Source organism: Paraburkholderia sp. EB58 (assembly GCF_050436665.1).
GTDB lineage: Bacteria > Pseudomonadota > Gammaproteobacteria > Burkholderiales > Burkholderiaceae > Paraburkholderia.
Window position 1 is genome coordinate 1 of record NZ_JBNDMQ010000001.1, and the last position, 57,263, is coordinate 57,263.

A 57,263-nucleotide genomic window follows, 5' to 3' on the forward strand; every position below is an offset into this window, starting at 1 on the left:
GCATCGACCCCGTCTGTTCCCAGTAGCCAACCCCTTCGTCTCGAAAATCTCTCGGCGCTTCAACAGGTTAGATCGGGCGCCGTGTCAAACTTCGGCCTAGCAAGCCCAAAGCGAGAGGATCGAGCGGCAGTCCTTTGACGATCGTCACGCTTTTCCCTCCCCGGCCCTTGGTTTCGCGACTTACCCGCACCACGCCATCACCTGCCGGTAGTGTTTTGGTAAGCGTCTTGCAGACGCATTCCGCGAGCACCTTCCGGCATTCGGGACACATCCGTCCGCCATCGGTGGAATAGACAAGGCCGCCTTTTGCGCTACTTTTCATAGTTGGTTTACTCAAACACACTGAGGTCGCGAATCGGGCCGAGTTTAGCAGGGGCGCCTTACCCGCTACTTATCGCGACGACACTTCCGCTGACGCCCTCTGCATCCGCTCAATCAGCGCCAGCACTTCGGGCCGGCTCTCTCCCTTCGCATGGACGAAGTAATACCTGAGCGGCGAAGCGACCTCGTGGCGGCTCACACGTACGAGCTCGCTGCGCCGGAGGTACGCGTCGGCGAGCGGCGTGCGCGCCAGCGCCACGCCCAGTCCGGCTTCGGCGGCGGCTAGCACGAGGGTGTAGTCCTCGAAACGGCGATCCTGGGTGCGCGGTTTGAGCGGGATGTCCAGCGCACCGAACCACGCGCGCCAGCCCGTCACGTCGGAGTCGTGCAGCAGCGGTATGTCGAGCAGCGCGGCGTCGCCATGCCGACGGATCTGTTTCGCCAACTGTGCGGCGAGCGCGGGATGCGCGACCGGATACAGCGTCTCCGGCAGGAACGGTTTGACCTCGAGTTGACGCCAGTTGCCTCGCCCATAGCGGATCGCCAGATCTGCCTGCTCGCTTGCGATATCCGCGTTGCGATGATCGATATCGAGTTCGATGCGCAGCGCCGGTGCTTCGCTCTCCAAAGCAGCCTGGCGTTCGAAGAACCACAGCTTGGCGAACCCGGGCACCACACTGAGTTTGACCAATCGGAGGCTGCGCGGCGAGCGCCACTGATTCGCCGCACTGTCGATGATGCCGAACGCCTGCTCGATCCGGCCGACGAAGCGTTGCCCGTCCGGTGTCAGCCGCACGCCTCGCGCATGGCGTTCGAACAATGTCGTGCCGAGCCAGTTCTCCACAGCAGCAACCCGCCGGCTAATCGCGCCATGCGTGAGGCCGGCCACCCCGGCGGCCGCCAGAAACGAGCCCTGACGCGCGACAGTGCAAACTGTTTCGAGGCTGGCAAGCGGTGGCCGCGCGCCTGGCGTAGGCGACGAGGCCGGCGATGACGCGGAACCGGACAATGCCCGGGCATTTGAGTTCCCGCGCATCGGCACGCCTGCTGGCCGGCGAGAAGAGGTGTGAGCCATGGTCACATCATGTCGTTGATCTGCGAGCTAGCGTAACAGATGGCGACGCGGCATGAATTCACCAGGCCGACTCGCCGCAGTCCGACAGTTAGATTATTAACTACGATCCGAAACCGTAGTGGGCAGCGTGAACTGAAAAGTTGCGCCGCGCCCAGCGACGCCGGCGACCCACAAGCACCCGCCATGCGACTCAACGATTGAACGGCTGATGCGAAGCCCCATGCCGGTGCCGTGGGGTTTGGTTGTAAAGAACGGATCGAAAATCTGTTCCGCGAACTGCGGCGGAACCCCTATGCCGGTATCTCTGACTGAAACCAGAATCTGCTCGTTTTCAGCCCGCTGCGACCTGATGACCATCTCCCGTGTTCCATCAACGTCCTTCATCGCTTCGATGCTGTTGACGATCAGATTCATCGCGACCTGCTGCAATTGCACGCGATCGCCGACGATCTGAGGAAGATCGGCTGCCAGTTCCGTGCGGACCGATATGTTGTATCGCACTGCCTCGCCGCGCAGGAGGCCAACGGTTTCGCGAATAATTTCGCTTACACCGAAGACCTCCCGATTCAGGGCCCCTTTCTCGAACTGCGCGCGGATCTTTCCGATAATCTGCGCAGCGCGTTGACCGTCTTTCACAATATGGGTGACCGCCGCGCGCGCTTCATCAAGATCCGGCTTGTCGCGATCAAGCCATCGCAGGCAGGCGTTTGCGTAGGCGATAGCGCCCGTAATCGGTTGATTGATTTCATGAGCGAGAGAAGCCGTGAGCTCTCCCATGGTTGTCACCCGGTTGATGCGCGCGAGATCGGTCAGTGCCAGGCGCAAAGCCTCTTCCGCCCGCGTGCGTTCAGTGATGTCACGAACGGCTCCAACAAATTCAAGGTTGCCGATGTTCACCGCCCGGCCCGTGGCGTGGACGTGCTTGACTCTCCCGTCCGGCATGATGAAACGATGCTCACTGTCGAAATCCTTCTTCTCCTTGACCGCCGCGTCAAGAGCCCGCCGGACAGCATCCCGGTCGTCGGGATGGATTCGTTGCAATACGAGGTCCACGGAGGGTCGCACACCCTGATCATATTCAATGATGTTGTAGCCTTCCTCCGACCAGTAATGCTCTCCGCTTGCAACACTCCAGCCGAAGGTGCCGGTGTGGCTGATCCTTTGTCCTTGAGCGAGGAATGCTTCGCTGCGCTGCAGGTCGGTAAAGAGGGTGGCATTCTCCAGTGAAATAGCGGCTTGTGAAGCCAGTAACTGCAGTACCGCAACCCGGTCCGACGTGAAGACGAACGGCGCCAGTTCGTTCTCCAGATAAAGTGCGCCGACCAGCTTCGCCTGCTTGACGATTGGCAGGCACAGGACGGACCGTGAGTGCTTCTTCCGCACATATTCGTCTTTTGAATACACGCTATCGGCCGAAGCGTCATCGAGGAGTACGCGCTCCTGCGTCCGGATCACATAATGCAGCGCGGATTGCGGGAGGTCAGCCGGCGTGATGGCGGCTTGCCGAACCGCCACCTCGATACCGCCCGGTCCACTGGTCGCCTCCGCTTCGATCCGCGGCTCGCCGCCCTGAGCGCCACCGCGAAGGAGGATGAGCAGACCCCGCCCGGCCCCTGCATTCTCTACTGCGATTCGTAGCAGTTTCTCGATCAGTCTGGGAAGAACGATCTCGCTGGAAAGTGCCTGGGATACCTTGATAACCGTGGCCAGATCCAGAAGTTCGGCCGGCGCCTCAATCGTTCTCGTCAAGCCCGCTGCTGCCTGTTCGTCGATAAGGTGCGGATAGTGCTGGTCAAGCTGCCTTACCTTGCCGTCCGCTCCCCAGTTGAGGTAACAGTAGCGGGCATCGCGCAGGTACGTACGGGCAGTCTTGTCGAATCCCCGTGCCGCGTAGAAACGCGCCGCGACTTCATTCGCTACCGCTTCATTGTGCACAAAGCCGTTAGCACGCGCTGAGCGGATGGCCATTTCATACGATTGCTCGGCGTCAAGGAAGCGCCCTTCGATCCGCGCGATTTCCGCGCCCACCAGTGCAGCGCGGTTTTCGAAATTCTCCGGGCAATTCTCCGCCCATATTGCAAGCTGCCTGTGGAGATCGGCCAGCGCCTCCAGGTGCTCCTCTCGCGCGCCTACGGTTTCCGAATCAAAAGCCCCGGCCCGGGCGAGCGCGCTGTAAAAGCAATGCTCCGCCACTTCAAAGTAGGAGTGCGTAGACCAGAGCAGGCGTTTGGCATTGACCGACGCCTCGATCGCGCAAGCGTAGTCACCCGCCAAGAAACGCGCCTGTAACTTGCGGACCCAATAGAAACATTCGCGCGTCGCCAGAATCGCGTTCCCTGAAAAACTACCCTCGAACTGAAGCTCGTCAAAGTGACCGTCATTGAGCGAACCGAACGTCGTTGTCAGGCCACGAAGTGTCCGGATAAACGCGAGCTGCGTTGCGATCTGGTCAATGAGGCGGCCGAACCGCACTTTTTCTGTGAATGCGAGGCCTGTCTCAGCTTCACGCTGCACCTCAGCCAGAGGATCTCCCGCCGCAAGAAGATTGGTATTCAAATGGTGGCAGCTAAATGCTGCAAAACTGAGGTCGCCGGTCCTGTTCGCGGCGTCGAAGGCGCGCCGCACGAGTTCCCGTCCTGTCTTGACGTGTTGCCTCCATGGCATGACACAGTTGCCGAAGCGCATGTAGACGCGAGCTTGATAGCGCTGCAATCCGTACTTCTCCACGACATCGTAGCCTAGCTTGCCAAACTGGAATCCAGCCTCATAGTTCCCGAAATGCGGTCCAACGACCATACCCAGCGAGACGAACGCGAAGCACGCTGCATCGCTGTGGCCATGCTCAAGACTGAGGTTGACTATCCGGCAAAGCACGAGAGCAAGAAGGTTCTCATCGGTGAACTGCGCAGTGAGCACAGCCTCATTGAAAACATCCAGAACATCGAGCACATCCGGATCGGTGATCAAGGGCAAGTCAACGAGTTCGCCAATTTTCCGGGCGCCCAGCGAAGACCAGATTTGCTCGTATTCTCGCGATACTTCTTCGTCCGTAGGATGCGGGGACCAGTCCTTGCCATGACCTCGCTGATATTCGATGAATATTTCCGCGCCGCGGTCGCTGCGACCCAAAAGGTTATAGAGCGTCAGGCGCAAATGGGTGACAAGCGCAATATCGTGGGCGCTTTTCGCCCGTTGGGCCAACATGGAAAGCCGATCTTCTGCAGCAGACATATCTGCGGTCAGCAATTCGCATTCAGCCAGCAGATACTCGATCGGGAAGACAAGGTCGTAGTTGCGATTCCAGATCTCGTCCGTCAACAATCCGCGCCCGGCGTGGAGGTACTTAAGCGCTGAGGCGTAAGCCGTTGAAGTCTTGGCACGTCTGCCTGCGATCAGATTCAATTCCGCAATGCGTTCACGCTCCGCAATCGACATGATCAGATGAGCGCCACGGTTGAGTTGATTGACGATCTCGAAGATCCCTTCCTCAAGCTTGTCTGGAGAGGTGTGTGCGGCCATCAACATGCCGATTCGCAGATGTGCCTCCGCCCGCAATTCCTTAGGGATTAGAGAGTACGCGGCTTCCTGCACACGGTCGTGGAGGAAGCTGTAAGCCTCTTCTGAGCGGAACACGAGACCCGTTCGGACTGCTTCCCAAAGTTGTCCATGCATCTCCTCGCTCGAGTCCTGGTAGACCATGCGAAGCATGGTGAAGTCGGCGTTGTTGCCGAGGCATGCAAGCTGTTGTAGTGCTTTCTGCGTCCCGGTGGGCAGGCGATTCAACTTCCCCACCATCAGGTCCACGACATTGTCGGTATAACCCTTGGCGTGAATGCGATTCAGGTCCCAACACCACTGCCCTTCGGCGTGATCAAAGATCAGTAATCCTTCTTCGAAGAGCGCGGAAATAAATTGAATGACGAAAAACGGGTTGCCGGTCGTCTTCTCCTCAACGAGTTCCGCCAACGGTCCAGCACGTCTGCGCTCACAATGAAGCGAGTCTGCGATCAACTCCTCCAGGTCGTCACGAGTCAGAGGGGTAAGCACGATGTCATGCACGATCGCGCCAGCCTGTCTAATGGCTTCCAGCTTGCGCATCAGCGGATGAGTGGGGGCCACTTCGTTATCGCGGTAGGCCCCGATCAACATCACATGTTTCACGTCCGGATTCGTGAGCAAATCTTCCATCAGATCTAACGTCGCCGCGTCGAGCCATTGCAGGTCGTCGAGAAAAAGCGCGAGGGGATGCTCCCGCGTGAACACTTGAGCAAAGCGACGGAATACCAACTGGAAGCGACTTTGCGCATCTCGTGGTGGAAGTTCCGGGACCGGCGGCTGCTCGCCGATAATGAGCTTCAGCTCCGGGACCAGATCCACCATGAGCTGGCCGTTCGGACTGAGCGCCTCCTGGATTGCATCGCGCCAGCGACCCAGTTCGTCTTCATTCTTTACCAGGATTGGACGAATGAGGTACTGGAAGGCCTCCGCGAGGGTTGCATACGGTATGTCGCGCTTGTACTGGTCGAACTTGCCCGACGCAAAATGGCCACGAGGCGGTACGAGCGGTTTATGCAGCTCATTGACAACGGAGGACTTGCCGACACCCGAGTAGCCGGAAACAAGTACGAGTTCTGGACGCCCTCCCGCTACGACTCGATCGAAGGACGCTAACAGCGTATCGATTTCGGATGCCCGCCCGTACAGTCTTTCGGGAATCAGCAGCCGGTCCGGCGTGTCGTGCTCGCCAAGCGGGAACTCATCAATGCGTCCAGCAGATTCCCATTCCTTGAGACATCGCTGAAGATCCCGCGCGAGGCCCACCGCCGTCTGGTATCGCTCTTCAGCGGTTTTGGCGAGTAACTTCACGATGACGGACGACACTGCAAAGGGGATATCTGGCGTCCGTTCTACGGGGGGAACCGGCTGTCTTGCGATCTGGCAGTGCACCCATTCCATCGGATCGGAAGCGGTGAAAGGTAGGCTGCCTGTCAGCATTTCGTAAAGCGTGACGCCCATAGAATAGAGATCACTGCGAGAGTCGATCGAACGGTTCATGCGCCCGGTCTGTTCAGGGGACATGTAGGCCAGCGTGCCGGCAATGATCTCAGCCGGCACGGGCGGCAGGCGCTCGCGCGGGAGCCGGGACGCGATGCCGAAGCCGGTGAGCCATACGCGACCGGCGGCGTCGACAAGCGCGTTCGCCGGTTTGACGTCCTTATGAATGAGGCCTTGCCGGTGAGCGTGACTAAGCGCTGTTGCCAGGCCTATGGCGATACGCAGGAAGCGAGTCAGATCGATCGGATGCCGCTTGCGCTGCCTGATTATCCGATCCAGGGGTTCACCGCCAGGATCCTTGAGAATGAGGACCGCTCGCCCCTGGTAACGTGTCAGCGCGAGCGGCTGAGCGGCCCATGCCGTATCGAGTTCCGAAGCGAGCGACCATTCGTGTTCGAGGCGCCGGAGGCTCTGAGGTGACGGATGTTCAGCGACGACCGCCAGCACCAGGATTGGCATCGGGTTGCCGAGCTCTCTCCCGCGGTGGAGAGTGAAGTCCGCCTCCTCGCGAAGCGGCTCCAACATGTACTCGGAATCCTCTGCCATTGAGAACACCCGTGTTGTCAGGAAGAAAGGCCACTTCTTTCACAGCGAAAGAAATGGGCTCCCGAAATTCCGCAATCGTGGGCAATGCTAATGTCAGTTTAGGGGAAGCGCCGACGCTGGGTGGGGCGTTCTCCCCATCGCCAGGATCTGAGGATTGTCTAATGCCGATACACGGCAAGCCTGTCACATTGCTGAACATCATCGGGGCGGAGTTGATTACTCAGGCGTAAGGCGTGCCTGCCATTGCGGCTTTTAGGCCGATGGTCCCCTTCTCGACAATAGCGAGAAAGGCGGCTTTCGCTTCTTCTGTATCTCGCCTCTCCCGAAAGGTCTGGTGAGCCTGGATGAGGGCCACAGTCCACGTCGCGAGCAGCAGACCGGCCGCCAGATGGGCGGCGGGGTCGGTCGGTTCTCGCCCTACGCATTCGGATAGCGCCACCGTTACGACTTGCGCGATCTCGTCGCGTATCGCCCTGGCCCTAGCCTTGAGGGTTTCGCTGCCCTCGATCGTCTCTATGAAGCCTTGGCTCCCAGCAGAGAATCTGACGTAAGGACTCTGTTCCGCAACCAGCCGATGAGCGAGCAGCCGTAACGTCTCGATCGGAGCGACGCGGGGATCGCGCTGCCGCAACGCTTCGGTCAGCATCTCGCGACCCGCTTCGTCGCGATCAAAGAACATGTCCTCCTTGCGGGGAAAGTGATTGAACACCGTCATCCGTCCGACATCAGCGGCCTCTGCGATCTCGTCCACCGTCACATTCTCGAAGCCCCGCTCCAGAAAAAGGCGCGTGGCGGCATTGGAGATGCCTTCTCTCGTAGCGAGGCGTTTGCGGGATCGGCGATCAGGTGGCGTTGACATGTTGCTCATCTTAGCAGAGCATATGTACTGAGTACATATTTGGATCGGGTATATGGAAACGGTGGATGTTGTGGTTGTGGGAGCCGGGCCGGTTGGACTTCTGACTGCCATCGAACTGACTTTGGGCGGCGTGCGCGTCCTCGTGCTGGAGCGTCTGGCTGCTTCGAGTGCGGCCATGAAGGCATTGTCGCTCGGACCGCTCGGTAGCGAAGCCTTGCAGCGCCGCGGAATGAGCGCAGCCATCGTCGATGCAGAGGCGCGCAGCTTCGCGGCAATCAACCAGTTCACCGAACAGAGCGGAGCGGACGTGCGTGGTCGGACGTCGAAGTTCAGCGGCCATTTCGCCGGCTTGTCGCTGATCCGGAAGGACGCGCAGAAGGAGCCGGAGCGGCGTCCCCGGATGGTGCGTCAGCAGGACGCAGAAGCCATGCTGGCCGACCGCGCCCGCTCGCTTGGGATCGAGGTGCGCCGCGAGTGTGAGGTCACGAGCTTCGTCCAGCAGGAAAACGGCGTCGACGTGGAGTGGACCGCGCCGGCCGGCGGGGAGCGTATCCGCTGCGCCTACCTTGTCGGTTGCGACGGAGGGCGTAGCGCGATCCGCAAGATGGCCGGTTTTGACTTCCCCGGCACGGCTCCAACCATGACGATGTACCAGGTGATTGCCGAGATCGACCATCCCGAACGCCTGTTGCCCATCGGTTGGCGTCGCACTTCGGGTGGCGTGTTCGCCTACGGGCCGTTTCCGGGCCGACTCTACATGCTGGACTTCAGCGGTCCGCCGGAGGATCGGCAGGCGCCGGTTACACGTGAGGAGATCGAAACCCTACTACGGCGCATCAGCGGCAAGGACGTTCGTGTGCAAACGCTGGAAAGCGCGAGCCGCTGGACGGACAACACGCGGCTCGTGGACACCTACCGCCAGGGCAGAGTGCTGCTCGCCGGTGATGCGGCACATATCCATTCGCCGTTCGGTGGTCAGGGCCTGAGCCTCGGGCTCGTAGACGCCGCAAACCTCGGCTGGAAGCTAGCTTCGGTCATTCGGGGCGACAAGCCGGAAAGCCTGCTCGATACTTACACGGCCGAGCGGCGACCCGTCGCCGAAGCCGTTCTGGCGAACACGCTTGCCCAGGTCGCCATCATGCGGCCCGATCCCCAGGCGGGTGCGATGCGGGACCTCGTGGCGAAACTCATGCAACTCGATGACGTCAATCAGTTCATCGGAGGGATGATGAGCGGCCTTTCCACTCGTTACGATCTCGGGTCGGATCTTGAAGACGTCGGACGGCTGATTGGCGATAACCCGATCAGCCAAGGCGATGCCCACGTCTCGCTCTACGATGTCATGCAGGATGGCACGGGTGCTCTTCTCGACGCCTCAACCGGGGGAGAGGCTTCCAGGTTCGTTGCAGCCACCACGCAGAGGATACGTTGCGTCGCCGTCGATACAGGGCCTTCGATGCTGATCCGTCCCGATGCCTGCATTGCCTGGATTGGTGAGGAGAACAGCATAGATGGATTGGAGGAAGCGCTCCGTCGCTGGTTCGTCCCCACTTGTGAATGGCGGTCGGAATCCGACATTGGATGACGGCGTCGGACAGCCGTGCGACGCGATTGCTGTTCAGCCCGGCGACTCTGGGACGTTTCATGGGGCTCAGATTCGGGTGCGTCGGAGGGAGCCCGTAGGGCGAGCGCAGACGCACCGGGGATGTGCGGTTCGGCAGGGGGATGACGCGGGAATCGGGATGCGGTAGAAGAACGACTACAACTGACCGCCGAAGAAACAGGCCCGACACCGGTCCTAACCGCCAAGTTCATTCCAGTGTCGAGCCCCACACGCGCACAACGGGGTACGGGTGCCGGGCCAGTATGGCACGGCTGATCCGCCTCGTCGATACCGCTTCGGCATTGACGGGGACTGCCGATGCCGGCCACTGGCCGCCTCTTTCTGTGCGCCCGCTGCCGGGCGCAGGTCGTCGTGTGCCGCCGTTGCGATCGCGGCCAGATTTACTGCGGTGGCGACTGCTCACAGGCCTCGCGCCGCGCCCGCCTGCGCGAGGCTGGCCAACGCTATCAGCTCAGTCGTCGTGGCCGCTTTGCACATGCCGAACGGATGCGTCGCTATCGTCAGCGCCTCAATAAAGTGACGCATCAGCGTTCCCCGACACCCGTCGCCGATGCTCTACTGCAACTGACTTCGACGACGACGGCCACCGCATCGACATCCACTGTCGCCGCGCCCGGATCGACGCCTTGCAGCTTCTGTCGCTGCATCTGTTCGGGCCTTGTACGCATCGGGCCACTGCGCCGTCGGGTCTTCCGTGATGTTCGTACTACTACTGACAGAACAGGAAACGACCCATGACCATTGGAGCTGAACTCGAGGCGCAGATCCTGCGCTATTACCACGTGGAGAAGTGGCGTTGCGGCACCATCGCGCGCCAGTTGCACGTGCATCGCGGCACCGTCCAGCGCGTGCTGGCCCAGGCCGGCCTGCCCAGGATTGGCGCCGTGCAGCGAGCCTCGCAGATCGACACCTATCTGCCGTTCATCCACGAGACGCTGAAGAAGTTTCCCTCGCTCACGGCCAGTCGTCTGTATGCGATGGTGTATGAGCGCGGCTACCGGGGCAGTCATCACCACTTCCGGCATCTGATCTCGCTGCACCGGCCACGCCCGGTACCCGAGGCTTACCTGCGCCTGCGCACGCTGCCCGGTGAACAGGCGCAGGCCGATTGGGCCAGCTTCGGTCACCTGCAGATCGGTCGGGCACGACGACCGCTGATGGCCTTCGTGATGGTGCTGTCGTGGTCACGGCAGATCTATCTGCGCTTCTTCCTCGATGCCCGTATGGACAGTTTCCTGGCAGGGCATGCCGGCGCCTTCGAAGCATGGTCCGGCGTACCCAGGGTTCTGCTTTACGATAACCTGCGTAGCGCCGTGCTCGAGCGTCAGGGCGATGCGATCCGCTTCCACCCGACATTGCTCGCGTTCGCCGCGCATCATCGTTATGAGCCCCGTCCGGTGGCTGTCGCACGGGGCAACGAGAAGGGGCGAGTTGAACGGGCAATCCGCTTTGTACGCGAGAGCTTCTTTGCCGCGCGCAGATTCACGGACCTCGACGATCTCAATGCCCAGGCGGCAATCTGGTGCGCGGGGCCCGCTGCCGAGCGGCCCTGCCGCGAAGAACCCACGATCACCGTACGCGAGGCCTTCGGACGAGAACAGCCCAGCCTGCTCAAGTTGCCGGAGAATCCGTACCCGTGTGAGCTGCTCCTCGCCGTGAAGGTCGGCAAGACGCCCTACGTGCGCTTCGACCTGAACGACTATACGATCCCGTATACCCATGTGCGACGCACGCTCACGGTACGCGCTGATCCCCGGCGCGTACGCATTCTCGACGGCGCCGATCTGCTCGCCACCCATGAACGCAGTTACGATCGCGGCGCGCAAATCGAGATTGCCGCGCACATCGATGCGCTCGTCGCAAGGAAGCGCGAGGCCCGTCACCATCGCGGTCTTGATCATCTGGCCCGGGCTGCGCCGGCCAGCCGGACCTTGATGCTGCACGCCGCTGAGCGCGGCGGCAATCTGGGCAATATCACCACGCACCTGCTGCGACTGCTCGACCGCTATGGCCCCGCCGAACTGCAGGCCGCGATCGAGGAAACCCTTGCCAGCGACGCGGCGCCTCATCCGAATCCGGTACGTCTGGCGCTTGAGCGCCGGCGCGAGGCACGGCAGGCCCCGCCGCCAGTCACCCTCATCCTGCCCGAACACGTGCGCAACAAGGACACGCTGGTGACACCACACCGGCTCGACATCTACGACCAGCTTGCGGGAGGCACCGATGAACACGCCTGAGAACCTTCAGGGGCGCGCGAACGCCCTGCGTCTGTATGGACTGCTCGCGCATTGGTCCGATGTGGCCGCCGAACAGTGGGTCGCGCCGCTGTTGCAGTGGGAAGAGGATGAGCGCGCCCGCCGATCACTGGAGCGACGTATCCGCGATGCGCGCCTGGGCAACTTCAAGCCGCTGTGCGACTTCGACTGGAGCTGGCCCACCCGCTGCGACCGGCTTGCCGTTGAAGAGCTGATGTCGCTCGGGTTCGTCAGGGATACCGCCAACGTCGTGCTGATCGGCCCGAATGGTGTCGGCAAGTCGACCCTGGCGCTCAATCTCGCCTATCAGGCGCTTGTGCATGGTCACACCGCGCTGTTCACGACCGCCGGTCAGATGCTTGGCGAACTGGCCGCACTGGACAGCGATTCGGCGCTGCGCCGGCGCCTGCGTCGCTATGCATCCCCTGACGTCCTGGTCATTGATGAGGTCGGCTACCTCTCGTACTCAAACCGCCACGCCGATCTGCTGTTCGAACTGGTCAGCCGCAGGTACGGCTCGGCAAGTACTGTAGTCACAACCAACAGACCGTTCTCCGAATGGCACGAGGTGTTTCCGAACGCCGCCTGCGTCGTCTCGCTCGTTGACCGGCTGGTACATCGCGCCGAAGTCATTGCCATCGAGGGCGAGTCCTACCGGGTCAAGGAAGCGCGCGAGAGGGCCGAGCAACGCGCCAGCAGGCGCAGTAGCGCGCGTGCGGAGAAGAAATCATGAAGCGCCTGGCACACCTGCCTTCGGGCACTACCCGTGGGCTCGACTTCCTGATACCGGACAACTGGTCGCCCGAACAGGCGCTCGCCGTCGTCGAACTCATCGAGGATCTGCGTTGGCGCATCTGCATGCACTATGACCTTGCCCTGCATGACCTGCTGCGCGAACAGCATTCCCCGCCCGAAGATCCCAATCTCAACGACATCGGCGATCCATTCTGACAGGGGCCGTCCATCCCGAGCGAGGCCGTCAACGGCGCTTCATTGTTGACGGTCCTGGTCAACCTTGCGCCGCTATTTATGTGCGGATTTACGCCGCCGTCAACACCACTCTGGATTAGAGCCAGCGTCGCACGCGTGCACAATAGGCAGCGTAGCGAATCTCGTGCATCCTCAACATCCGCATTTCTTCGAATCTGGCTTGCATCTGCCCAGCAGCTCAGACACGACCCAGAACACCAATACAGGCCATGTCGGCACGACGAGAAGCTGTCCAGTCATCGTCCCTCTGATTCCGAGGTAGACCGGATGCCGTGAAATGGCGAACGGTCCACTCGTGATCAGCTCCGTGCGCGCATCGTCATTGACGCCCATCCTCCACGATTTACCCATCGCGGCTTGTGACCAGACAACCCAGAGAAGGGAAACGGCCAGACACGTGAGACCGATCCATTGGATCACATGATGGTTGGTCAATCCATCGAGTACAAACGGCCCATGCGCCCCCGTGAGGCCGTACATCACCAGGAACACTCCGTCAGCTGCGGGCAACCAAACGTAGAAACTGCGTGCGAGCCAATTCTGCGCGTCGTCCCCAAACGTGAATGAGACGGGATTTGAAACTCCCCTCTTCCACGCCAGAAAGATGCGGCTACTAACGGCCGCTGTGCCGAACATGAGGGCATGAACTAGCGGCACGTACCGCCAAAGGATCTCGTTGGTCACTAGAAGTGGGTGTATGTGAGAAATGTCACGGCGCATTGCGGTTGCACTGCATGTCTGCAGACCGATCCGGAGCGACGCCGCTTTGCCGATCATCTCACGGCGATTCCCGCGGCGAACGCGAATTGTGTTCAAGACGATATTGAACACGCTGCGATTACTGATATGCGCGCTGCGCGCCGGCCATGACTCAGCTCTTGCACGCCGTGCATTTTCACCTTGCAGGCTTGTCGCTTCCTTCATTCAGGTGGCTGTGGCATTTTGATGCCACGCAAAATCAGATCCACTACTTACCCAATGAGGACGTGAATGTCACAAACCCCTATTTCGAGCAGTAAGGACGAGCTTATCGCGCGATGCATTCCTTTCCTTGAAGAGGTCAAGAACCTGACCACGGGCTCCGAAGTGGAGCAATGGCTCAACGACAAGTACGGCACAGATAGCGAGCTCTATCAGGATCTGGCGCGCCTGATCAGGATTGGTGTCGAAGTGGAAGGCTGGGCTGCCGACGTAGAGATTGCTGGCCGCAGATATCGCCGTGCCCGGCTAGTCGAGCCTTCGGAAAAGACCTTCGGATTCAGTATCACGACGGTTTACATGGATAGTACTGGGAACGATCAGGCCAATCCGGAAAGCGCCTTCCGTGGCGATTACCACGCGCACCCGTATGGTGAATTCAACATGGTGGTGTCGCTCGATGATGGCGCGGCACTCATGGGCCCGAACGGCTGGTGTTACGGCGGCTGGACGGCCCCAGCACCAGGAAGCCATCACTACCCGGAAACCAAAGGCGGCGCAATCATTGCGCTCTTCTTCCTGCCTGCCGGCCGTATTGCGTATAACGTCAAGGCGCCCGACGCAAAATAGCCATTGAATCCGGCGACGCCGATTCGCGTCGCCATGTCACTTCTATCTGGGCGCTCGCATCGAGATCGAGATCGAGATCGCGAGCGCCGGACCTTACCCTCTCATTGCCGGGACAGATTCCTTGTCACGCCAACCAGAGCAGCACCGACCGACCGGACCTCAGCGTCTGCTTTTCCGTCAGCGAGATTGCCGTCTCCCGTGAATGCCTGATGCGCCACGCCAAGCGAGAAGCCTTGCGGAATCACCATGGCGCCCAGCTTCTCGAGCACACTCCGCATCCCCAGCATCGAACGAATGCCACCCATCGGCCCCGGCGATGCTGACACCACAGCCGCCACCAGACGAAACGCAACCCGCGGTGAAAAAGCTGCAAGATGAAGTTGCAGCAGACAGGATCGCCTAGCAATCGACCTGTTTGGCGACATCCGCAATCTGCGCGCGCAGCCACTGAAGCGCGGGATCCTGATCATTGCGCGTGTGCCACACCGCCCGCACCGACGAGGTAGGTGTCGTATAGGGAACGGGGCGTGTGCGCAGCTCGCCGTTGCGCTCGAATTCGCGCCCCAGCGGAGCAGGCACCAGGGCCAGCATGTCGCTATCACGCAGCAGGGTGGGAATCGCCAGCGAATGGGCGACGGAGATACGAAGCCGGGGACGCGCGGAAGAATTCGCAAAGGCGTCCTCGAGCGCCTGCCGGTCGAACATCTCCGATTGGCGCGCCAAACCCCGCTCAAGGATAAATCCGCCTGCTGCCCCCTCCTCCTGTCCGCCCAACGAAATGGCCACGAGCGGATAGTTCAGGAGATCTTCCTGGGTAACGGCCCGCTCACCAATGGGATGGTCCTGGCGCATCGCCAGGACCTCCGTTTGCTTCCAGAGCAGCATCGACTGAAACCGCGAAGGCACTTCGGCAAAAATCCCAACGGCGATGTCGATTCGGCCAATGTCGATTTGTCCGGCAAGATCGAGTCTCGTTGACGGCCTGATGATCAGATTGACCATAGGCGCTTCCGCACTGAGCCTCTGGCTCAAGCGGCCGAGCAACAGCATCGTGATGTAGTCATTGGCGGCCACCACAAATTCGCGGTTCGCGACGTTCGGCAGGAATGGCTCATTACCCAAGGCATTCTGGATCTGCTGGAGCGCATTGCGCAGCGGCATCGCCATGGCCTCCGCGCGAGCAGTAGGCTCCATCCCTTTCGCCGTGCGCACAAAAAGGTCGTCCTCGAGTACGTCGCGCAGACGACCGAGCGCATGACTGATTGCGGATTGACTGAGATTAAGCCGTTTGCCCGCGAGAAGCAGGTTGCGGTCTTCAAATATCGCATCGAATACGCGCAAAAGGTTGAGGTCAATCCTCGCGAGGTTCATCCTTCTATCCGGAACACGTTGCGTTGCAAATATTCTACCCTTGCGACGCCATCGCTACGCCGTGCCCTCGTCTCGCGACTACCCAGCCACGCACTGCCCCGCCTCAAGCCTGCTCAAAAACGCATCGAATCCCTGGATCGGAAGCGGGCGGCAGAAATAGTAGCCTTGATATGCGTGACATCCTGCAGCAGCGAGGAAGTCCCGCTGCGCCTCGGTCTCCACACCTTCGGCAATCACCCCGAGGCCCAGGCTCTGCGCGAGCGCGACAATAGCTCTGGCAATCACCGCATCGTTCGGATCGACCAGAACATCGCGCACGAACGACCGGTCGATTTTCAACTGATCCAATGGCAACCTCTTCAAATAGGACAGCGACGAATAGCCGATACCGAAGTCGTCCAGCGAGAAAACTACCCCCCTCGCTTTGAGTGCCCCCATCTTCTGGATGATGTCCTGCGCATTGTCGACCAGCACGCTCTCCGTCAACTCCAGCTTCAACCTGTCCGGCCTCGCCGCGGTTCGACCGATGATAGCCAGAACCTTCTGCACGAAATCGGGTTCACGGAACTGCTGGACGCTAACGTTGACCGCAATCGTGAGATGCGCCGTCTCCGGCCGCATGGCCCACTGCGCCAGTTGCGCGCACGCGGCCTCCATGACCCAGCTTCCCAGCGCAAGGATCAGTCCGGTTTCTTCGGCCAGCGGAATGAAATCGGCCGGAGGCACGATACCGCGCGTGGGATGCTGCCAGCGCACCAGCGCCTCGGCGCCCGTGATGCGGGTGCCGTCGACCTGTGCCTGGTAGTGAAGCAGGAACTGACTTTCTTCGATTGCATTGCGCAACCCCGCCTCCAGTGCCGCCCGCTCCACCACCACCGTCTGCATGTCCGGATCGAAGAAACACACCGCGTTGCGGCCTTTTTCCTTGGACTTGTACATCGCAAGGTCCGCCTGCTTCAGGAGTTCGTCAATCGACGCCTGATGTCCCCTGAACACGGTGGCGCCCACGCTCGCGGTACTGCGGTATTCAATGTCACCGAGTTGATACGGACTCCCCAGGACGGCGAGGATCTTTTCGCCCAGGGCTTCGGTCTGACTGGCCGCCTCCTCGCGGTTTTCGTGCAAGCTTCCCAGCACCACCACGAACTCGTCGCCCCCCACCCGCGCCACCGTGTCGCTCTCGAGTACGCTCGACGCCAAACGTTGCGCCACTTGCTGCAACAGCAGGTCGCCTTTGTCGTGACCCAAGGTATCGTTCAACGTCTTGAAGTGATCCAGGTCGATAAACAGCAAGGCGCCGCACGCTTCACTGCGGGCGCTGGCCGTGATCGCCTGCTTCAGCCGGTCGAGCAGCAAGGTCCGGTTCGGCAAGTGCGTCAGCGCGTCGAAGAACGCCAACTCCTTGATCCGCTCTTCCGCGATCTTGCGCTCGGTAATGTCGTGATGCGTGCCGACATAGTGACTGACGACCCCATCCTCGCCCATCACCGCGGAGATAGCGAGCCATTTGGGGTAGACGTCGCCATTCTTGCGGCGGTCCCAGATTTCCCCCTGCCAGCCGCCGTCGCGGTGGATCGCTTCCCACATCTCGCGAAAGAAGCCCGCGTCGTGGCGGCCTGACTGCAGCACGCTCGGCGTCAGGCCCACAATTTCTTCGGGCGTATAGCCCGTGCATTCGGTGAAAGCCGAGTTCACGCGCAGGATCTTGGCGTTGGCATCGGTGATCATCATCGGTTCCTGCGAGTCGAATGCGACCGCGGCAATCCGAAGCTCGGCCTCGACCTGTTTGCGCTCGGTGATATCGCGCCCGCTCGTGCGAAAGCCGATGAAATCGCCTTTGGCATCGCTGATCGGCACCCACGAAACGGACAGCCAGATCAGCGACCCGTCCTTGCGAATGCAGCGAAACTCGAGGTCCTCGCCGCGAAAGCCCTGCTGCCCCTTCAGAAACTCCGGTGCGACGCGCGGGAAATCTTCCGGATAGATCAAGGTGCGCGCGAAGTCGGGCATGGCCATGCATTCCTCGACCGTATAGCCGATGTACTCCTCCACGGAGGGGTTGATCCAGCGTGGCTTGCCGTCTTGCCCCCACCAGACCTCCCAGTTGACCGTGCAGTCGGCGATCGCGCGGAATTTCTCCTCGTTCTCGCGCAATTCCTTCGTCATCGCCGAGGCGAGCCGCATGGCGCGGCCACGGCCGGTCATCATCAGCCACGTGAGGAACGCCAGCAACAGGCTAAGGCCCGTGCCGATGCTGGCGATCAACCACGCCGCGTTACGGCCGAAGCGGTCTTTGAAGTCATCCTGAGCACTCATCGAGAGTGTCCAGTCATGACCGCCGACGACCAGATATTCGTTGGCCGAAATGCCCACAGGCAAATGCCGGCCGGCCGCTTCAGGTGTCCGGTGCAGCAGTGCCGAGGCCGACGGTTCGACGCCGTCGTAGATCGCGATAGTGAGGCCGGGCGGTTGCTCGCCATACAAACTGGCGATCACGTCGTGCATGCGAAACGAGGCGTAGACCCAGCCGACCAGATGCGCCCGGCGCTGGGCGACGCTGTCCTGCGGCTGCCCGCGTGCATAGATCGGCAGGTACATGATGAAACCGGGACGGGCATTGGCTTCAGTATCCACCGACAGGCGGACCTTGCCGGAAATGGTGGCCATGCCGGAATCGCGCGCCTGCTCCATGGCGCGCCGCCGCACAGGATCGGTCCAGGCATCGAAGCCAGGCGCCGCGCGATTCAGGCCGATATGCGGCTCGCGCTGGATGATGGGTGCGTAATCGTCGCGCGAGCCCGCGGGCTGGATCACATAGCCGGGCAGCCCCTGCCGCCGCATGGCGGCGACATGATCGTCCTTTTGCGCCCCCGGCACCCACGCGACTATGCCGATGGTCTGGATGCCCGAGAAGTTGGCGTCGAGATCGAGCATGCCGACGTAATCGCGGAACCGCTCGCGGTCCACGTCGTCGGTAGCGGCAAACAGGCTCTGCACGCCGCGTAGCAAGAGTTCGTACGTGCCCATCCGCTGTTCGATCCGGCTGACAGCGTCGCCCAGCGAGAAGTCGAACTGGGTGAGCAGTTCGTGACGGGCAGCCTGCCGCTCATGGTCCCAAAGCGCCCACGTAACGCTCAGTGAAGCGGACAGGACGAGGAGTGGCAGGAGAACCAGGCGCGCCCAGTTCACGGTGGCGTCGGGAAATTGACCATCGAATCGGCGAGGTCAGGTTTGAAATACTTCTCGAAGATCCGCCGTATGGTGCCGTCGGCACGCATTTCATTCACCAGGGCGCGCCACTTTTCGCGCTCTTCCGGCGACAGTGCCTTCTTCGACATGATGAGACCGTGCGGGACGGCGGGGTCGTTGAACTCCACGATCGTGGTCACGTCGCGGATTTTCTTTTCGTCGATTGCGGGGTAATCGAAGGGCTCGATGATCATCCCCTGGATGCGTCGCAGAATCAGCGCCTGATAAAGCGGATCCAGACCACCGGCCTGGGTGACGCGGTTTTCGGCCGTCAGCGAGTCGACCAGCCGGTTGGCCGACTCGCTATAGCGGAAGCTGCGGATGACGCCCAGTTGAAACTGGTCGTTGTGCTCGAAATCGGCTAGCTGGCGGATATCGGCATCCTTACGCACCAGCAGGTAATACTTGTTGCTAAAGTACCAGGCGAAATCCGCGTACTGGTCACGCTCGTCATTGGCAATGCCGGACAGGCTGAAATCGAGCGCGCCGGATTCGATCAGCTTCCAGATCCGGGCACGCGACATAAGGCTAACCCTGATCTGGCAACCGCTGCGACGGATCAGCTCGTCGGCAAAATCCTTGTCGATGCCCGTGTCGGTGTCGACCGAATAGAGCAGACCGTGATCGTGCAATGCCAGCGTAAAAGAACGCGAACAGGTAGGACCGGCTGCCATTGCGCTGCCAATACAGCTTAACGCAAGTAGCAAACCGCCAAGGCTACGTCGAATCACAGCGTCTCCATCGTGCGAAGGTGACCAGGATACAGCCTTCAATTTTGTTAAAAACGACGCCCACTAAGGATTTCCCCGTCCCGTCGCTTCGTGGGTGTCGACACGATACCGATTTTTTTGCAATTTTTTCGCGATTTTTTTCCGATCGACAGCTTACACCGATCCATTAGAACCGTGGAAACGTTCAATCCGAAAGTGCTCCTTACGCCATATCGGCAGCGCGCCAGCATTCTTAAGGGGTGAGCGGATTTAAATATTCGAAATTCGCCGCTGGCTTTCAGAGACTGGGCGCTCAATGGGCCTGGAATTGCCGAACGGTCCGAGTGGGACGTGGCGCATTTGATCGCGGATGGGAAACTCGTCCGCGTATTGCCGGCGTGGAGCCTGGCGGCTGCGCCGGTCATGGGGTTGCTGCCGACCCGCCAAGGCATGCCGGTCCGGCACTGCGTGTTTATGGATGCGGCGCGCGCTTAACCCTCCTCCGTGGCGGACCTCGCTCGAGCAGGTGCAGGCGCAGCCGTTCTAGCCAAGCTCAAAGCCGCTTTCCGACAAGCGGGTCTTCACTGTCAACGTGCCCTCGCGCAGCTCCCAAAGCTTGATTTCATACCGGCGCAGGCCGCGGCGAATAAACGGTTCATTGTCCATGAACTTCGCGGCGTCCTCTTTCGTCGCCGCATACAGTACCGTCATGCCCTCGCCCACGAGCTGCCCCTCGTTGATGAACGGACCGGACAGGAAGACCTGGTCTTCATATTCCATCATGTAGCGAAGATGTTCCGGAATGTACGGCACGATCTCCGCGACCGGCGCGACGGGATAGCTGAATGCCACAAACAGGCGCTTTCTTAGATTCGGCTCAATCAGCCGTTGAATTTCAGCTTGAACATCGTCAGACATGGCGCATCTCCATCAGGTTAGCGAACTAATTTGGCAAACTAAATTGCAAGCGACCGCACGTCGGCAACATCGATAACGGGTTACTGGGAAACCAGGGAGCTCTGCCGCCGGTTGAACATCGCAAAGCCGAAAACGATGGCGAAACAAACGGTGGGGACGAGGTAGGCGGCCGAGATGCCCACACGGTCGGCGATTGCGCCCATACAAAGCGGCGCCACGGCCCCACCGAACAGCGCCATCACCTGGAAAGACGCAGCCTGCCTGGTACGATGGCCCAGATCCTTAACCCCGAGAGCAAAGATCGTGGGAAACATGATCGACTCAAAGAAAAATACCACCATGAGCGCGATAACGGATACCGGACCAAGGCCTGCGACGACGACGAGGCACAGCACCAACGATACCAGCGCATAGACAGCGAGCAGGCTCCCTGGCTGGAAGCGATGCATAAAGCCGGTCGACAGAAATCTACCCGCCGTGAAAGCGATCATGCCACCCGACAACATGAAGGCGGCACTATGAACCGGAAGACCCGCCCAATGCTCCGTGGCGTAGTTGATGAAAAACGCAGCAATGCCGACTTGCGCAGAAAAATAGAAGAACTGGGCAAACACGCTGAAGATGAAGCGGCGTTGCTGCCGCAGCGGGGCCACATAGTGCAGAGGCTCAGTCAGCGTCGCGCTGTCTTCGATTTCCGGCAAATGTGCGCGCCAGAATGCGGCGGCCAGTAGCAACACGACGGCAGCAATCGCGACATAGGTCAGCCTCACTGAACCCATGCTGCTAACGAAAGTTGCGCCGTCGCGAAAGAAGAACAGTCCGCCTATGATGGGCCCTGCGAAGGAACCAAGACCCGTGAATGCCTGCGCGAGGTTGAGCCTGCGCGCACCACCCTCCGGCGCGCCAAGTACCGTGACATATGGATTCGCTGCAGTTTCCAGGCAGGCCGCGCCTGATGCGAGCACGAACAGCGCAAGCAGGAAGGGAGCAAACCGGTTATAGGCTGTGGCGGGTACGAACATCAGTGCGCCAATGGCGAATACGACCAGCCCAAGCAGGATGCCGCGCTTGTAGCCGTAACGGCTCACGTACGCGCCAGACGGAATCGCAACGAGGAAGTACGCGCCGAAATAGCAGGTCTGCAGCAGCGCCGACTCCATGCGGCTTACGCTGAGAGTCTGCTGAAAATGCTTATTAAGGACATCCAGGAGACCATAGGTCAAGCCCCACACAAAGAACAGACTGATCACCAGGGCGAGTGCAATTCCGTAGCGGTGCTGGAGAGTACCTGTTGAACTGACGGGACGATTGACCGTACTAGAGAGCGATGTCATGGCTGCACCTTCCTGGCGTCGAGTGTGAGACCTGCCGAGTGTTGTGCCGCCTTGATCAAGGCGGCGTAGTCGTCGTTTGCAGCGCCCAAAGCGACTGCGTGCTGCAGTGCCTGCGCGACGAGCGCAGTGAGTCGAAGCGGCACGTGCAGCGACTCGCCCGTCTCCAGGATAAGGCCCACATCCTTCTGCATCTGTTCGACCGTGAAGGTCGGCGTGAAATCATAGTCCTTCAGTTGCACCGCTTTGGATCGCACGACGGGCGAGGCGACGGCGCTGCCACATATCACGTCCCACATCGCTTGCCATTCAAGGCCGCCCCGCTGTCCAAGGGCCAGTGCTTCAGCAAGCGTCGCTGCCGTGCTCGCTACCATCAGGTTGATCACCAGTTTCATGACGCGCGACTCGTCGCCAGATCCAATGTAGAACTGCGATGGACCGAGTAACCTCAGCAACGGCAGCACCCGCTGGTAATCGTGTTCGGCACCCGATGCGATCGACGTCAGTTGAGCGTTCTCAATCATCTGCGGATTACCTGATACAGCGACTCGCAGATACGGAACACCTGCCGTTGAAAGCATCTGCGCTACGCGTCTACTTACTGCCAGCGACACGGTACTGGTGTCGACGTACAGTTGGCCGGGTTGCGCGTACTGTGACACCTGCTGCGCGACCGATTCGAAGGCTCGGTCATTGGGCAGCGAAGAGAGGACAATATCGGTGCTGCCGACGAGCGCTTCCACGCTCGCCTGCGTCACGAGGCCGGCTTGACGGGCGTCGGAGATTCGCGCGGGGGTCGCGTCGTATGCGCTGACACGGTGCCCGCCCCGTATGAAGTGTCTCGCCATGGGCAAACCCATCTTGCCGACACCAATCATGCCGACATCAAGGGCTATCTCTGGACAAGACGTGGGCGGCACGCCGGGAGGAATATCAAGGGGATGGTTCAAGGTGTCTCCTTATTGATCTGCACTCAACGTCAGGCGATAAGTCCGAAAGGCCAATCGCATCAACCGTGTTGCTTTGAGTTGATCTTATGAGTGCCGCCGTCATCGAGTCCAACAACAAATGGGTCTCGACGTCATGCTTTTTTGTTATCGGCGCGGGTCGACGATGGGCAAACGTGAGCGCCGGAAGTCCGATGCCGGAAAGTTATGAAGTCCGGAAAAAAATGGTGTTGGATTTCGCTTGCCGAGCCCCCTAGCATGGGTTGGCGGACAAACAATTCCGTTTGGAACACCGTCAGACCCAAAGGACATGGAAATGGATATCTCCCCGGAAGAAATGGAAGCCACCCGAATCGCCCGCTGGGGCAAGGTCGCGCCGTACGGCGAAACTTTTATCGAAAGCCGCTTGCCCGGCTTCAACAAGCGGCTCTATAAGCTCATCAACCGCGGCGTGCTCGAGAACAAGGGTGTCGAGCCGGCCATCAAGGGCGCGCACCGCTTTGGCGTGACGCTGATTGAAGTTCCGGTCGGCCAGGGCGCCAACCTGCACTCCCACAAGACCGAAGAGGTCTTCTTTCCGCTGAACGGCAAGATGATCGTCGTCTGGGGCGACCACGGCGAACACGAAGTCGAGCTCAATCAATGGGACTGCATCTCGATGCCCACCGGCGTAATGCGCGGCTTTCGCAACCCCAATGACCACGATCTCGTGATCTACTCGGTGGTGGGCGGCAAGGATGAGGAAGTCGGCCGCATCGAGTGGCACCCGGACGTGCTGAAGGCTGCCGAAGGCACCGGCCTCGCCTACGACGGCACCGGCTACCTGAAAACGGAAGTCTGAGTTTTACCAGGCGAAAGAAATTGACATGTCAGGAGGCGTAGTAAAAATGAAACTGGAAAACCCGTCGGACGGTTCCGGCCCCAGCGATCGGGAAGCCATTCCCGCCACACCGGAGGCGCTGCTCGCGGCCGTGCTCGGCTCGAATCAGCGTACCTCGGATCCCCGTCTGAAACAGATTCTTGATGCACTGCTACGCCACCTGCATGAGTTCGCCTCCGAGGTTCAGCTTAGTTATGCTGAACTCGAACGTGGCCTGGACTTCCTGGTCCGCATTGGTAAAGCGACCGGGCCGGAGAAACACGAAGGGATACTGCTCGCGGATATCCTCGGTCTCGCCACGCTCGTGGGATTGATCGACGCGAAGAAATCCCTGGCGGCGGGAGGCACCGAGCCGGCTTTGATAGGGCCGTTCTGGCGGGCAAACCAGCCCATCCGCCCGAATGGCGCGACGATTGCCAGCGCCAGCACGCCAGGCGCCGGGCTCTTCGTGGACGGCCAGGTTCTCTCGCTCGACGGCAAGCCAATCGCCAATGCGCGTGTGGAAACATGGCAAGCCTCGCCGGGTGGTCTCTACGAGAACCAGGACCCGGAGCAGGAAGAAATGAACCTGCGGGCGCGCTTCCAGACCGATGAAAACGGCCGCTTCTCGTTTCACAGCGTACGCCCGGCGGGCTACGCGGTTCCCGTCGACGGCCCGTGCGGCGAACTGCTGGCCTTGCAGCGGCGCGACATCATGCGTCCGGCTCACCTGCACTTCATTGTGATGGTGGAAGGATACAAGACGCTCGCCACGCAGATCTTCGATGCCGACGATCCCAACGCCTATCGCGACGTCGTTTTCGGCGCGGTCGGCTCGCTGCTGCAACGCTTCCAGCAGGACCCGGACGGCAGCTACAGGCTCAACCTGCAGTTACGTCTCGAGCCCGGCACGATGCGCATCCCCATGTGCCCGTTGCCCAACTAGGACGCGCCCTCAACGCCGCCGCTTTTACCGGCGGCGTTTTTTAATTGGAGAACTGACGATTGAACGCCTCGCCCGCCCCTGTTACGATCTTTGCTACCTTCACTCCCAACCAGGGCCATGAAGCCGAGGTCGAAGCGGTATTACAAGCAGTGATCGCGCCGACGCGCGCGGAAACCGGTTGCCTTCGCTTCGACCTCTACCGAAGCACCACCAGTCCGACTACTTTCCGGCTGTTTGAAATATTCGCGAATCCGGAAGCGATCGCGTATCACCGCACTACGGCGCATTATCAGAGATTCCGTCAAGCAATCGAGCCGCTCCTCAAGACGCCGCCGATCGCCACGACAGTCGAAGGCATCGACGTGGCCTAGCGGTTCCGTCGCAGCGCGGACCGAGCGAATCAGACGCCTTCTGGTTGGCTCGTCTGGCTCATCTCCGCCATCGACCACCATCCGTTCTCGATGAGCGTCTGAGCGGTTTCACAGATCAGCCTCATCAGCGTTAGCGTGGCGCGCGAAGGCGGCCGCTGCACCGCGCGAGCAAGAAATCGTTCAAGCACAAGGCCGCTGATGGGGACGGCCCGCAGTCTTCCGGCTTCAATCTCGTTGCGCATCGCTGAGGCGAAGTGCACCGTCCAGCCGATGCCTTCGCAAACGAGTTGTGCGGCAACGGTTGCGGACTCCACTTCCATGGTGTCGTCCAATACGACATTGGCTCTCGCCGCTGCGCGCTCGAGCGCCAGCCTCACGCCCGATTTTTGCAGCCCGGTCAGAATCAGCGGAACGTCCTTCAGGTCTTGAACGTCGAGCTCGGCGACGTCGAGACGTAGATCGTCAGCAGGACCGATGGCGCAGATCTTTTCCGACATCAACGGCTCTGCATGAATCAGCGAGCTGGCCGAGATCGGACCGCTAAGCACAGCGATGTCCAGTACCCCTTGCTCCAGTGACTCAGACAGGGACGGCGAAAAGCTTTCGCTTACCCGCAGTTTGATTTCAGGGTATTGGCTGCGTACCGCACGAGTCAGCGGCAGTACCAGAACGCTTGCGAGTGCCGGCGGCAAGCCAAGAGCAACCGGGCCACGCGCCGCCCCCTGCAAGTCGATAATGTCGACCTTGATCTGATCGGCGTAGCGCAGCAGAAAGGTCGCGCGGTCGAGCAGCAGTTCGCCCTCCACCGTTAGCGAGGCGCCTCGTGCGTGCCTCTCAACCAGCTGGATGCCAAGCTCCGACTCCAGCAACTGGATTTGCCGGCTGAGCGCAGGCTGCGCGATATGCAGAACCGCAGCTGCACGGCCGAAGTGCTGGTGCGCAGCCAGCACTTTAAAGTATCGCAGTTGCCGTAAATCCATCAAAGACCTCGATCTCTTCTTGAGCGCTCGCGGCGCATCGTGTTTGAACTCATGCCACGGTCAGAACGTCGGCAATCAGATTGCAAAACCAGTTCTGCGCTGCCGTATCCGCTGCCCGCTCCTGCCAGTACAGATTGACATCGAATGGCTTGATCGCCAGCGGCAGAGGCAAAACGCGAACCTGGCCTTCCTCAGCAAACGCCTGGGCAATACGCGTGGGAAGCGTGAGAACAAGGTCGCTGTTCGCGACCACTGCGGACAGATTCGTAATGTGCGGCACACGCAGCGTCACCTTGCGTGACAAACCCATTTCGGTCATCGCGTCATCCACGAGATTGTGACCCGAAGACAAAGCACCGACCACATGTCTCGCGCGAACGTACTCGTCAACCGATAGCGTCTTTTTGATGCGCGGATGCTTGAGACTGACCACACACGAGTAAGTCTCAACGAAAAGGCGGCGGCGCCGCGCCTGGCCGCCGATAAAGCGCAGATTGCCGATCGCGGCGTCGATGTACCCCGTGTTGAGCCAGTCGGCGGTTTTCTCCAGATCGAGTTGCACGACTTCGAGCTCGACGCCGGGTGCCACGCGTTGTAGTCGCCCGATGATTCGCGGCAGGAAATGAAGCTCCCCGAGATCGGACAGCGCAAGTCTGAAGCAGCGGTTCGATGTGGCCGCAACAAAGCTCTGCGTGGCCGCGATCGCGCCTTCAATGCGGTCGAGGGCCTGCCTGAATGTTTCGTACAGTTGACTTGCGTTGAACGTGGGCTCCATGCCGCCACGCGTGCGCGTGAAGAGCGAGTCGTGCAGCAGCGTGCGCAAGCGTGCCAATGCGTGACTGACCGACGGTTGCGTCAGATTCAATCTCTGGGCAGCCGCGCTTACGCTGCCCGTCTCGTAGATGGCGACGAAGGCCCGCACGAGGTTCAGATCGGTGGTGGTTGTACCCATCCGTTGATTATAGACACCATCTATTAGCAATGAAAAAGAATGGTGATTTGATCAATAGCATGGACACTCCTAGAATCGAGCCAACCCCTCAGGAAAACCCTTATGAAAACCGTTCACGACCTCTCATACGACCTGCTCCGCCGTCATGGCCTGACCACGATCTTCGGCAACCCGGGTTCAAACGAACTGCCGTTTCTCAAGAATTTCCCATCTGACTTCAAGTACATCCTCGGTCTGCATGAGGGCGTCGTTATGGGTATGGCAGACGGATTTGCGCAGGCCACCGGCACGGCCGCATTTGTGAATCTGCACTCAGCCGCCGGGACAGGCAACGCAATGGGCGCGCTCGCCAATGCCTGGAATTCGCACTCTCCGCTGGTCGTCACTGCGGGGCAGCAGGTGCGCTCGATGATGGGCATTGAGCCACTGCTCGCTAACGTGGAGGCTGCGAATCTGCCCAAGCCGCTCGTCAAATGGAGTTGTGAACCGGCCTGCGCAGAAGAGGTTCCGCTCGCCCTGGCACGAGCCATTCACACGGCAAGCGCGCCTGCGCCGGGCCCCGTGTATGTTTCGATTCCATACGATGACTGGGACAAGCCTGCACCTGAGACGGCCCGATATCTGATTGAACGGAACGTCCAGCACGCCGGTGTGCCGTCGACAGAACTCCTGCAGACGCTTGCCGCGAAATTGCAGCAAGCGAAGAACCCGGTACTGGTATTGGGTCCTGACGTCGACGCACAATGCGCAAACGAGGCGGCAGTCGAACTGGCTGAACGCCTACGCATGCCGGTATGGATGGCTCCCTCCGCCCCGCGCTGCTCATTTCCAACGACCCATGCGTGCTTCAGAGGCACGCTGCCTGCCGGAATCGCCAGCCTCTCGCGACTCCTCGAAGGACACGACCTGATCCTCGTGGTGGGTGCGCCTGTTTTCCGATATCACCAGTTTGAGCCCGGTGAGTTTCTGCCCGCCGGTGCCGAACTGATCTCCATCACGTGCGACGTGCTGGAAGCAACGCGCGCGCCGATGGGCGACGCCATCGTTGCGGATATTGCCTTGACGCTTAAGGCGCTCGTTGATCACGTCGAACCCTCAAGCCGTCCGATGCCGTCGGCCCCGTCCCGCCCCGAGGCCGCGCCGGAAGCGCCGGGGCGTCTCACGCCGGAACGCGTGTTTGACATCATCGATGAGGTCGCGCCGAGCGATGCCATTTACGTGAACGAATCCACCTCGACGACGAACATTCTCTGGCAGCGCTTACGCATGACGTCGCAGGGCAGCTATTACTTCGCTGCTGCAGGTGGCCTCGGTTTTGCGATGCCCGCGGCAGTCGGGGTTCAGCTTGCACGACCCGAGCGCCGGGTGATCGGCATCATCGGCGATGGTTCGGCTAACTATGGAATTACGGCTCTGTGGACCGCGGCGCAATACAACGTCCCGGCGATTTTCATCATCATGAAGAACGGGACTTACGGCGCGCTTCGCTGGTTCGCCGGCGTGCTCGACGCCGAAGAAGTACCCGGCCTTGACGTACCTGGCATCGACTTCTGCGCGCTCGCAAGCGGATACGGCATGAAAGCACACAACGTTCAATCCAGCACAGCGCTACGTGCTGCCCTGACCGAAGCGCTGAAGACAGCCCGCCCTGTACTCATCGAAGTGGAAACCCGGCTAGCGTAAGCCGAAGAGAAAAAGCATGAGCAAACCAGTCAATGTTGAGGACTACCGCGCACTTGCACGCAAACGCCTCCCGAAGATGGTCTTTGACTATCTTGAAGGAGGCGCCGAAGATGAAACCGGACTTGCGCATAATCGCGAAGCATTTCAGCGAGTGCGTCTGCGTTCTCGCCGGCTGGTTGATGTGAGCAGGCGCGATAGCAGCATCACCTTATTCGACAAGCGGATCTCCGCACCGCTCCTGATCGCGCCAACCGGATTGAACGGATCGTTCTGGCCGAAGGGCGATATTGCCCTCGCCCGGTCGGCGGCCCGCTTCGGCATCCCGTTCCTGTTGTCCACGGCGTCTAATTCATCAATCGAGGAGGTCGCGGAGCACGCGGACGGCGATCTGTGGTTCCAGCTCTACGTTGTCCATAGAAAGCTGGCCGAGCAGTTGGTCCGGCGCGCCATGGAGGCCGGGTACTCCACGCTGGTGCTGACGGTCGACGTCGCGGTCACCGGCAAACGCGAGCGCGACCTGCGAAATGGCTTCGCCATGCCGATGCACTACAGCTTGCGGACCCTGCTCGACGGTGTGACTCACCCGCGCTGGTCAATGAGCTATCTGCGGCACGGCATGCCGCAACTCGCCAACTTCATCAGTGCAGACGCGATTGACACCGAGCTACAGGCCGCGCTGATGAGCCGCCAGATGGACGCGACCTTTTCGTGGGACGATCTGAAGTGGCTACGCCAGCTCTGGCCGCGCAAGCTTCTCGTCAAGGGGCTTTCACGCTGGGACGATGCGCAACGCTGCATCGCTGCGGGCGCCGACGGAGTCATTTTCTCGAACCACGGTGGCCGTCAGCTCGACGGCGCTGTCGCGCCATTCGAACTGTTGTGCAGTTCGGAGAATCGGACACACCGCCCGGTCCTCATTGACAGCGGCATACGGCGCGGCTCGGACGTGGTCAAAGCCCTCGCCGCGGGAGCGAGCGCAGTGCTGCTCGGCAGGGCCACGCTCTATGGTCTTGCCGCGGCCGGCGAAAACGGTGTGGATGACGTACTTGCCATCATGAAAGACGAGATCGACCGCACGCTTGCGCAACTCGGTTGTCCGAGCGTCGAAGGTTTGTCGCGGGAGTATCTTGCTCGTCCTGACGTTTCCTCGCTTTGCCGGAACACCGCAGCGTGAGCTTGCCGAATAACGTTTGAGCGGCGCCCTGCTGCATTGCACGATTCGGAAAGCGGATCAGGGAAATTACCTACAAGGAAACGCTAAGAACATTTAAAGAAATCGTTGTGGACGCATCTATCTCCAGACCGCCCGCGCCGCGGCCCTGGCGGGGATCTGCACAGCCATCTGTTCGGGGAGAATGGGCTTCTGGCGCCTGTCGCGCGGGAATGCGGCGTTTTGTCACAAGGGCTACACTATGTAAAAGTCCCGCTTTGCCAAAGCATCTGTACTCCCCGAAGGAATGACGGTTAGATGAGAAACATAACAATTCGCCAACTAAAAATTTTCGAAAGCGTTGCGCGTAATTTGAGTTTTTCCCGAGCGGCTGAAGACCTGCACCTGACCCAGCCTGCAGTATCGATGCAAATCAAGCAGATGGAAGACCACGCTGGCTTGCCGCTATTCACCCAGGCGGGCAAGCGGATCGCCTTGACCGAGGCAGGCAAGGTCATGCTGCGTCATAGCATGGTGATTCTTGCGGATCTGAAAGCTGCCGAACTGTCGATTAACAACCTCAAGGCCGGCGGCGCCCAGCGCCTGCGGGTCGGGCTGGTGACATCGGGCAGCTATTTCTTTCCGCACCTGATCGGTGCATTCCTGCATGGCAAGAACGACGTCGAACTCGACATGACGGTGCGTAGTCGCGACCAGCTCATCGCGCTGCTGAGAAGCGACCAGATCGATCTCGCCGTGATGGTTCACGCGCCCGATGATCCGGCCATCGTCGCCGAGGCGTTCGCACCGAATCCCTTCGTGCTCGTCGCCGCTCCGACGCATCCGCTTGCCTACGAACGGAACATCCCGTATGTGCGGATCGCGCACGAATGCCTGATCGTCAGGGAGAGCGGTACAGACACCCGTAGCGCCGCCAATTCAACGTTCGGCAACCACGAGTCGACGCCGCGATTCATGGAGATCGGCTGCGCCGAAGCGATCAAACAGTCGGTCATGGCAGGCATGGGCATCAGCTTTCTCTCGGCGCAGGCGGTTCAGTTCGAAGTACGGGCCGGCCTGCTTAAGGTACTCGACGTGCAGGGCTTTCCGCTTAAACGCCATTGGTGCGTGGTCCACCGTGCGGACCGGCATTTGCCGCCCGCGGCCCTCGACTTCCGGCAGTTCCTTCTCACTGAAGGCGACGCGCGGCTCGAACAGTTCACGGGGATCGACAAGGTGCATACAGGCATGGATCTTCTACCTCCTGATGACACAGCTCGAGAGACACGCGCGATTGCAGCTCCTCGCGCCCGCCACGAAGTCGCGCTTCGTACCCGCGCCCTCTTACGAGACGACGGATTGCCAGATGAGCATCACGTTCAGAGCCAGAATCACGCCGGTGGCGACGATAGCGGTGCCGATCAGCTTGCGGCCCGCCGTAAAACCGCCCATCACTGAACGACGCGACGACAGCACGACCAGTGCGACGAGCGGGACCGGCAGAATGATGCTCAGGACGATCTGACTGTCGATCATTGCGTTCATGGGATTGCATGTCATACAGACGATGACGGCTGGCACCATTGTGATGAGGCGTCGCACGAGTACCGGCGTCTTGAAGCCGACAAAGCCCTGCATGATGTTCTGCCCGGCCATCGTTCCTACCACGGAACTGGAGATGCCCGACGCCAGCAGCGAGACCAGGAACAGCGCGGCCGCACCGGTACCCAGAACAGGCGTAAGCGTGTGATAAGCCACGGCGATGTCCGAGATGCCTGGGGCCTTCTTGCTGAATACTGAAGCGGACATCGTTACCATCGCCAGATTGACGAGGCCGGCGAAGCCCAATGCAATCACCACTTCGCGGTTCGAAAACCGCACCAGCTTGCGGCGCTGATAATCATTGCGCGCCGGCGCACGGTTTTGCGTCAGACCCGAGTGCAGGTAAATGGTGTGCGGCATGATGGTGGCGCCGACGATACCCACCGCGAGCATCAGTGCATCGTTGCCGTGCAGATGCGGCACGAAGGTATGAAAGATTGCGGCGTGCCAGTCCGGCGGCGCGATGACGAGCTCGCACAGATAGCTCAGGCCGATGACGGCAATCAGCGCAGCGATGACGATTTCGAGCGGACGGAAGCCTTTTTTGTCGAGCGACAGGATACCGATCGTGACGACGCCTGTGATCAGCAGACCCCAGCCCATCGCCAGATGGAACAGCAGCGAAATGCCCATCGCCGCGCCCATGAACTCGGCGAGATCGGTTGCCATGGCGGCAATTTCCGAGCCGATCCACATTCCCATCACTAGCGGACGCGGAAACTGGTCGCGGCACAATTCCGCGAGACTGCGGCCGGTGACGATCCCGACCTTGGCGGACATTGCCTGAAACAGCATTGCCACGAGGCTCGACAGCAGCACTACCCAAAGCAGCTCGTACCCGTAGGTCGAGCCGGCCTGGATGTTGGTCGCAAAGTTGCCCGGATCCATATAGCCAACCGAGGCGATCACCGCGGGCCCTGCGAACGGCAGCAGCGCACGCACGCCCCGGCGGTTGTTGTCGAGCGTATCGCGCATCGCCGTTACCGTGTCGGCGGTCGCTTCCCCAGAAAGAGCGTAGCTGGCGGTTCGTTTAATTGCCATCAACATGATGAGCGCCTCTTTACAGTGCTACGTGGTGTCGGGATGGACTGACTGCTTCTACCCCGCCACCGGAGCGGGACAGCATCGAATCCGGGTGAGGCGCCGCGGGCCCGCGGTTCGCATCGAACCAGCGGCCCCACGACGCCACGGTTGCTGCGGGACTGCGGTGCTTACGCAAGCACGTCGCGACGCTGCTTCAGGTTGTGGATCGCGTCGAGGGTTTCGTCGTCGACCCGCAAATGCTCCCTGAGCAGTTGACGCGGCACATTGGCCAGCCACTGCGACAGGGTTACTTCCGAGAAGTGGTCCGACTTGAAAATCTCGAGGAACACGAGGTCGTCCTTACCGGTGTTCTTGATGTAGTGACCGAGGTTTTTCTCGACGTAGCCCACATCGCCCGGGTTGAAGTCCACCGTCTGCGCCGCCGGGCCTGTGTTGAACACCGTCATGCGGCCGGTTCCCTTGATGAAGTACTGCCATTCATCGTTATCCGGGTGCCAGTGCAACTCGCGCAGACCACCCGGCTTCACCGTCACAAGCGCCGCTGCTACGGTCTTCGAAACCGGGAAGTTGCGGCTGTCAACGATCCGCACTTCGCCGCCCGCGCTCGAGATGGTCGGCGCCATCGAGCCCATGCGGAAAATGAACGGATGATCCGGACGGCCTGCCGGCGATGCGCAGTACTCCTGATCTGCAGCCAGAGGACCGGCCTTCGCACCCTGGTAAATCCACAATTGTTCGAGCGGGATTTCCTTGAATTTTTCGGCTGGTACGCCGAAGTTCTGGGCCAGGATGTCCGGCGGCGTATGTGCGAGCCAGTCCGATACCATCAGCGTGTTGAATTCGCCGGCCGCGCCGTTATCGAAAGCCAGCACGAATTCACCGCCGTTGTCGCCCAGCCCTTGCAGCGAGTGCGGCAGGCCCGGCGGGAAGTACCAGATGTCGCCGGACTGCACATCGGCGACTTCAGCGCGACCCTTGGTGTCGATGGTCGTGATACGAACCTCGCCGCTGACCATGATGGCCCACTCCGCTTGCTGGTGCCAGTGCAGTTCGCGCACGCCACCCGGTCCGAGACGCATATTCACGCCCGCGATATCCTTCGATACCGGGAACGCCTTCGTCGTTACTTCACGCGCCCAGCCACCCGCCTGAATGCGCTTATGCGCTTCATTGAAGGATGCCCACGGAATCGGCATGCCGCCGACGTCGGTCGGCGGCGGGTTGTTGAACGAGGGCAAGACGTCGCGCAGTTGCGGATTCTGCGGACCGGGCTCGGAAATCGCGGCGGGCGTCGAGTTAATGGCGCCTTGCAAGGGACTGTCGGGGTTGCCGAATTCAGCGGCCTTGGCGACAGCCGATGCACCAAGCGCTACCGCACCAGCAGCCGCCCCGGCCAGTACACTGCGACGAGTCAAATCAGTCATGCTTGCTTCTCCTAACTATTTTTTGATCAATTCCCGGAAGTCAGGGTCGACGCCTGTCCGACACGGGCTATAGGGAGGGATCCGCTGTTTCCTTTGCTGCAGTGAGCCGCCGCTCAAGGTGGATGGCTCACTGCAGCAGCAGGACAACGTCCTCGCCGTGCCGCAAATATTAAGAATGGGAGGCAAGAATGACCAATCAGGATTTCTTCGCGAAACCATCAACACCTCTGATACATCAGCTGCGCGAATCCCGTTACGATCTGCGCACGACCTGAGTGAGGTTGTTGGGTGATGTCCAACCATAAGAAAGGAGTGTGATCATGGGTAGCCTTAGCATTACGCATTGGCTGATCGTTCTGGCGATCGTCTCGCTTGTCTTCGGCACAAAAAAGATCCGGAATCTCGGCTCGGATCTCGGCGGCGCGATCAAGGGTTTCAAGGAAGGCATGCAGGACGCTGAACCGGTGGCCGTGCAGGCCGCCGCAAAGCCGATGTCCGCGAACGGGTCGATCGAGGCCGCGGGCCGTCCGGTCGCCGAGCAGCAATGACGTGCATGTGATTGATTGCACACCAACCCGGAGATACGGTTGCCATGCTTGACTTCGACGTTTCCAAAATGGCCGTGATCGGCGTGGTCGCGCTGGTGGTGCTCGGTCCCGAAAGACTGCCACGGGTCGCGCGCACGGCCGGCACGCTGCTGGGGCGCGCGCAGCGTTACCTCAGCAGCGTTCAGACGGAGGTAGACCGGCAGATCCAGCTTGACGAACTGCGCAAGCTGAAAAGCAGTATTGAGCAGGCGGCGGCCGATGTGCAGGGCTCGGTCCAGCGTACGGCCAGCCAGCACGCCGGTGAACTGCAGGCCGGCGTCGATTCTGCGGCAGCAACGCTGAGAGAGGCGATGCCTGTGGCCTACCTGCCGTCCATCCACGAAGGCGCGGGCGATCTGCAGGTGGAGTTGTTCAAGGCTCGACCCGCGCAGATTCTTGAGCCGGTACAGACTGGCGCCGCGATGCGCTCGCATGGCGGCGATGTATCAGCGTCTTTTATCGGCTCGGCACCAGCCGGTCAGCGAGCGCGGTCGAAATTGCGCAGTGCGGCGTCCGTTAATCGGCGTGGCGCCATCAAGCGCAGCCGTATTGTCTCCACGGCCGCCAGCAAGGCACTCGGGCGGGACTTCGGCCGCCTCGCATAAGAGGTCCCGGCGAGGCATGCAGGATTGCGGGTCGAGGCTCTACTTCGCCGGTGCCGGCCGTTTGAAGAAACACTATGATCAAAATCCGTGCCGCCTATGCAAGCAGGCGGCACGTGTCACAGTTCCAGCACGAGCTTTGTGCCTTTTGCACGCGAACAGCAGGTCATCATCCGTGTATTCGATTGGCGCTCTCCTTTGGTCAGAACTACGTCGCGATGATCGACCTCACCCGCAAGCACCCGTACCTCGCACGAGCCGCAAAGCCCTTCCTCGCAATCGCTCTGCACGTCGACGTTCGCCTTGCGCAGTACAGCAAGCAGCGTTTGATCGGCAGGCACCGTCACCACCAGCCCCGAATCCTTCAGTTCGACTTCGAAGGCGTGTTCCTTGTCCGGGTCCAGGGTTCCGATTGTCGATTCAAAATGCTCGACTCTCAGTGCATCGTCGGGCCAACCGGCCGACGCATGCTGCAGCTCTTCGAGCATGCGCGCAGGTCCGCATGCATAGATCTGGGCCGCCTCGTCGATCTGCAGTGCGCTGAAATCGTTACGCGTACCTTCGTCGGACACATACACCCGCATACGCTCGCCATGCAGTGCCGCGAGTTCATCGAGCAGTGCCATCGACGTACGCGTGCGTCCGCTGAAATGCAATTCGTAATCGAGGTTGAGCGTCTTCGCACGCCGGGCCATGGCGCTGATCGGCGTGATGCCGATGCCGCCCGCGATCAGGATGACCTTTTTCGCTGTTTCATCGAGCCGGAAGTGATTGCGCGGCCCACGCATGCGCACCGATGCGCCAGCCTTGATGTTGTTATGGACCCACTCGGAGCCGCCCCGCCCTTGCGGCTCCCGCAGCACCGCAATCTCGAAGGAGCCTGCATCGTCCGGATCGCCGCATAGTGAGTACTGCCGCGAGATGCCAGTCGTGCCGCATTCGACATCGATATGGGAACCCGGCGTCCATCGTGGAAGCGGCCGGCCGTCAGGTGAGCCGAGCTTGACGCGAACGATGTCCGCACCCGCCCAGGTCACCGATGTGACGACAACGGGCCGGCTGATCGCATGCGCAGACGGCTCGCCGATACGCACAGCGGCTCGCGCTTGCAACGCCGATGGATCGGTGCGCTCGGGATTGAGAGTCGGGTCCCATTCGACCAGCACATGCTCTGGACCACGAAACGACGTATTGGGTACGTAGGTGAAGCGCTGCTCGGCAAGACGCATGTGCGGCAAGCGACGCGTCAATTCTTCGAGGAAAATCTGCATCTCCATGCGCGCGAGATTCTTGCCCATGCACTGGTGCGAACCATAGCCAAACGTCAGTTGATCGCTTGCGTTCTCGCGGCGAATGTCGAAAAGATCCGCGTCGGCGAATTGACGTTCGTCATGATTCGCGGACGACGTCACGATCAGCAACTTCGATCCCGCAGGAATATCAATACCGCCGACAGTGACGTCCCGGGTCGCAAGACGCCGCCATGCAGCGACCGAACCGTTATGCCGCAGGCACTCCTCGACGGCATTGGGAATCAGGCTCGGATCTTCGCAGATTTCACGCCAGGTCTGCGGATGCTGAAGCAACAGCTTCATCGCGTTTGCAGTGGCATTTGCGGTGGTCTCGTGCGCCGCCACGATCCCGGCCATCATCATGGAATGCAGATACGAATCGGTGACGACCTCGGGCAGTTCTTTCTGCTTGCGAATGCCGTATTGCATCCAGCCTGGACCATCCGGGTTCTGACGCATCTTGTCCAGTACCTTGCCCGCGTATTGCCAGAACTTGCCCACCGCATGCGCGACTTCGACCTGCTCTTCGGGCTTCGGTCGTCCCCACGTATTGACCGTGTGCGCAATCGAGTACTTGCGCAAGGTGTCCATGTCTTCCTCCGGCACCCCAAGGAAATGCAGCGCAACGGTGAGCGGAACCTCCCACAGCATCTGATCGACCAGGTCCGCTTTGCCGTCGTCAATGAAGCGGCTGACATATTCACGTGCAAGACGGCGCACCATAGGCTCGTGGTGCACGAGCGCCTCCGGCGTAAACGGGTCCATCAGCGCGCGACGGCGCGGCATGTGCGCCGGTTCATCCTCGTTCACGAGCGTCCGGTTCATCGCATACCCGTATGACGCCAGCACCTCGTTCGCCTCGGGTCCGGTTGGCGTGATCTTCTCGAGGGCGATCGACGGGCTAAAGGTCAGGTTGTCGCGAAAGATTGCCTTGATGTCCTCATAGCGCGTCACGACCCAGTAGCCGAGTTTCGGACTGTAAAAGACCGGCTCCTGTTCGCGTGCCCAGCGCACGTATTCCGGCGGATCCTGCTGATAGCCGTCTTCGAAAGGATCGAATTCAGCGGCATGGTGGCTGACCGGGCAACCCGCCGGCATGCTGCCCGCGCTTTCGTGGAAGGGGCACGCCGAGGCGCGATCCGGGTTACTGACGTCGCTCATCCATGTCTCCAGGCTGCAATTCATTTGCGTAACTATAGTACGCTATGCGTAATTCACTACCAGGGTAAACGTGTTGGCGCTGCCGGACGTCGTCAGCCGCCCGCTAGAATGGACGCATGAAAAAAGCTCAAGTACTTGAAACGATGGGGGAAGCGCTCGCCGCACCCGAACGCGAGCGTCGACAGCGCGTGCAGTCCGCATCGACGGCGATGGTTGTGCTGAAGGGTCTTGCGGCGATCGGCGGACGCGCTTCGCTGACCGCGCTGGCATCGCATATCGGCGAAAGCCCGGCCAAGGTTCATCGCTATCTCGTGAGCCTGATGGAAGAGTCGCTCGTGGCGCAGGAATCAGGCACCCAGCAATACGTGCTGGGAACGGAGTGTCTTGCCATCGGCCTAGCCGCGATGCGGCTCGCCGACCCAATCCGGCTTGCCGAAGCGTCATTGGTACGTCTGCGAGAAAGCCTTGAAGTCACCTGCTTTATTGCCGTGATGGGCAATCGCGGGCCGACGATCGTGCGCTTCGAGGAACCGGGCTTACCGGTCACGGTGAACGTGCGAGCCGGATCGGTCATGTCTTTGTTGTGGTCAGCAACAGGCAGGGTTTTTCTGGGGCTGCTTGACGAATCACGTGTACGGGAAATGGCGGAAGAAGAGTTGTTGCATTCGCCTGCGGACCTTCTTGCGCAACTCGACCGCGACGATCCCATCGGCCAGTTAAGGCGCGACGTTCAAGCGCTCCAGTGTGCGAGCGTCAAGGACACCAACCTGAAAGGAATCAGCGCCGTCGCCGCACCGCTGTTCGATTTCAACGGCCGGCTATGCGCGACGCTCACGGCACTGGGCGCGACCGGTGGATTCGATTCGTCAATCGACGGTTCGATCGCCACAGCCGTTCGTCAAGAAGCGCAGGCTATTAGCGCACGGCTCGGGTATGTCACGGGATCGCAGGGCTAACGATGTCCTGGCGAAGACCCAAGGCCAGTTCCACAAACTGCATGGCCCGGGCGTTGGCGTCGAGATAGCGATGCGCGATGTACAGCGTGGTAATGGTGTCCGTCTCGTCCAGATGTCTGAACACGACACCCGGCACCGCAATGGTCTGCAATGTCGCGGGCACGAGCGCAATGCCAAGCCCCGTGGCGGTCAGCCCAATCAGCGTAGAAGCCTGCTGCGCTTCCTGCACGACCTGAGGTTCGAAGCCGCGCTTGGTACACAAGGCGGCCGTCTGTTCGTACACCGCCACCCCCGCCAGCCGCGGATAGGCGATGAACGGCTAATCGCGCAGATCCTTCAGCTTGATCGACGGAACATTGGCGAGGCGATGCCCCGCATGCATCGCAAGTAATAAGGGCTCCTCCATTAACGGCGTGAACACGACATCCACAGGTAGCGCGCTTTCGGGCAAGCGCAGCAAGCCGACGTCTATCTCACGCTGCTCGATCGCCTCGATCTGCAGGGACGACGTGCCTCGCGCGGCGCAGCGCCGGTGTTCCTTGGTGGAGGTGCGGCTCCGGTGTTTGCCAATGGTATCTATGTCGGCTCGGGGCAATCGTCGACCGCGGTGCGGGTCGGAATTCGTACGTTGTTCTAGTCCCGGCTCGCAGCAGTGGAGTTGCCGCGGGCGCTTGTGCATGTCGGCACAACTGCCCTGTTACAGCGGGCGCATCCGTACAGTACAACGCGCCCGCCCTTAGGGATATTACTGACTGGCGCCTTGACCGATCCCCGCCTTCTTCTGTGCGTTCTGCAAATCTTGCGGATAGTTCGGATCGTTCTGCGACGGGTGATAACCCGCGTCTTCCAGTTTCTTCAACTCGGCGTTTTTCTTCGCCCGAGCCTGCTTGCGTGCGGCCTTGCGCTCGGCCTTCGTCGTCTTTGCCGGCGCGGAGGCCTGGGTAGCGGCATCGGCGGTGCCGCTCGCGGAAGCGCCTCCGCTGCTTTGAGCAAAAGCGGGCGCGGTCGATCCGATCATGAGCGCAGCCGATGCGAGGAGGACAGCCATTTTCTTCGAAGGCGAGAAGATCATTATTTTCTCCAGACGAATGCCAGGATTGAGGAGCGTCGCCCATAAACGCGGCACAAGCAGCGACTGCCGCTGTGTCGTTTTACAGATCGATGCTCGGTTTGATTCCCGATGAAGAGACAGCGTGGGAACCATAAATGTACCCGAAGAGATGACATTGTCGAATATGAAGCAACGATTTCGCGGATGAAAAAAGCCGACTTCCAACCCAATGCGTCCGCCAACGATGCATCACGAGCTGCCTTGACCTGCGAGCGCATCGATCAATGCGCGAACGCGCGCAGGCATCATGCGCGTTCCCGGTATGAGCACGCTCACGGGCAATGGGGCGGGACGGCACGCAGGCAGTAACTCTACAAGACGTCCCTCGCGTAGATAATGCTCCACCATGTGCTCAAGTACCTGCGCTATGCCTACCCCATCGAGTACGGCTTCGACCATCGCATCACCGTGACTGCTCGAGAAACGTGATCGCGGACGCATCTGGATGGGTTCTCCATTTTCCAGAAATTCCAGCGGACGTTCCCGGCCTGATGTCGGCATCCGGAACGAGATGACGGGATGAGCCTCGATATCGGCGACAGAGTTCAGCTTGCCATGAGTTTGGACGTATTGCGGAGTTGCGCACAGCACGAGATGCTGTCGGTCAATCTGACGCGCGACCAGGCCCGAATCTTCGTTGTTTCCGATACGTACTACCGCATCAAGACCTTCGTCTACCAGATTGACTCTTTCATCGCTCAGGCGCATCTCTATGTTGAGCAAGGGGTGCGCGGCCAACAGGCGGCTCAGTACAGGGACGATCTTTCGAGTCCCGTACCCGATAGGGGCGCCAACACGCAGGGTGCCGGTCGGCCCATCGGTCGTGTCTGTGATGAGTGACTCGAGCACGCTGATTTCGTCAACGACGCGCCCGCACTGCGCGAATAGCGTGGTTCCCTCCTCGGTCAGGTGAAGCGAGCGTGTCGTTCGATGGAAAAGCCTGCTTCCCAGATCGCTTTCGAGGCGGGCCACGCTCTTTGCTACCGACGATGGCGCGAGGCCGAGCTCGCGCGCGGCCGCGGCGAAGCTGCCGTTCCTCGCCACGGAAGCAAAGCTCAAGAACTGGTTGAGATTTTTCATGATCGATTCACGGTATTGTGTCGTCACTCAAACGACATGAACGTCGTTTTTCTGATTCGATAGCCGGGCTATAGTGGGTTTTCCGCTACACACGATTCTTTGAGGAAAGCCATGTTCGTACTCAATACGAATTCGCCTGAATACAATTTCGCTGGCACCCGTGTGCGCATGCTGCTGTCCGGCAAACAGACCAGCGAGGCGTTTTGCATGATGGAGATGTTTAGCCCGCCTGGCAAGGGTACGCCATTGCACGCTCACGCAAGGGAAGAGGAAACGATTACCGTCCTCGAGGGTGTGCTCGATGTGATTATCGACGGCAAGACGGTGAGCTTGCACGCCGGTGAAACCATCTTTGTGCCGCGCAATGTGCCGCATAAGCTGGCCAACACCGGTGATGTCCTGTCACGCTATCTGGTTGTGTGCACACCGGGCGGCTTCGATGACTTTGTCGACAACTGCGCCGATGTTCAGACTGGCCCGGTTATGCCCACCCCACCGCGCCCCGAAGATATTGCACGTATGCGTGAGGCAGCGCCAAGGTTTGGGATTTCGTTGCTGCCGGGCTGATCAACCTGAGCCTGTCGAACGTGTGATCCGATCAACCACAGGCTCAGGCGCTACGCCACCGCAAAACTATCAATAGAGGCCCAAGGTTCGCGCGTGCAACCGGCTCAGACCGAGCAAGGCGTCGATGAACGGTGTTGGAACGTCCGTGACCTGTCCTAGCTCGCGCACTGCACCCACCAGTGCGTCAATCTCAACAGCCTTACGCGCCAGAACGTCCTGCAGCATGGACGTTTTCATCGCACCCAGTTTCATCGTCACCTGATGCCGATCGCTCGGTGCCTGGTCAATGGGAATCCCGAAGCGCGCGCCGATTTCCTTTGCCTCCAGCATCGCGCTGGTCACAAAGCCGCGCACAAGTTCGTCGCCCAGAATCTTGTCGGTGGTGGCGCCCGTGATCGCACTGATCGGGTTCATCGTCATGTTGCCCCACAGCTTGTACCAGACGTCCCGTTGTATCTGGTCCGAAGCGGACGCATTGAAGCCTGCGGCTGCAAAAGTCTCCACCAGTTTTTTGACGCGCTCGCTCGGCCGTCCAGAGGCCTCGCCAAAGATGAGCCCGTTGCCGAGATGATGGCGGATTACACCCGGAGCGTCTTGCAGGCAGCTCGCGTTGACTACGCAGCCCACGGTCTGCGCACTGGGAATCGCCGCCGCGATGGATCCGTCCGGGTCCACCGAGGTCAGACGCGTGCCTGCCAGGCCGCTACCGAGGCCATCGCAGAACCACCATGGAACGCCGTTCATTGCCGTGATAACGGCGGTGTTCGTGCTCAGCAGCGGCGCGATGCCGGCAGCGACCGCGGCCATCGCCGGCGCCTTCACCGCGACGATCACGATATCCTGAGGACCCAGCTCCGCGCCGTTCTCGGCAGCCTCGACGCTCGCCGTCGTCGTCTTGCCGTCCTCTACGAGTTGCAGACCGTTTGCCCTGAGCGCGGACAGTGTCGCGCCCCGAGCAATCACACTGATGTCGTGGCCTGTCTGTGCAAGCCGGGCGCCCATCCAACCGCCAATGGCGCCGGCACCATAAATGCAAATCTTCATGCTTTAATCCTTATAGCTTGTGTCAACGCGATCAATTTGCCGCACAAGCGCATCGAAGACGTCCTGCCCCGCGCCATGACGGACGTCGAACTGCAGCGAATCGCGCGAGCAGCGCTGGGCGATATCTTCCGGAATGCGCAACGCCGGCCCCATGGAGAACGTAGCAATCTGGATCTCGCAGGCGCGGTTTAGCGTCCATAGCACGGCGAAGGTTTGCGCCAGCGTGGAGCCCCATGCGAGCAGACCGTGGTTGCGTAGAATAACAGCCTGTCGATCGCGGATATTAGCCACCAGGCGCGGCCCTTCTTCGGCATGAATCGTGATGCCCTCGAAGTCGTGATACGCGATCCGCTCGTGCAACTGTGCGCTATAGAAGTTCGTCTGCTGCAGGCCGCCCTCAAGACAGGCGACCGCCACACCCGCCGTCGTATGCGTGTGCATGACGCAGTGCGCATCAGGAATCCCTTCGTGAATGGCGGCATGAACCGTGAAGCCAGCGGGATTGACAGGATACTTCGAGCCGTCGAGGACGTTGCCTTGCGCGTCGATCTTCACCAGATTGCTGGCCGTCACTTCACTGTAATGCAGTCCGAAAGGGTTGATCAGGAAGTGCCGCTCGCCGCCTGTCACGCTTTCGGGCAAGCGCAAAGTGATGTGGTTATAGATCATCTCGGTCCATCCGAGCCTATCGAAAATACGATAGCAGGCGGCGAGCTGAACCCGCGCGTTCCACTCGTCGGGATGCGTCGTAGCCCGAGCGGATGCGCTCGCTGGTTCACTGACGGTGTTCATTGCATTCTCCTGTTTTCCCGCTTTGCAGACCCGCTTAGCAGGCCCGCTTAGTAGCCCCGCTTTGTGGGCCAATCTGGCCGCCTAAGCGCCGACAACTTCGGCGATGGCAGAGACGACATACGAGACGTTTCGATCATTCAGTCCGGCGACGCACATACGCCCCGAGCGAAGCAGATAGACGCCATAGTCGATCCGGAGCCTGTCTACCTGACGCTCTGTGAGTCCCGTATAAGTGAACATGCCATGCTGTGCCAGATAGCGCGCTCTCATGACCTCATCGACCCTGCCCTCCAGCCCCGCATGGATCGCATGACGCATCGAGAGAATGCGCTCGCGCATCCCACCCAGTTCGGCTTCCCACTGTCGCTGCAACGCTGGATCGCGTAGCACGCCGGCCACCAGCTTCGCGCCGTGCGTCGGCGGATTGCTGTAGTTGGCGCGAATCGCCGACATCAGTTGACCGAGTACGCGTCCGGCTTCATCGGCGGAGGCACACACGACGTTGAGCGTGCCGCAACGTTCGCCATAGAGCGAGAAATTCTTCGAGAAGGAGCTGGCGACGATCAGCGGAATACCAGCCTGCGCTAGCAAACCAATGCAGGCCGCATCCTCCGCGAGCCCTGCGCCAAAACCCTGATACGCCATATCAACGAAAGCGATCAATTCACGACGTTGCAATACCGGCACCAGTTCAGCCCACTGCCCGGCGGTCAGATCGACGCCGGTCGGGTTATGGCAGCACGCGTGAAGCAAAACAACGCTTCTTGCCGGGAGACGGTCGATCGCAGCCAGCATTTCCTCGAAGCGCAGGCCGCCGGTGTGTTCGTCGTAGTACGGATAGGTATTGACGGTGAGACCCGCACCCTCGAACACGACCCGGTGATTTTCCCAGCTCGGGTCGCTGATCCACACCTGTGACGTGGGAAAATAGCGCTTCAGGAAGTCCGCGCCAACCTTGAGCGCACCCGAGCCGCCTACCGTCTGCACAGTCGCCACGCGGTTTGCGTTGCGGACTTCGGAGTCCACACCGAATACCAGCGCCTGCGCGGCATCACGATAGTCGGCGAGCCCCGACATGGGCAGGTAAGGCCGTGGACCCTTGACACCCATTAAGGCAACTTCCGCCTGGCGTACCGAATCCAGCATCGGCAGCTTGCCGTCAGCGTCGAAATAGATACCAATGCTCAGATTGACCTTGTTCGTGCGCGGGTCAAGCTGGAAATCCTCGTTCAGACTCAGAATAGGATCGCCCGGGTAGGCGGGGATATGCTCGAACATCGGAAGCTCCTGTGTGTTGTCGGCGAAACGGTTGCCGTCTCCAAAGCTGCTCTATTGTCTCCGGCATCGTTGATAACCGGTCCAACCACTGAAGCAAGTCTGGCGAAGTACCCAAGTGTCCGGTACCTTGACCTTGCTGACAATCAATCGATTCTTTATCACTTTTCAGTTTTTCTTTAGAATCGGCCCATGCCACTGACACGTGCCACCATCCGGCAGTACGAGGCGTTTCTTGCCATCGCCGATCTGCATAGCATCAGCGCGGCTGCGGACCGGCTGGGTCTGACTTCGTCGGCAGTCAGCCAGTTGCTGGCCGAAATGGAAACGGACCTGGGTTTCCGCCTGTTCGATCGCACCACTCGGCGTGTCAACCTTTCGAGCGCTGGACGCGACTTCCTTCCTTCAGCCGAAACGATACTGCGCTACGTACGGGCCGCCGAACAATCTGCAGACGATATCCGCAATCACGCGGCCGGCACTGTACGGGTCGGTGCGCCACTGGTGCTCGCGAGCACCGCCTTGCCTGCTGCAATCGCGCAGTATGCTTCGCACAAGCCGAAAGTGGTGATTCGGATTTACGACACTGTAGTCGAGCAACTCGCGGAGCGAGTGGCCAATGGAGACATCGATCTCGCGATTGGCCCGGACCGCCCTGCCGGCAGCAGGGTCAGTTGCGAACCCTCGTTCGAGAGCGCCTGGGTCATGTGGAGCGCGCCCGCCCATCCACTTGCTTCGCGACGACAGGTGCGCTGGCACGATCTGCGCGGCGTACCGATTGTGGCGACAGGACGGGACCATGAGCGAGGGGTCGCGCAGATGCTGGCGGACGTTCCCGCCGATGCCCGCATCATTCCGGTGGAAGTCGTCGACAACGTCACCACTGCGTTCGGACTGGCATCCCAAGGGTTCGCCGTCACGCTCGCTCCGGCCTACGTCGCGCCGTTAGCGCGCACGTTCGGGCTGGTGATGCGGCGCATCACCGACCCCGAAACGATCCGCCAGGTTTGCGTCTACCGCCCGTTGGAGCGGTCCCTCTCCCCGTCCGCGGACGGTTTTGCGCAATTTATCGGAGACTGGTTGAAGCGCTGGGACCGGGACACTCAACGAGCTTTTCGGAAGTCGTCGTAACGTCCCGGTTCGATCGGGCCGTCATGCGGGCGCAATCACTGCGATACCGTCGGCGGCTAGCACGCCACGGCCCGCGGGCAAAACAAAGACCGGATTGATCTCCGCTTCGACAATACGCTCGCCAAGCTGCGAAGCCATGCGCGAGAACGCGACGATCGCTGAGACCGCCGCATCTACGTCGGCCCGAGGCCGGCCACGATACCCGTCAAGCAACGGCCATGTCTTCAGCGACTGAAGCATGGTCAGAGCGTCGTCGCGGGACAGAGGAGCCGCAGCCGGCAGTAACTTCATCGTGGTGTCCTTGAACAGCTCTGCAGTCACACCGCCCATGCCAAGCAGAATCGCCGTCCCCAGTGAATCGCGGTGTAAGCCGAAGATGAGCTCGATGCCCCCCGTCACCATTCCCTGCACCAGGAAAGCCTTCGGCACACTGCCCGTGCTGGTCTCAACTTCATCGCACATGCGTGCGAGACGTGCGCCGATCTCGTCGGCGGACACGCCCACCGCGACACCGCCTACCTCGCTCTTGTGTGTGATCTCGTTCGACAGCAGTTTCAGCACGACCTTTCCGCCGAATTCGCGCGCCGCTGTTTGCGCCTCTTCCGCGTTCGTGACGACACGTTCACGCACCGACGGAACGCCGAAACTTGCGAACAGCGTTTTGGCCTCGGCCTCATTCAATGAGCCGACAGGCAAATGGTCCAGCGCAACCGGAGCAACGGGATCAGGCTCAACCGCCAAGGTTACGCGCCGATGACTTTCACTGTGTTTCCACATGGCGTTGAGGGCAGACGCCACGCTTTCCGGGCTCGCAAATGCAGGGACGTTGAGCCGGTTCAGAAGCGCGGTGATTTCCGGCGCGTGCGGACTGACGAACGTCAGTAGCGCCTTGCTGCTGCCCGGCAGCGAATCGCGGATCGCGCCCGCCATCAGATCAGGCATCGCCAGTCCCGACGACCCTACGATCACGACGACGGCGTCGTAGCTGGCGCTTGCAAGCAGCGTCCGGATTGCGCCACGCAACAGGTCCGGCTGCAGACCCGCGAGCGTGACGTCGATCGGATTACGATCGAGCACCGCATGATCCCCGGTTTGCAGTGCGCGCAATGCCGCAGCGGTTTCCTGATCGGGCGCGGGGGTCTCGAAGTCCACGACACCCAGGCTATCCGTGACGAGCGTGCCGGCGCCGCCTGTGGACGTGAGAATCGCGACGCGTTTTCCCGCCAGCGTCCGGCGCGTCGCAAGCGCAGCGGGAATGTCCAGCAGGTCGGAGAACGTCTCTGCCCGGATCACGCCAAGCTGCTCGAACAGTGCGTCGTACATCCGGTCGGCGCCGGCCAGCGCGCCGGTATGCGACACGGCAGAGCGCGCGCCTGACTCCGAGCGGCCGATCTTGAACACGACGATCGGTTTGCCCGCAGCGGCCGCGCGCAGCGCAGCCCTGCGAAAGCGGTCGGGATGACGCAAGCCTTCCATATACAGCGCGATGACTGAAGTGGCCTCGTCATCGACGAGGTAGTCCACGAAATCGGCCATATCGAGGTCGACTTCATTGCTCGTCGACACCAGCTTGGAGAGCCCGATCCCTCGTGCCGCAGCACGCGACAATAGTGAACCCAGAATGCCGCCACTCTGTGACACCACGCCGATTCCGCCAACCGGAAGCTCGCCGGTCTCAAGCGCTCCGCTCGCTGAGAGCGTAATGCTGTCGGTAAGGTTGACCAGACCAATCGTGTTCGGCCCGAGGATGCGCATGGACCCCGCCGCATCGAGCAATTCGGCCTGACGGCGTGCGCCCTCGTCGCCGGTTTCGGAATAGCCGCTCGCGAGAACGATGGCCGCACTGGTGCCACGCTTCGCCAGTTCCCGAACAGCAAGATGCGCACGCTCGGCGCCGAGCAAGACGATCCCGACATCAGGCGCTTCAGGCAGCGAAGCAACATCGGGATAGCAGGCCAAGCCGCCGATGGTCTCGTAACGCGGATTGACCGGATAGATCTGTCCGCCAAACCCGTGCTTCTGCAGGTACGCCACTGGACGTCCCGAGGTCTTTGCCAAATCCGCCGACGCACCGATCACGGCGACACTGCGCGGCCGCATCAACTTCGCAATTGCATTCATGTCCACCGCTCCGCTGCCTGTATTTACCGGCTCTTGTTAAGAAAAGCGAGGACCGCGTCGCGGTGCTCCTGACTCGTGTAGCAAACCGCCTGCGCCTGGCTGCCTTGCGCAAAAACCTGCTGTGCCGACAATTCATAGCTCTGGTTCAGGATCGACTTGCCGAGCGCGAGCGCGGTGGGCGAGCCAAGGCTGAGCTCCGCCGCCCACGCTTGCGAATGCGCCAGAAGATCGCCAGCGCTGCAAACGCGATCCGCGATGCCCAGTGCCAGTGCCTCCGCTGCCTCAACCTTGCGCCCGCTGAAAGTGAGTTCCTTGGCTCGAGCGAGCCCCACACGGCGCGGCAGAAAGTACATGCCGCCGCCATCCGGAATCAGTCCGCGCCTGATGTAACTCCACGCAAAGCTGGCCTCCTCCGAGGCGACGATGAAGTCGCAACTGAGCGCCATGTCGGCGCCGAGGCCCGCGGCGGCTCCGTTGACGGCGGCAATGGTCGGCTTCGGCATCGAGTACAGCAGGTTCACCGTGTGATGCACACGCTGCTGGCGCGACCAGCCGTTGAAAGCGACCTCACCCGCGGGCGCCTCCATGCGCTGCGCCATGCCGCTGACATCACCACCGGCACAAAACCCTTTGCCGTTGCCGGTCAGGACAACAGCCCGCACGGTCGGGTCGGTCGAGGCGCGTGTCAGCGCTTCGATAAGTTGCGTGCGCATGTCGTCACTGATTGCGTTACGCTTTTCCGGGCGATTCAGCGTGATCGTCGCGATGTGCGAATCGATCGTCATGTCGATGGTTGATGAAGTTGATGAACTCATGTGTGCACCTGAATAGAACTGCGCCTGAATTGAAGCGGTTTTGTTCGCCCGACGATTCCACGGCCTGCGTTTCCGTCGATCCCATGACATGGAGCTTAGTCCGCGCATTCCGGCAAAGCATCCGTCCAGTTTCATGCAGTGAAACTGGACCAAACCTGCCAAGGCCGGCATCAAGCAGTTTCACTCTGTGGAATTGCGCTCTTGGCATCCTGGCAGTGACGCCGATAATTCGCTTGAACGTCCGCCACGCCCATGCTTCCATCGTGCGAACCGCGACGGCATACCAATACGGAGACGCGATGCATACTGCCCCTTCCACCTCACTCGAACGGGATATTGTCGAACTGTCCGAGGCGCGCGCGGTTTACCGCAAAGTCACGTGGCGGCTGCTGCCTTTCCTGTTCGTCTGCTATGTGTTCGCCTACCTGGACCGTGCCAATATCGGCTTTGCGCACCTTCAGTTCTCGCGCGATGTTGGTATGTCGGAAGCCGCGTTCGGCCTGGGCGTCGGGCTGTTGTATGCGGGCTATATGATCTTCGAGGTCCCGAGCAATCTGTGGCTGCAACGGGTTGGGGTTCGCCGCACGCTATTGCGCATCATGGTTTTGTGGGGCGTGGTCTCGGCCGGCACGGCCTTTGTGCACACGCCGGCGCAGTTCTACCTCGCCCGCGTGCTGCTCGGCGCCGCGGAGGCCGGCTTCTTTCCGGGTGTGATTCTCTACTTTACCTACTGGTTTCCGGCCGCCCGCCGGGCACGGATCACGTCGATCTTCATGACCGCTATCTGCGTCTCGGGAATCGTTAGTGGCCCGCTTTCAGGCCTGATCCTGGACACCCTGACGGGTATCTGGCACTTTCGCGGCTGGCAATGGATGTTTTTGCTGGAAGGCCTGCCTTCGATCGTCGCAGGCCTGTTCGCCTACGTGTACCTGACCGATCGCCCCGAGCAGGCTGAATGGCTCAGTGCCGCGGAAAAAAGTTTTCTGATCGACGAGATCAAACATGAAGCGCAAACGAAGGCCGCGCGTGCACACGCGTCGATCTGGGTGGCGCTGAAGGAGCCTAAGTTCTATATCCTGACCTTCGCGTACTTCAGCGTGCCGTGGGCCAGCATCGTCGTGCACATCTGGGCGCCCAGCGTCATTCAGAAGAGCGGTGTCACGAATATCTGGCACGTTGGCCTGTTTTCCGCTGTACCTTACGTTGTCGGCGCGGCAGCAATGTACCTGCTTGGCCGCAGTTCGGACAGGATGCTCGAGAGACGTTGGCATTTCATGGTGAGTTGCGTGCTCGCAGCAGTGGGCGTAGCGCTTTTGCCGCTGGCTGCCAACAGCCTGGGCCTACTGATGATCCTGCTGTGCGTGGCGACTGCAGGCTACCTGGGCATGTTGTCGCTGTTCTGGACGATTCCACCGGCCTATCTGTCGACCACCGTTGCGGCGAGCGGCATCGGCCTTATTAGTACGCTCGGGCAACTGGGCGGGATATCGGCACCGACCGTCATTGGCTACGCGTCCACGCATTTCGGCAGCAACGAAATGGGACTCTTCGCGGTCGCAATCGTGTCCATTCTCGGTGGACTGGCGATTGTGCTCGGCATCCCGGCTGCCTCGATTAACGAGCGCTAGCCGTCGATCCTCTCCACTTCGGCGAGAATCTCGTCTCGCAACGCCAGTAAGGGAGCCGAAAGTTCGCGCGTGACGGCTTGAAGGGAATCCGTTGTGCGGACGCTGAAATTCAGCACCACGCAAGCGTGCCCGGGAATCGAAAGCGGTGTGGCGAGCGCGACTACTTCTGGCTGCCAACTCGCCACACAATAGCCTCGTTCGCGCACGCTCGCGACGGCCGCGAGAATCTCGTCATGAAGCCGGGGCCAACCGCCCGTCCGGCCGCGCCGCTCGAAGCCAAGCATGAGCGCATCGAACGCCATCTTTTCCAGGGTTGCAAGATGCGCGCGGCCGAGCGATGTCAACTCCATCGGCACCCGCTGTCCCGATACGATGTTTCGCAGCGAAACGCGCTGATTGTATCGGACGGACTCCAGATAAACCATCTCTTCGCGATCGGCCGCTGCCAAGCCCACGTTAATATGGTGCTTCTGCGCGATCTCGCGAATCAGCGGCCCCGCCGCCTGCAGGATGGTCGAACCACTGCGCATGGCCTGAGCAAGGCTCAACACGGGTACACCCAGACGGTACGCCTTGCGTCCCACATCGTGTTCGAGATATCCCGCTTCGGCCAGCGTTCGCGTGAGCCGGCTGATGGTTGCCTTCGGCAGCCCGGTTCGCTCGACGAGATCTCCATTGCCGAGCAACGCTGCGCCTGGGCCAAACGCCCGCAGCAGTTCCAATCCGCGTTCCAATGAACGGTTCGATACGGTGCCGCGACGTGGCTTCTGCGTTGGCTTGTTTTCCGGCATTGAAAATGAGCTCCCCGTTGTCTTACCTCTCCCGCGTCACTCAGCATAATTGATCGCACACCCTCAGCGAAAGGGAAATCCGTATGACGATTCAACTCCACTGCGTGGAATCGAAAAATTGACTTTGCCAGCCCTGTTTCCATAATGATCCTCAATGCTCCTGCGTCGGGACGATGATGCACAAGACACCAGGCATCTATGAAATGCGGGTCGACGGAGCTGCGTATGCGTTTCTGAAATTCCTCGAACGACTAGTAACCGTAGGAGAAACATCATGGTCGACGTAGCGAAAAACGGTTTCAAGCGTGTCTGGTTCATCACCGGCGCGTCGCGTGGTCTGGGTGCGTTGATGGCCAAGGCAGCCTTGGCTGACGGCAACGCGGTGGTTGCGGCTGGCCGCAATGTCACAGCAATCGCCGAGCGCCTCGGTGAATCACCCGCCCTGTTGCCGGTGGCATTGGACGTGACAGACGAAGCGCAGGCGCAGGCCGCGGTTAAAGCCGCAGTTGAAAAATTCGGCCGCATCGACGTTCTGATCAACAACGCGGGGTTCGGTTTGCTCGGCGCCGTTGAAGAGTCCACTGATGCCGATGTGCGCCGCATGTACGATACCAACGTCTTCGGCTTGCTAAATGTCACGCGCGCTGTTCTACCCGTCATGCGCGCGCAGCGGGCTGGCCACGTCATCAACATGTCGTCGATCGGTGGCTATCGGGCGGGCGCTGGATTCGGCCCTTACAGTTCAACCAAATTTGCAGTCGAAGGTTTGACTGAGTCATTGCGCGCGGAATTGAAGCCGCTCGGCATTCACGCGACGGTCGTGGAGCCTGGATACTTCCGTACGGACTTCCTCGACGCGTCATCGCTGATGGTCGCCAAGGAGGTGATCGCAGATTATGATGAGACATCGGGTAACGTTCGCCGCAGAGCTGCCAGCATGAATCACAGTCAGCCGGGCGACCCCGAGAAGCTTGCGCAAGCCGTGGTGAAACTGGTCGATGCACCCACACCTCCGCTGCGGCTTCCGCTTGGCACAGATACACTGAAGGCCATCGCCGAGAAGAACGCCTATGTCACGGAGGAAACCGAGACCTGGAAGGCCTTATCGGCATCCACTGACTTTTCCGCTTGAGAGGATTCCCTTCATGACAACTGAATCGCTGACGCGTGGCATTGATCACGTGGGATTGACTGTTCGAAATCTCGACGTGACACGTGATTTTTTCATCAACTGTCTTGGGTGGAAGGAAGTTGGAGGAAAGCCCGAGTATCCGGCTGTGTTCGTCTCCGATGGACATATCCTCTTGACCCTATGGCAGTTAAAGGACGAGACCAACAAAGTCGAGTTCGATCGCAAGAAAAATGTTGGGCTACATCATCTTGCGCTTCGGGCTGCGAACGAAGAGGCCTTCGCTACTATCTTCGAACGGGTATCCGGCTGGCCGGGAGTCAAGGTCGAATTCGCGCCCGAAGCATTGGGCAGCGGTCCCAAACGGCACACCATGGTGTACGAGCCTGGTGGTATCCGGCTCGAGTTCGATCTGGATCCGCGCGGTTGAAGTTGGCTAACATTGGCTGACGTTTAGCGTATGCCCGCAGGTTGCGGGCATACGCTACGTGCTATCGACCCAATAGCGGATCCAGACCGCCCGCGTTCTCGAGCGCTCGCAGATCGTCGAACCCGCCCACATGCGACGCGCCGACAAAGATCTGCGGCACCGTGCGACGGCCGGTTCGTCCCGCCAGTGCAGCCGCTGCGGAACGGTCACCTTCGATGCTGATTTCGCTGAACGTCACCCCTTTGCTTTTCAATAATGCTTTCGCAGCGATGCAATAGGGACACGTCGGCGTGGTGTAGATCGTTACGTTGGTCATGGCAACCCCCATTCGTTAGTTATGGCGCGCTTTGGCCGCTGCGCGATCGGACACATACTGGAACGAAGCGTTCGACACGTGGTCCGGATAGCTCGCATAGACTCGCGGGTATTGGCCCGCCTGTTCGGCGGCAACCAGTTCGGCGCGCACCTGGGCACGTGTGACTGGTCCGCTGGCGGCATCGGCGTAACTCAATGAGGGCAGACTCAAAGCCGATGCAATGAGCAAGGCATAGTAGGTGCGTTTCATGATGAAGCTCCTTGAAGAGAGTACCGCCGTGACGGCATGACTGAACTATAAGATTCAGTCCTTCCCCGGTTAATCCTTGGAAGGCTCAACAAGATGCTTATTCGGCTCAATCCACAAGCTGCCGATGCGCAGACTAATAGACTTAAGGGCGGGCTGCCGACCTGGCGGCTCTATGCCGCCTCGACTTTGCCGCCCAAGGTCCGGTAGCGTGACGGCGTCACGCCGATCAGGCGTTTGAAAATACGCTGGAATGCGGCGTTCGACTGATAACCCACCATCTCGCCGATCTCGGCAACCCCCAGGCTTGACTCGACCAATTTGTGGCCGGCGAGTGTCATCCGGATATCGGTGAGCATATCGGTCGCGGAGCGCCCGATCACGTCCTGGAACTGTCGCACGAAGGTTGCTCTCGACATGTTGCATAAGGAGGCAAGCTGATCGAGCGTCCACGGCTTCTCCGGTGCGTCGAACATAGCCGAGATCGCCGGCTGCAGCCGTGGCCGCGCAGCGAGCGCCAGCAGGCCATGCGGTGGCTGCGAACTGCCGCTCGCAAAGCGCAACGTCAAGGCGAATAGCGCCGCCGACAGATGGTTGACCAGCGCCTCGCTGCCAGGCCCTTCGTCGACCGACTCCTCCCGCATCAACCCGATCAGCCGCGCGAGCCGCGTGCTGGCGCCTGACTCCGCGGCCTCGCTAGTGCCGTTCAAACTGGCGCCGGCCGTGTCAGCGCTGCGCACCACGAGGCGTCCGGGCAAATGCTCGCGCAGCAGCCGGTCAGGCACCGCGCCAATCAGAAACCGGCCGCACAGGATATCCGCGCGCGCGCCGGAGCCTTCGTTCTCCATTACCACCAGCGAGGCGTCTTGCCGCTCGCGCGGCGGCGCCGGTTGACGTCCACTGCCGTCGTGAATCCGATGCGCCGCGCCGGTCGGAAACAGGACGATGTCCCCGGCCTTCAGTGGCTCGGACGGGCCGCCGCCATGCTCCAGCACCGCCTCGCCCGAAAGCAGCACATGGTAGGGAATCTCGCGCACGGCCGCGCTGTCTTGTGCGATCGCCCATGGCGCACCGAAGTGGCAACGCACGTCCAGACGGCCGCTGACGGGGATGAGGGAAAGGACTCGACTGAGCAGATCCATATGAGCCGCTTGAGCAGTTTTTTGCGTCGTTTGAGGATTAGCGCCGGAAGCGCATCCGCCTAAAGTGTGTCTCATGCACTTGAGCAGTCAGATTCTACCCGAGCAACCGTCACGCTGAATTCGCGGTGCTTTCCCATCATCGAATTAGGGTTTCGAGGATTTCATGAACACAATCCAGACCGATGTAGCCATTATCGGCGCGGGTAGCGCCGGTTTGCCGGCGTATCGCGCCGCCAGGGCGGCGGGCGCCTCCGCCATCCTGATTGAAGGCGGACCGCACGGCACCACCTGCGCGCGCGTCGGATGTATGCCGTCGAAACTGCTGATCGCCGCCGCCGAAGCGGCTCATGCCGCGCAGCACACCGCGCCGTTCGGCGTGCACGTTGATGGCGTCATTCGTATTGACGGCCGTGAGGTCATGCAACGCGTCAAAAGCGAACGCGACCGCCTGGTGGGCTTTGTGCTCGACAGCGTGGAGGCGATTCCAGCTAGCGACAAGCTGACCGGATATGCCCACTTTATCGACGACGGCTTGCTGCAGGTTGGCGACCATACATGCGTACGGGCACGCAGCGTGGTGATCGCGACGGGTTCGTCGCCGGTCATCCCGCCAATGTATCGCGCGCTTGGCGATCGCGTCATCATCAATGACGACGTGTTCGAGTGGTCGGACCTGCCGCGCAAAATTGCGGTGGTCGGCGCGGGTGTGATCGGACTTGAACTGGGACAGGCGCTTGCCCACCTCGGTGTGGACGTGACTGTGATCGGCGCGCGCGGACGTGTGGGCCCGCTCACGGACCCGGCCATCAAGGCGTATGCCGAACGGACCTTTCAGGACTCGTTCCGTTTCGAGGCCCAGGCGGAAGTGGAAGCGGTATCGCGCGTGGGCAATGAGGTGCAGATTCGCTTTCGGACCGGTAACGGCGAACAGGTCGAGGACACCTTCGAGTATGTCCTCGTCACGGCTGGCCGCAAGCCGAATTTCGATCGGCTGGCGCTGCACAATACCTCTCTCACGCTGGACAACAAGGGGATGCCTGTGTATGACCCGCGTACGCTGCAAGTGGGCACACAACCGGTCTTTATTGCCGGCGATGCAAATGGCGTGTTGCCGCTGTTGCACGAGGCTGCGGACGAAGGCCGGGTCGCGGGAACAAACGCTGCCCGCTTCCCGGATATCGCGCCTCTGACACGCCGTGCGCCGATCTCGGTGCTGTTTTCCCACCCGGGCATTGCGATGGTCGGTGCCCGGCACGTCGATCTGGAGCCGGGCACGTTCGTGACTGGCGAGGTCAGCTTCGAAAACCAGGGGCGCAGCCGCGTGATGTTGAAGAATCGTGGGCTGATGCACGTGTACGTCGACAAGGCTAGCCGGCAGTTTGTAGGCGCGGAATGGATGGGCCCGGACGCCGAGCATATTGCCCACCTGCTCGCCTGGGCACTGCAAATGAAGTTGACGGTGGATGCGATGCTGGAGATGCCCTTCTATCATCCGGTGGTCGAAGAAGGGCTGCGCACAGCGTTGCGTGATGCGGCGGCAGCGCTGCAGAGCAACGCGTAAGTGAGACCCAAGGCAATGTGGAATTGCTTTGGGTCACGAAATGGAATCAAGGCTGCGCCGGGAACCTGAGCGAGTAATGATCGAGCCGGCGCGGCATCGCATACTGCGGTGGATGCCGCGTTCTAGCGTCTTGCAACGACAGCAGGCGGATACAGCGTCTGAAGTGCGTTCTGAAACGTTGCTTGCGAAAATGGCCCAAGATGGACAGCCAGCAATTTGCCTTTTCCGTCATAGAAAAGCGTGGTTGGATACGCCCGGGCGCCGACCGCGCGCGCAACCGCCAGCGATGGGTCAAGCACCAGATTCTGCAAGGAAATCCCTTGGGTCGTGACAAAATCGCTGACCGTCGCGCGAGATTCGCCTTGATTGACGAATGCCACGTCCACTCCGACAAATTCGCGTTGTGCCTGAGCCAGGACCGGCATTTCGCTGCGGCAGGGTGCGCACCAGCTTGCCCACAGATTGACCACCAGCGGTTTGCCGTCGTTTCGCGCGAGCGTTTGCAACTTGCCGTTCATATCGACTACGCTCACTGCGGGCAAGGAGGCGGATTCGCTGCCTGTCCCGGCGAAAGCCGTCGCGATACTCCAGCTAAACACGCCGGCAAGCGCCGCGAGAATCGCCGCCCGGCGTGACTGAACGCGGCGCATCACCACCCATAGCAACAGCAAAGCGCCAGCCACCACACCCGGCAGTAGATCGAAGCCCAGGTCCCGAAAGTCCAGCATCTTCACAACGTCCCCTTTATACGCGGGCAGATAGTGCGCGACAAACGATAGTCGCGACACCACCAGTCCAACTATCACGCTATTCACAACGGCCCGCTCAGCATGGGGTGTCCCGCGTCCGGCGAAGCGAGCAACAAGCAGAGCGATCGCGACGCTCACCAACAAAATGAGCGGCCCGATCGGAAAGGAAAATGGCCCGATATTCATTCGCCATTTGCTCGTGGCGGAACTTTGGAGAACAGAATGTTCAGTCCTTCCGACATCAACGGGTGCGAAATGATCGCGTCACGTACGGCCGTGTACGGCAGTTTGCCGAGCATCGCCATCTGCACAGCCGTCACCACATCACCGGCATTAGTGCCGAGCATGGAGAAGCCGAGGATCTGGTCGGAGTGCGCGTCGACCAGGACCTTCATAAAGCCTTTCGTCGCACCATTGGTGCGGGCGCGCGGCACGGACGCCAGCGGGATCTTCGCTACACGAACGTCGATGCCACGCGCTTTGGCATCGGTTTCGTTGAGGCCGATACGGGCGAGTTCGGGCTCGATAAACAACGCGTAAGGAATGATGCGGTCGTTCGTGGTGAGATTTCCACCCGCCAGTTGGGACTTCAGCACGCGGTAGTCGTCGAAGGACGCGTGCGTGAACATCGGCGTTCCCGCCACTTCGCCGATCGCCCATGTGTTGGGAGCACTCGTCGCGAGCCGCTCGTCGACCTTGATGAAACCGCGCGCATCCAGTTCAACGCCCGCAACGTCCAGCCCCAGTCCGCGAGTGACGGGCGTGCGCCCCGCGGCAACGAGAACATGGCTACCCGAAACACGCTCGCCATTGGCCAGTTCCAGCGTGACATTCTGGCCTGAGATACCGGAGACATTCACCGGCTTGACGCCAACCCGGATGTCAATGCCCTCTTCGGCGAGCGCAGCTTCGATTGCCGAGGTAATG

The 57,263-nt window shown here is 60.6% G+C and carries 51 protein-coding genes and 2 pseudogenes (1 of these 53 running past the window's edge); 20 read left to right on the plus strand and 33 right to left on the minus strand.

Annotation, left to right across the window (positions count from 1 at the left end; translation table 11 throughout):
- Positions 1-85 precede the first annotated feature (85 nt).
- The 4 genes and pseudogenes from P3T40_RS00005 to P3T40_RS00020 all read right to left on the minus strand — a co-directional run.
- Positions 86-322, minus strand: a pseudogene (locus P3T40_RS00005) (stress response translation initiation inhibitor YciH); the annotation flags it as partial.
- 69 nt (positions 323-391) lie between these two features.
- Complete coding sequence (locus tag P3T40_RS00010) at positions 392-1,402, minus strand: LysR substrate-binding domain-containing protein (protein WP_429265633.1); 1,011 nt, start codon at positions 1,400-1,402, stop codon at positions 392-394.
- 90 nt (positions 1,403-1,492) lie between these two features.
- The gene (locus tag P3T40_RS00015) at positions 1,493-6,976 is read right to left on the minus strand and encodes a trifunctional serine/threonine-protein kinase/ATP-binding protein/sensor histidine kinase (protein WP_429265634.1); all 5,484 of its coding nucleotides are present in this window, start codon (positions 6,974-6,976) and stop codon (positions 1,493-1,495) included.
- Positions 6,977-7,217: 241 nt separating this feature from the next.
- Positions 7,218-7,865, minus strand: coding sequence for a TetR/AcrR family transcriptional regulator (locus P3T40_RS00020; protein ID WP_429265635.1), 648 nt, complete (start codon positions 7,863-7,865; stop codon positions 7,218-7,220).
- Between the two features lie 43 nt (positions 7,866-7,908).
- On the opposite strand from P3T40_RS00020, the gene P3T40_RS00025 reads away from it, so the two are divergent.
- On the plus strand, positions 7,909-9,441 hold the full coding sequence (locus P3T40_RS00025; RefSeq protein ID WP_429265636.1) for an FAD-dependent oxidoreductase: 1,533 nt from the start codon (positions 7,909-7,911) through the stop codon (positions 9,439-9,441).
- A gap of 438 nt (positions 9,442-9,879) precedes the next feature.
- Here P3T40_RS00025 and P3T40_RS00030 read toward each other — a convergent pair whose 3' ends face one another.
- Both P3T40_RS00030 and P3T40_RS00035 read right to left on the minus strand, forming a co-directional pair.
- The gene (locus P3T40_RS00030; protein ID WP_256211476.1) at positions 9,880-10,005 is read right to left on the minus strand and encodes a hypothetical protein; all 126 of its coding nucleotides are present in this window, start codon (positions 10,003-10,005) and stop codon (positions 9,880-9,882) included.
- A complete protein-coding gene (locus P3T40_RS00035; protein ID WP_429265637.1) occupies positions 10,005-10,148 on the minus strand; it encodes a hypothetical protein in 144 nt (47 codons plus the stop codon). Before P3T40_RS00035 ends, P3T40_RS00030 begins: the two co-directional genes overlap by 1 nt.
- A 66-nt stretch (positions 10,149-10,214) precedes the next feature.
- Between P3T40_RS00035 and istA the strand changes: the two genes are divergently transcribed.
- Genes istA through P3T40_RS00050 form a run of 3 tightly spaced genes read left to right on the plus strand, consistent with a single transcriptional unit; the run spans position 10,215 to position 12,686 of the window.
- The gene (istA, locus tag P3T40_RS00040) at positions 10,215-11,717 is read left to right on the plus strand and encodes an IS21 family transposase (RefSeq protein WP_429265638.1); all 1,503 of its coding nucleotides are present in this window, start codon (positions 10,215-10,217) and stop codon (positions 11,715-11,717) included.
- Complete coding sequence (istB, locus tag P3T40_RS00045; protein WP_128586532.1) at positions 11,704-12,468, plus strand: IS21-like element helper ATPase IstB; 765 nt, start codon at positions 11,704-11,706, stop codon at positions 12,466-12,468. Before istA ends, istB begins: the two co-directional genes overlap by 14 nt.
- The gene (locus P3T40_RS00050) at positions 12,465-12,686 is read left to right on the plus strand and encodes a hypothetical protein (protein WP_429265639.1); all 222 of its coding nucleotides are present in this window, start codon (positions 12,465-12,467) and stop codon (positions 12,684-12,686) included. Before istB ends, P3T40_RS00050 begins: the two co-directional genes overlap by 4 nt.
- A gap of 171 nt (positions 12,687-12,857) precedes the next feature.
- Here P3T40_RS00050 and P3T40_RS00055 read toward each other — a convergent pair whose 3' ends face one another.
- Positions 12,858-13,649, minus strand: a complete 792-nt coding sequence (locus tag P3T40_RS00055; RefSeq protein ID WP_429265640.1) for a methyltransferase family protein — start codon at positions 13,647-13,649, stop codon at positions 12,858-12,860.
- Between the two features lie 66 nt (positions 13,650-13,715).
- Between P3T40_RS00055 and P3T40_RS00060 the strand changes: the two genes are divergently transcribed.
- On the plus strand, positions 13,716-14,273 hold the full coding sequence (locus P3T40_RS00060) for a DUF4863 family protein (RefSeq protein ID WP_429265641.1): 558 nt from the start codon (positions 13,716-13,718) through the stop codon (positions 14,271-14,273).
- Between the two features lie 101 nt (positions 14,274-14,374).
- Here P3T40_RS00060 and P3T40_RS00065 read toward each other — a convergent pair whose 3' ends face one another.
- The 7 genes from P3T40_RS00065 to P3T40_RS00095 form a co-directional block, all read right to left on the minus strand.
- On the minus strand, positions 14,375-14,599 hold the full coding sequence (locus tag P3T40_RS00065; protein ID WP_429265642.1) for an NADPH-dependent FMN reductase: 225 nt from the start codon (positions 14,597-14,599) through the stop codon (positions 14,375-14,377).
- 73 nt (positions 14,600-14,672) lie between these two features.
- Positions 14,673-15,644 (minus strand): LysR substrate-binding domain-containing protein, encoded by a 972-nt coding sequence (locus tag P3T40_RS00070; RefSeq protein WP_429265643.1) that lies wholly within the window; start codon positions 15,642-15,644, stop codon positions 14,673-14,675.
- 78 nt (positions 15,645-15,722) lie between these two features.
- On the minus strand, positions 15,723-18,833 hold the full coding sequence (locus tag P3T40_RS00075; protein WP_429265644.1) for a bifunctional diguanylate cyclase/phosphodiesterase: 3,111 nt from the start codon (positions 18,831-18,833) through the stop codon (positions 15,723-15,725).
- Complete coding sequence (locus P3T40_RS00080; protein WP_429265645.1) at positions 18,830-19,624, minus strand: substrate-binding periplasmic protein; 795 nt, start codon at positions 19,622-19,624, stop codon at positions 18,830-18,832. Before P3T40_RS00080 ends, P3T40_RS00075 begins: the two co-directional genes overlap by 4 nt.
- 522 nt (positions 19,625-20,146) lie before the next feature.
- A complete protein-coding gene (locus tag P3T40_RS00085) occupies positions 20,147-20,521 on the minus strand; it encodes a YciI family protein (protein ID WP_429265646.1) in 375 nt (124 codons plus the stop codon).
- Between the two features lie 80 nt (positions 20,522-20,601).
- Positions 20,602-21,855 carry a sugar MFS transporter gene (locus tag P3T40_RS00090; RefSeq protein WP_429265647.1) on the minus strand — a complete coding sequence of 418 codons (1,254 nt, stop codon included), beginning with the start codon at positions 21,853-21,855 and terminating at the stop codon, positions 20,602-20,604.
- On the minus strand, positions 21,852-22,802 hold the full coding sequence (locus P3T40_RS00095) for an NAD(P)-dependent oxidoreductase (RefSeq protein ID WP_429265648.1): 951 nt from the start codon (positions 22,800-22,802) through the stop codon (positions 21,852-21,854). The genes P3T40_RS00090 and P3T40_RS00095 overlap by 4 nt, the downstream gene beginning before the upstream one ends.
- Before the next feature lie 313 nt (positions 22,803-23,115).
- On the opposite strand from P3T40_RS00095, the gene P3T40_RS00100 reads away from it, so the two are divergent.
- From P3T40_RS00100 to P3T40_RS00110, 3 genes are read left to right on the plus strand one after another with little or no spacing between them, the layout of a single operon-like run.
- Positions 23,116-23,640 (plus strand): cupin domain-containing protein, encoded by a 525-nt coding sequence (locus P3T40_RS00100; protein ID WP_429265649.1) that lies wholly within the window; start codon positions 23,116-23,118, stop codon positions 23,638-23,640.
- A 46-nt stretch (positions 23,641-23,686) separates the two neighbouring features.
- Complete coding sequence (locus P3T40_RS00105; RefSeq protein ID WP_429265650.1) at positions 23,687-24,604, plus strand: dioxygenase; 918 nt, start codon at positions 23,687-23,689, stop codon at positions 24,602-24,604.
- A 59-nt stretch (positions 24,605-24,663) separates the two neighbouring features.
- The gene (locus P3T40_RS00110) at positions 24,664-24,975 is read left to right on the plus strand and encodes a putative quinol monooxygenase (RefSeq protein WP_429265651.1); all 312 of its coding nucleotides are present in this window, start codon (positions 24,664-24,666) and stop codon (positions 24,973-24,975) included.
- A gap of 29 nt (positions 24,976-25,004) precedes the next feature.
- Here P3T40_RS00110 and P3T40_RS00115 read toward each other — a convergent pair whose 3' ends face one another.
- Both P3T40_RS00115 and P3T40_RS00120 read right to left on the minus strand, forming a co-directional pair.
- Positions 25,005-25,955, minus strand: a complete 951-nt coding sequence (locus tag P3T40_RS00115; protein WP_429265652.1) for a LysR family transcriptional regulator — start codon at positions 25,953-25,955, stop codon at positions 25,005-25,007.
- A 49-nt stretch (positions 25,956-26,004) separates the two neighbouring features.
- Entirely contained in the window at positions 26,005-26,907 is a 903-nt protein-coding gene (locus P3T40_RS00120; RefSeq protein ID WP_429265653.1) for a LysR family transcriptional regulator, read from the minus strand.
- A 102-nt stretch (positions 26,908-27,009) separates the two neighbouring features.
- Between P3T40_RS00120 and mdlC the strand changes: the two genes are divergently transcribed.
- The 3 genes from mdlC (at position 27,010) to P3T40_RS00135 (ending at position 31,198) form a co-directional block, all read left to right on the plus strand.
- On the plus strand, positions 27,010-28,590 hold the full coding sequence (mdlC, locus tag P3T40_RS00125; RefSeq protein ID WP_429265654.1) for a benzoylformate decarboxylase: 1,581 nt from the start codon (positions 27,010-27,012) through the stop codon (positions 28,588-28,590).
- Between the two features lie 16 nt (positions 28,591-28,606).
- Positions 28,607-29,764 (plus strand): alpha-hydroxy-acid oxidizing protein, encoded by a 1,158-nt coding sequence (locus tag P3T40_RS00130; protein WP_429265655.1) that lies wholly within the window; start codon positions 28,607-28,609, stop codon positions 29,762-29,764.
- 294 nt (positions 29,765-30,058) lie between these two features.
- The gene (locus tag P3T40_RS00135; RefSeq protein WP_429265656.1) at positions 30,059-31,198 is read left to right on the plus strand and encodes a LysR substrate-binding domain-containing protein; all 1,140 of its coding nucleotides are present in this window, start codon (positions 30,059-30,061) and stop codon (positions 31,196-31,198) included.
- On the opposite strand, the gene P3T40_RS00140 is transcribed toward P3T40_RS00135, so the two are convergent.
- Together P3T40_RS00140 and P3T40_RS00145 are read right to left on the minus strand one after the other, a co-directional pair.
- Complete coding sequence (locus P3T40_RS00140) at positions 31,085-32,389, minus strand: Nramp family divalent metal transporter (RefSeq protein ID WP_429265657.1); 1,305 nt, start codon at positions 32,387-32,389, stop codon at positions 31,085-31,087. The genes P3T40_RS00135 and P3T40_RS00140 overlap by 114 nt on opposite strands.
- Positions 32,390-32,553: 164 nt before the next feature.
- Positions 32,554-33,810, minus strand: coding sequence for a cupin domain-containing protein (locus P3T40_RS00145; protein WP_429265658.1), 1,257 nt, complete (start codon positions 33,808-33,810; stop codon positions 32,554-32,556).
- Between the two features lie 320 nt (positions 33,811-34,130).
- Here P3T40_RS00145 and tatA point away from each other — a divergent pair, with 320 nt between their 5' ends.
- Positions 34,131-34,358 (plus strand): Sec-independent protein translocase subunit TatA, encoded by a 228-nt coding sequence (tatA, locus tag P3T40_RS00150; RefSeq protein WP_429265659.1) that lies wholly within the window; start codon positions 34,131-34,133, stop codon positions 34,356-34,358.
- A 44-nt stretch (positions 34,359-34,402) separates the two neighbouring features.
- On the plus strand, positions 34,403-35,002 hold the full coding sequence (tatB, locus tag P3T40_RS00155) for a Sec-independent protein translocase protein TatB (protein ID WP_429265660.1): 600 nt from the start codon (positions 34,403-34,405) through the stop codon (positions 35,000-35,002).
- Positions 35,003-35,118: 116 nt separating this feature from the next.
- On the opposite strand, the gene P3T40_RS00160 is transcribed toward tatB, so the two are convergent.
- Entirely contained in the window at positions 35,119-37,452 is a 2,334-nt protein-coding gene (locus P3T40_RS00160) for a cytochrome P450/oxidoreductase (protein ID WP_429265661.1), read from the minus strand.
- A 116-nt stretch (positions 37,453-37,568) separates the two neighbouring features.
- Between P3T40_RS00160 and P3T40_RS00165 the strand changes: the two genes are divergently transcribed.
- Positions 37,569-38,408, plus strand: coding sequence for an IclR family transcriptional regulator (locus P3T40_RS00165; RefSeq protein WP_429265662.1), 840 nt, complete (start codon positions 37,569-37,571; stop codon positions 38,406-38,408).
- Here the strand turns inward: P3T40_RS00165 and P3T40_RS00170 are convergent.
- The 3 genes and pseudogenes from P3T40_RS00170 to P3T40_RS00180 all read right to left on the minus strand — a co-directional run bounded on the left by P3T40_RS00170 (position 38,389) and on the right by P3T40_RS00180 (position 40,599).
- Positions 38,389-39,087: pseudogene (locus P3T40_RS00170) on the minus strand (LysR family substrate-binding domain-containing protein). The gene P3T40_RS00165 and the pseudogene P3T40_RS00170 overlap by 20 nt on opposite strands.
- A 66-nt stretch (positions 39,088-39,153) precedes the next feature.
- Positions 39,154-39,480, minus strand: a complete 327-nt coding sequence (locus tag P3T40_RS00175; protein ID WP_429266108.1) for a DUF4148 domain-containing protein — start codon at positions 39,478-39,480, stop codon at positions 39,154-39,156.
- A gap of 228 nt (positions 39,481-39,708) precedes the next feature.
- Positions 39,709-40,599 (minus strand): LysR family transcriptional regulator, encoded by an 891-nt coding sequence (locus P3T40_RS00180; RefSeq protein WP_429265663.1) that lies wholly within the window; start codon positions 40,597-40,599, stop codon positions 39,709-39,711.
- Positions 40,600-40,710: 111 nt separating this feature from the next.
- Here P3T40_RS00180 and P3T40_RS00185 point away from each other — a divergent pair, with 111 nt between their 5' ends.
- A complete protein-coding gene (locus tag P3T40_RS00185) occupies positions 40,711-41,166 on the plus strand; it encodes a cupin domain-containing protein (protein WP_429265664.1) in 456 nt (151 codons plus the stop codon).
- A 69-nt stretch (positions 41,167-41,235) separates the two neighbouring features.
- Here the strand turns inward: P3T40_RS00185 and P3T40_RS00190 are convergent, their stop codons facing one another.
- The 3 genes from P3T40_RS00190 to P3T40_RS00200 form a co-directional block, all read right to left on the minus strand.
- Positions 41,236-42,210, minus strand: a complete 975-nt coding sequence (locus P3T40_RS00190) for a 2-dehydropantoate 2-reductase (RefSeq protein WP_429265665.1) — start codon at positions 42,208-42,210, stop codon at positions 41,236-41,238.
- A gap of 3 nt (positions 42,211-42,213) precedes the next feature.
- Entirely contained in the window at positions 42,214-43,002 is a 789-nt protein-coding gene (locus P3T40_RS00195) for a class II aldolase/adducin family protein (RefSeq protein ID WP_429265666.1), read from the minus strand.
- An 81-nt stretch (positions 43,003-43,083) separates the two neighbouring features.
- A complete protein-coding gene (locus tag P3T40_RS00200; protein WP_429265667.1) occupies positions 43,084-44,280 on the minus strand; it encodes an amino acid aminotransferase in 1,197 nt (398 codons plus the stop codon).
- A 189-nt stretch (positions 44,281-44,469) separates the two neighbouring features.
- On the opposite strand from P3T40_RS00200, the gene P3T40_RS00205 reads away from it, so the two are divergent.
- Entirely contained in the window at positions 44,470-45,408 is a 939-nt protein-coding gene (locus P3T40_RS00205; RefSeq protein ID WP_429265668.1) for a LysR family transcriptional regulator, read from the plus strand.
- A 21-nt stretch (positions 45,409-45,429) separates the two neighbouring features.
- Here the strand turns inward: P3T40_RS00205 and P3T40_RS00210 are convergent, their stop codons facing one another.
- Together P3T40_RS00210 and P3T40_RS00215 are read right to left on the minus strand one after the other, a co-directional pair.
- Positions 45,430-47,529, minus strand: a complete 2,100-nt coding sequence (locus P3T40_RS00210; protein ID WP_429265669.1) for an acetate--CoA ligase family protein — start codon at positions 47,527-47,529, stop codon at positions 45,430-45,432.
- Positions 47,530-47,552: 23 nt separating this feature from the next.
- Positions 47,553-48,344, minus strand: coding sequence for an enoyl-CoA hydratase/isomerase family protein (locus P3T40_RS00215; RefSeq protein WP_429265670.1), 792 nt, complete (start codon positions 48,342-48,344; stop codon positions 47,553-47,555).
- A gap of 299 nt (positions 48,345-48,643) precedes the next feature.
- Here P3T40_RS00215 and P3T40_RS00220 point away from each other — a divergent pair, with 299 nt between their 5' ends.
- Positions 48,644-49,972 (plus strand): MFS transporter, encoded by a 1,329-nt coding sequence (locus tag P3T40_RS00220; RefSeq protein ID WP_429265671.1) that lies wholly within the window; start codon positions 48,644-48,646, stop codon positions 49,970-49,972.
- Here the strand turns inward: P3T40_RS00220 and P3T40_RS00225 are convergent.
- Positions 49,969-50,763 carry an IclR family transcriptional regulator gene (locus P3T40_RS00225; protein WP_429265672.1) on the minus strand — a complete coding sequence of 265 codons (795 nt, stop codon included), beginning with the start codon at positions 50,761-50,763 and terminating at the stop codon, positions 49,969-49,971. The two genes, P3T40_RS00220 and P3T40_RS00225, sit on opposite strands and share 4 nt — an antisense overlap.
- Positions 50,764-51,037: 274 nt before the next feature.
- On the opposite strand from P3T40_RS00225, the gene P3T40_RS00230 reads away from it, so the two are divergent.
- Entirely contained in the window at positions 51,038-51,895 is an 858-nt protein-coding gene (locus P3T40_RS00230) for an oxidoreductase (protein ID WP_429265673.1), read from the plus strand.
- Between the two features lie 13 nt (positions 51,896-51,908).
- Entirely contained in the window at positions 51,909-52,322 is a 414-nt protein-coding gene (locus P3T40_RS00235) for a VOC family protein (RefSeq protein WP_429265674.1), read from the plus strand.
- A gap of 61 nt (positions 52,323-52,383) precedes the next feature.
- Here the strand turns inward: P3T40_RS00235 and grxC are convergent, their stop codons facing one another.
- From grxC to P3T40_RS00250, 3 genes are all read right to left on the minus strand, one after another.
- A complete protein-coding gene (gene grxC / locus P3T40_RS00240; protein WP_429265675.1) occupies positions 52,384-52,638 on the minus strand; it encodes a glutaredoxin 3 in 255 nt (84 codons plus the stop codon).
- A 15-nt stretch (positions 52,639-52,653) separates the two neighbouring features.
- Positions 52,654-52,887 (minus strand): DUF4148 domain-containing protein, encoded by a 234-nt coding sequence (locus tag P3T40_RS00245; protein ID WP_429265676.1) that lies wholly within the window; start codon positions 52,885-52,887, stop codon positions 52,654-52,656.
- Between the two features lie 170 nt (positions 52,888-53,057).
- Positions 53,058-54,026, minus strand: a complete 969-nt coding sequence (locus tag P3T40_RS00250; protein ID WP_429265677.1) for an AraC family transcriptional regulator — start codon at positions 54,024-54,026, stop codon at positions 53,058-53,060.
- Between the two features lie 163 nt (positions 54,027-54,189).
- On the opposite strand from P3T40_RS00250, the gene P3T40_RS00255 reads away from it, so the two are divergent.
- Complete coding sequence (locus P3T40_RS00255) at positions 54,190-55,587, plus strand: dihydrolipoyl dehydrogenase (protein WP_429265678.1); 1,398 nt, start codon at positions 54,190-54,192, stop codon at positions 55,585-55,587.
- Between the two features lie 122 nt (positions 55,588-55,709).
- On the opposite strand, the gene P3T40_RS00260 is transcribed toward P3T40_RS00255, so the two are convergent.
- Positions 55,710-56,402, minus strand: coding sequence for a TlpA family protein disulfide reductase (locus P3T40_RS00260; protein ID WP_429265679.1), 693 nt, complete (start codon positions 56,400-56,402; stop codon positions 55,710-55,712).
- Between the two features lie 116 nt (positions 56,403-56,518).
- Positions 56,519-57,263, minus strand: the 3' portion of a protein-coding gene (locus P3T40_RS00265) for an FAD-dependent oxidoreductase (protein ID WP_429265680.1). The gene runs 662 nt beyond the window's last position; 745 of the gene's 1,407 nt are visible here — the last part of the coding sequence; its start codon lies beyond the right edge, outside the window; its stop codon occupies positions 56,519-56,521.

Excerpts from the sequence above, each read along its gene's own strand:
- P3T40_RS00025 (WP_429265636.1), top strand. The coding sequence starts at position 7,909 with ATGGAAACGGTGGATGTTGTGGTTGTGGGAGCCGGGCCGGTTGGACTT.
- P3T40_RS00070 (WP_429265643.1), bottom strand. The coding sequence starts at position 15,644 with ATGAACCTCGCGAGGATTGACCTCAACCTTTTGCGCGTATTCGATGCG.
- P3T40_RS00190 (WP_429265665.1), bottom strand. The coding sequence starts at position 42,210 with ATGAAGATTTGCATTTATGGTGCCGGCGCCATTGGCGGTTGGATGGGC.
- P3T40_RS00020 (WP_429265635.1), bottom strand. The coding sequence starts at position 7,865 with ATGAGCAACATGTCAACGCCACCTGATCGCCGATCCCGCAAACGCCTC.
- P3T40_RS00115 (WP_429265652.1), bottom strand. The coding sequence starts at position 25,955 with ATGGATTTACGGCAACTGCGATACTTTAAAGTGCTGGCTGCGCACCAG.
- tatB (WP_429265660.1), top strand. The coding sequence starts at position 34,403 with ATGCTTGACTTCGACGTTTCCAAAATGGCCGTGATCGGCGTGGTCGCG.
- P3T40_RS00015 (WP_429265634.1), bottom strand. The coding sequence starts at position 6,976 with ATGTTGGAGCCGCTTCGCGAGGAGGCGGACTTCACTCTCCACCGCGGG.
- P3T40_RS00165 (WP_429265662.1), top strand. The coding sequence starts at position 37,569 with ATGAAAAAAGCTCAAGTACTTGAAACGATGGGGGAAGCGCTCGCCGCA.
- P3T40_RS00060 (WP_429265641.1), top strand. The coding sequence starts at position 13,716 with ATGTCACAAACCCCTATTTCGAGCAGTAAGGACGAGCTTATCGCGCGA.
- P3T40_RS00255 (WP_429265678.1), top strand. The coding sequence starts at position 54,190 with ATGAACACAATCCAGACCGATGTAGCCATTATCGGCGCGGGTAGCGCC.
- P3T40_RS00145 (WP_429265658.1), bottom strand. The coding sequence starts at position 33,810 with ATGACTGATTTGACTCGTCGCAGTGTACTGGCCGGGGCGGCTGCTGGT.
- P3T40_RS00090 (WP_429265647.1), bottom strand. The coding sequence starts at position 21,855 with ATGACATCGCTCTCTAGTACGGTCAATCGTCCCGTCAGTTCAACAGGT.
- grxC (WP_429265675.1), bottom strand. The coding sequence starts at position 52,638 with ATGACCAACGTAACGATCTACACCACGCCGACGTGTCCCTATTGCATC.
- P3T40_RS00200 (WP_429265667.1), bottom strand. The coding sequence starts at position 44,280 with ATGTTCGAGCATATCCCCGCCTACCCGGGCGATCCTATTCTGAGTCTG.
- P3T40_RS00230 (WP_429265673.1), top strand. The coding sequence starts at position 51,038 with ATGGTCGACGTAGCGAAAAACGGTTTCAAGCGTGTCTGGTTCATCACC.
- P3T40_RS00055 (WP_429265640.1), bottom strand. The coding sequence starts at position 13,649 with ATGAAGGAAGCGACAAGCCTGCAAGGTGAAAATGCACGGCGTGCAAGA.
- P3T40_RS00140 (WP_429265657.1), bottom strand. The coding sequence starts at position 32,389 with ATGTTGATGGCAATTAAACGAACCGCCAGCTACGCTCTTTCTGGGGAA.
- P3T40_RS00130 (WP_429265655.1), top strand. The coding sequence starts at position 28,607 with ATGAGCAAACCAGTCAATGTTGAGGACTACCGCGCACTTGCACGCAAA.
- P3T40_RS00120 (WP_429265653.1), bottom strand. The coding sequence starts at position 26,907 with ATGGGTACAACCACCACCGATCTGAACCTCGTGCGGGCCTTCGTCGCC.
- P3T40_RS00205 (WP_429265668.1), top strand. The coding sequence starts at position 44,470 with ATGCCACTGACACGTGCCACCATCCGGCAGTACGAGGCGTTTCTTGCC.
- P3T40_RS00195 (WP_429265666.1), bottom strand. The coding sequence starts at position 43,002 with ATGAACACCGTCAGTGAACCAGCGAGCGCATCCGCTCGGGCTACGACG.
- P3T40_RS00245 (WP_429265676.1), bottom strand. The coding sequence starts at position 52,887 with ATGAAACGCACCTACTATGCCTTGCTCATTGCATCGGCTTTGAGTCTG.
- P3T40_RS00035 (WP_429265637.1), bottom strand. The coding sequence starts at position 10,148 with ATGCGTACAAGGCCCGAACAGATGCAGCGACAGAAGCTGCAAGGCGTC.
- P3T40_RS00180 (WP_429265663.1), bottom strand. The coding sequence starts at position 40,599 with ATGAAAAATCTCAACCAGTTCTTGAGCTTTGCTTCCGTGGCGAGGAAC.
- mdlC (WP_429265654.1), top strand. The coding sequence starts at position 27,010 with ATGAAAACCGTTCACGACCTCTCATACGACCTGCTCCGCCGTCATGGC.
- P3T40_RS00235 (WP_429265674.1), top strand. The coding sequence starts at position 51,909 with ATGACAACTGAATCGCTGACGCGTGGCATTGATCACGTGGGATTGACT.
- P3T40_RS00030 (WP_256211476.1), bottom strand. The coding sequence starts at position 10,005 with ATGCGTCACTTTATTGAGGCGCTGACGATAGCGACGCATCCGTTCGGC.
- P3T40_RS00100 (WP_429265649.1), top strand. The coding sequence starts at position 23,116 with ATGGATATCTCCCCGGAAGAAATGGAAGCCACCCGAATCGCCCGCTGG.
- P3T40_RS00135 (WP_429265656.1), top strand. The coding sequence starts at position 30,059 with ATGAGAAACATAACAATTCGCCAACTAAAAATTTTCGAAAGCGTTGCG.
- P3T40_RS00085 (WP_429265646.1), bottom strand. The coding sequence starts at position 20,521 with ATGTCTGACGATGTTCAAGCTGAAATTCAACGGCTGATTGAGCCGAAT.
- P3T40_RS00220 (WP_429265671.1), top strand. The coding sequence starts at position 48,644 with ATGCATACTGCCCCTTCCACCTCACTCGAACGGGATATTGTCGAACTG.
- P3T40_RS00105 (WP_429265650.1), top strand. The coding sequence starts at position 23,687 with ATGAAACTGGAAAACCCGTCGGACGGTTCCGGCCCCAGCGATCGGGAA.
- istA (WP_429265638.1), top strand. The coding sequence starts at position 10,215 with ATGACCATTGGAGCTGAACTCGAGGCGCAGATCCTGCGCTATTACCAC.
- P3T40_RS00160 (WP_429265661.1), bottom strand. The coding sequence starts at position 37,452 with ATGAGCGACGTCAGTAACCCGGATCGCGCCTCGGCGTGCCCCTTCCAC.
- istB (WP_128586532.1), top strand. The coding sequence starts at position 11,704 with ATGAACACGCCTGAGAACCTTCAGGGGCGCGCGAACGCCCTGCGTCTG.
- P3T40_RS00175 (WP_429266108.1), bottom strand. The coding sequence starts at position 39,480 with ATGATCTTCTCGCCTTCGAAGAAAATGGCTGTCCTCCTCGCATCGGCT.
- P3T40_RS00185 (WP_429265664.1), top strand. The coding sequence starts at position 40,711 with ATGTTCGTACTCAATACGAATTCGCCTGAATACAATTTCGCTGGCACC.
- tatA (WP_429265659.1), top strand. The coding sequence starts at position 34,131 with ATGGGTAGCCTTAGCATTACGCATTGGCTGATCGTTCTGGCGATCGTC.
- P3T40_RS00215 (WP_429265670.1), bottom strand. The coding sequence starts at position 48,344 with ATGAGTTCATCAACTTCATCAACCATCGACATGACGATCGATTCGCAC.
- P3T40_RS00250 (WP_429265677.1), bottom strand. The coding sequence starts at position 54,026 with ATGGATCTGCTCAGTCGAGTCCTTTCCCTCATCCCCGTCAGCGGCCGT.
- P3T40_RS00210 (WP_429265669.1), bottom strand. The coding sequence starts at position 47,529 with ATGAATGCAATTGCGAAGTTGATGCGGCCGCGCAGTGTCGCCGTGATC.
- P3T40_RS00050 (WP_429265639.1), top strand. The coding sequence starts at position 12,465 with ATGAAGCGCCTGGCACACCTGCCTTCGGGCACTACCCGTGGGCTCGAC.
- P3T40_RS00225 (WP_429265672.1), bottom strand. The coding sequence starts at position 50,763 with ATGCCGGAAAACAAGCCAACGCAGAAGCCACGTCGCGGCACCGTATCG.